A 55,381-nucleotide genomic window follows, 5' to 3' on the forward strand; every position below is an offset into this window, starting at 1 on the left:
CTTCCCCTCCCTCTAGCTTTTTCCCCCCCCCCCCCCCCCCCCCCCCCCCCCCCCCCCCCCCCCCCCCCCCCCCCCCCCCCCCCCCCCCCCCCCCCCGCCCCCGCGACGCCCCCGAGACACTCCCGCGACACTCCCGTGATGCCGCCGAGATGACTCCGAGATGCCTCCGCGACACCTCCCCCAAAACGTCGACGACGCCCAGTGATCCGGTCGCAGCTATAGCTGCTCCTACAGGAGTGTTACGGCGAGCCGCTGGCACCGGAGCCGGACGTGGCTTCGATGCGTGCTGATGCCGACTCGTTGTCCCGTGTAGCGTCGTCCGCCTTCTCCGCCGGCGCGCGACGCTGGAAGAAGGCGCTGCGGACCACGTCGAACTCGCTCATCGGGCTGTCGTCCGGACAGGTCGCGTCGGGGAATCCGAACTCTTCGCGCAGGGCCAGGCCGCAGTCGTTGAGCTCTTCGATGTCGCGATCCGGCATCTTGCACTGGCGGTCGAAGTTGCGCTGGAAGCCGTCGCGGCGGCGCACGAAATCTTCGCCGCACTTGCGCATCAGCTGCAGCCGGTCCAGATCGTCCTGCGCCGGGTTGGTGCCGTCCAGGCCGTATTCCAGCAGTTCGTCGGCGCTGAGCAGGCGCAGGTTGCGGTTGGGCACCGCCATCATCATGTCGGCCACCGCCACCGCCACGCCGTTGCGCGCGAGGTATTCCTTCACCCGTCCGTAAACGGCCTGCAGTTCCTCGTTGAGCTGAGCGCGCGAAGTCGCGGTGGAGCTCATGCGGATGATGCGGTGGATTCCCACCGGGCCCGAGATCATGCGCACGTCGCCGGCGCCGAGGATCAGCACGCAGGCGCTGTGGCAGTTCGCGCCCTCGCGCACCCAGATCGTCCAGCCGGACGCGCCGATGGCGTCGCCGGCCTTGATCGCGTCCTCCACCTGACCGCCGGTGGAATTGATATCGAGCACGCGCTTGCCGATGTCCATGCGGTCGGCGATCGCCGCCACCCGCTCCACCAGCGCGGTGAAGCCGGCGTTGATCTTGCCTTCGTAGCGCAGGCGCAGCAGGCCGACGTCCTGGCAGGGCTGGAGGGTATCGGCGACGTTGAGGAAGGACAGGTCGGTGAGCGGCTCGCCGTCGCCAATGGTCGCGTAGTCGAGTTCGCAGCTGATCGAGGCGTCGCCATCAACCAGGGCCGCCTCCGGCCAATCGGTACCCTTGCTGACGTCGTAGGGCTTGGGCGGTGCTTCCACCGGGGCGCTGATGAATTCGCCCATGCCGTTGGCCTCGGCGATCGCAACGGAGTCCGGTTCAGGGGCGGGTTCGGGCGGCTGGGCGCTGCAGCCGGCCAGCAGGGCACAGAGGGCGAGCGCGCGGAACAGGGTGGGCATGGGCGGGCGTGGTCGGGGTCCATCCCCAGTCTAGGGCCAGCCGGCGCACGGGAAGGGAATGCCGCGTGAACCCGCCATTGCGGCTCCCGTGGGGGTCACTCTGTGGAAGCCACTCCTGTGGGAGCAGCTCCTGTGGGAGCGGCTATAGCCGCGATAGAAGCTCCCACCCGGGCGGGAATCGCGGCTATAGCCGCTCCCACAAGGTCAGTGCACTCCCACAAGGTCAGTGGAAATCGCGGGATTCGGCGTGCAGGCCGCCGAGCAGCGGCGACAGGTCCTCGAGGTCGCCGGCGATCAGGTGCTCCACGCCATCCACCCGCTCCCAGCGCCCGCGCACCGCCAGCAGGGTCGAGCCCAGCAGCGCCTTGCGCCGGCGCTCGGCCACGCGCGGCCAGACCACCACGTTCACCATGCCGTGTTCGTCCTCCAGGGTGACGAAGATGGTGCCGCTGGCGGTCTGCGGCTTCTGTCGCTGGGTGACGATGCCGGCCACCGCCACGTGGCTGCCGTGGCGGCGGCCCTGCACTTCGTGCGAGGCCAGCAGGCGGCGCGCGCGCAGCTGGTCGCGCAGCAGTGCCAGCGGATGCGCGCGCAGGCTCAGGCCGAGCGTGCGGTAGTCGGACAGCACGTCCTCGCCAAGGCCGGGGGCCGGCAGTGCGACCAGGTCTTCGTCGGGACTGCCGGAAAGCAGCGGCCGCTGGCGCTCGATGCCGGCCACGGCCCAGCGCGCGTCGTGGCGGTGGCCGGCGAGCGACTGCAGCGCACCGGCATCGGCCAGCGCGGTACGGGCCTTGTCGTCGAGGCCGGCGCGGCGGCATAGGTCGGGGATGTCGCGGAAGGGCTGCTGTGCGCGGGCGGCGAGGATGGCGCGACCGACGGGTTCGGACAGGCCGCGGATTTCGCGCAGGCCGAGGCGGATGGCGGGACTTTCGATGATTCCATTCCTCGAACCCGCGCCCTCCTCCTCATCGCCCCTGTGGGAGCGGCTATAGCCGCTTCCACAGGGAGGCTGGGTGGTGGCCTGGACCAGGGTGCTGTCCCAGTCGCTGTGTGCCACGTCCACCGGCAGGAACTCCACGCCGGGCCGCGCGGCCTTGCCACGCCGCGCGTCCTGCACGATCTGGCTCGACGAGTAGAAGCCCATCGGCTGCGAGTTCAGCAGTGCGCAGGCGAAGGCCGCGGGCTCGTGGCGTTTCAGCCAGCAGCTGGCGTACACCAGTTTGGCGAAGGACGCGGCGTGGCTCTGCGGGAAGCCGTAGGAGCCGAAGCCCTTGATCTGCTCGAAGATCTGGTCGATGAACTCCGACGAATAGTTCTTCCTCTCCATCAGCTCGCGGATGCGCAGCCGGTGCGGCTCCATGTCGCCGCCGTGGCGCCAGGCGGCCATCGAGCGGCGCAGGCCGTCGGCTTCGCCGGGCGAATAGCCGGCGTGGATCACCAGCTCCATCACCTGCTCCTGGAACAGCGGCACGCCCAGGGTGGCACCGAGGATCTCTTCGATGCCCGGCGAGGGATAGGTCACCGGCTCCTGGCCCATGCGCCGGCGCAGGTAGGGATGCACCATGCCGCCCTGGATCGGCCCCGGCCGCACGATCGCCACTTCCACCACCAGGTCGTAGAACCGCTCCGGCTTCAGCCGCGGCAGCATCGTCATCTGCGCGCGCGACTCGATCTGGAACACGCCGACGGTGTCGGCGAGCTGGATCATGTCGTAGGTCGGCCCGTCTTCCCCGGGAATGGTCGCAAGCTCGAGGTCGCGGCCACGGTGCGCGCGCACCAGGTCCAGGGCCTTGCGGATGCAGGTCAGCATGCCCAGCGCCAGGCAGTCGACCTTGAGCAGGCCGAGCGCTTCAAGGTCGTCCTTCTCCCACTGGATGATGGTGCGATCGGCCATGGCGGCGTTCTCCACCGGCACCATCTGCCACAGCGGCGCATCGGAGATCACGAATCCGCCGACGTGCTGCGAGAGGTGCCGCGGCCTGCCGCGCAGCATCGCGGTGACCGCCAGGATGCGCGCGATGAGCGGGTTGTCGATGTCGAAGCCCACGTCCGCCAGGCGCCTGTCCATCGGCGTCTCGCCGTTGCCCCGGCCGAAGCAGCCGGCCAGCAGCGTGATCTGGTCGGGCGGCAGGCCGAAGGCCCTGGCCACGTCGCGCACCGCGCTTTTTCCCCGGTAACGGATCACGGTCGCGGCCAGCGCGGCGCGCTCGCGGCCGTACTTGCGGTAGACGTACTGCATCACCTCTTCGCGCCGCTCGTGCTCGAAGTCGACGTCGATGTCGGGCGGCTCGTTGCGCTCCTTCGACAGGAAGCGCGCCATCAGCAGGCGGCTCTCCGCCGGATCGACCGCGGTGATGCCGAGCGCGAAGCACACCGCCGAGTTGGCGGCCGAGCCGCGGCCCTGGCAGAGGATTCCCTGGCCGCGCGCGAAGCGGACGATGTCTTCGACGGTGAGGAAGAAGGCTTCGTAGGCGAGGTCGGCGATCAGCGCGAGCTCGTCCTCGATCTGCGCGGCGATCTTCGGCGGCACGCCTCGTGGCCAGCGCGTGCGCATGCCGGCTTCGGTGAGCGTGCGCAGGTGGCTGGCGGGCGTCTCGCCCTCGGGCACGAGTTCGGCGGGATAGCTGTACTTCACCTCGGCCATGGAGAAACGGCAGCGGCGCGCGAGCGCGGCGGCGTTGTCCAGCAGCGCGCGCGGATGGATGTTGCCAAGCGTGTAGCGGTGGCGCAGGTGGCGTTCGCCGTTGCGGAACAGGTGCGCGCCGGCCTCGGCCAGCGGCAGGCCGTGGCGGATGGCGACCAGGGTGTCCTGCAGCACGCGCTGGCGGCGGGTGGCCATGTGCACGTCGCCGGCGGCGAGTGGCGTGATGCCGAGGTCCGCGGCCATCGCCAGCAGTTGCCCGAGGCGCACGTCATCGTCCTCCTCGCGGTGCAGCTCGATGGCGAGGTGGGCGCGGTCGCCAAAGACGCGTCGCAGCCAGGCGCCCTCGCCCGCATCGGGCACGCGGCCGGGCAGCCACAGCGCAAAGAGTCCGCCCCTGGATTCCGCATCTGCTGCATCTGCTGCATCTGTAGGAGCAGCTATAGCTGCGATCCCGGCTACCACGCCTTTACGGGACACCGGGTCGCAGCTATAGCTGCTCCTACAGGAGGTGGCGGGGGAAGGTCGGGCTTCAATGTCAGCGCGGGAGAGACGGTATTCGCCCTTCGGCGCCGCGCGGCGGGCGATGGTGATGAGCCGGCACAGCTGCGCATAGCCCGCGGCATCCTCCACCAGAAGCACCATGCGCAGACCGTCGGCGAGGCGGAACTCCGCGCCCACCACCAGCTTCACACCGGTGAGCTTCGACGCTTCGTGCGCACGCACGATGCCCGCCAGCGAGCACTCGTCGGTGATCGCCAGCGCTTCGTAACCGCACTGCGCGGCGCGGGTGAACAGCTCTTCGGCGCTGGCCGCGCCACGCAGGAAGCTGAAGTCGGACAGGCAGTGCAGCTCCGCGTACGGCGGCAGGGATTCCTGCGCGGCGACAGCCTTTGTAGGAGCAGCTATAGCTGCGATCCCGGACACCGCGCCATCGCAGCTATAGCTGCTCCTACAGGATGGGTTGGTGGAATCGGGAGGAGCGGAATCGTGCCGGGGCTCGTTGGCGGCATCGGCCGCCGCTTCGAATTCCATCCGCATCTGCAGCTGCATCTGCCGCTGCATGCGCACGATGCGCGACGGACGCGCGCCAGGGGTATCGGCCGCCACGCCCGGCGGCAGGTCGTCGTGGTCGTCGTCGCGGCTCATGCGAACCAGCCGTGCAGCATCCAGTCGCCCTGCACGCCCGGCGGGGCGAAGGCCCAGGCGCGCTGGCCACGCGAGGTTTCCAGCACGTAGTAGTCGCGACGCGCATCGTCGCCGTCCCACCAGCCGCTTTCCAGGCGTTCGGGGCCGGAGACGATGCGCAGCCGCGGGTCGCGCAGCGGCACCGGACGCGGCAACAGCCAGGCGGGACGCAGCGGGCGAAGCGGTGCGGGCGTGGCGCAGGCCGCATCGCCATCCTCGCCCGAACCGGCCTGTCGCCAGGCGCGCTCGGGACGCGGGTCACCGGAAGGCGCGACGCGATGCACGGCTTCGTCGCCAAGCCGGGCGCGCAGTCGCTCACGCAGTCGTGGCCAGGGCACCGCCTGCGCCGGGCGGCTATCGAACAGGTCGCGTTCGGCCGGCACGAAGGGCGGCAGCTCGCGCGCCAGCAGGCGCACCGCCACCACCGGTGCCGGCAGCGCCGCCTGCTCCAGGCGGTTGCGGGTGAGCTCGAACAGCAGCGCCGCATCCCGTTCGGCCGCGAGCAGGCCCACCGGCACCTCGGTGAAGCGCACCGCGTCCTGCTGGACCTGGTCGGCCTCGTGCGAGGGCAGCGCGTGCCGCGCCTCGTGTTCAAGGCGCAGGGTGAAACGCTGCACGCCACCATCTCGGGCGGACAGGTAGGTGGCGAGGTCGGCGATCAAGCGGCGCAGCGGGAACAGCAGCGCCTGGTGGCTCTCGACTTCGAAACCGAGCTCGACGCGGCTGTCGAAACGGTCCGGCGGCGCGTACAGCTCGAGCGGATCGCCGGCCTCGCCGTGCAGGCGGTCGAGGTGCTGCAGCAACTCCACGTCGAAGCGCCGCCGCAGGCTGTCGCGCGGCAGCGTGCGCAGCGCGCCGAGCGTACGCACGCCCATGCGCTGCAGGCGCTCGCCGGCATTGCCCGGCAGCGCCGCGCGGCGCACCGGCACCCGTGCCAGCGCATCGCGCATCGGGCCTTCGGCGGTGACCGCAAAGCCGTCACGCAGCCCTGCGAACACGAGTGCCGCGCGCGGCGTCGGCGCCAGGGCGATGCGGTGGCTGAAGCCGAGTCCCTCGAGCTCCTCGCGCAGCCGCGCCTCGAAGCGCGGCCAAGGACCAAACAGGCGGAAGCTGGCGCGCACCTCGAGCACGATCGCGCCCGGCCACTGCGCACTGACCTGCGAGCTGTGCCGATACGCCCAGGCGGCGAGGAAGCGCTGCCAGCGCGCCTCCGACGCCGGGTCGTATTCGACCATCGCCACGTCGGACAGCAGCGCGTGCGCGGCCGACAGCCGCATGCCCGGCTTCAGCCCGGCGGCGGAGGCGCCCGCGTTGACCGCATGCAGATGCCGCAGCTGCGCCGGCCCCGAGACCAGCGCCAGCGGTCGCGACGGATCCGGCATCCGGCGAAGAACGGCGTCCAGCGCCAGCCGCGGCAGCGCGATGCAGGCCCAGAGCATGGCGGCCTCAGGGGCACACTGTGGGAGCGGCTACAGCCGCGATGGAGCGTCTGTCTGCACGGTCAGGGATGGAGGCGACTGCCTTGCATGTTGGAATCGCGGCTGTAGCCGCTCCCACAGAAGTCGCCGGTCCCACAAAGCTTGCTTCCCCGGGGGCTGCTGCCACAGAAGCTGCTTCCACAGGCAAGGGGACGGCGAAGGGGCGGGTGGGTGGATTGGCGCCGCGACATTTGCGCACGTGCCAGGCGCCCCCGCCTTCGCGGTCGCAGGCGTATTCCAGCCGCAGCGCCGCCGGCGAGGGATTGACCGCGTGCTTTGCATCGCGGAACGCGAAGCCCAGGCAATCGCCGCTGTCGGCCGCCACCTGCAGTCGGCGCAGCGCCTGGGCATCGGCCTGCAGCGGCCAGCCGAGCACCGCCGCGCAGGCCGCGCTGCGCAGGCACTGTTCGAAGGCCCACAGCGCGCCGCGCGCGTCGGCCTGGATGATTTCCAGATGCCGCAGGTCCACGCCCGCCGCCTGCCACGCCGGCGCATACGGCAGGTAGGGCGGCGCCACCAGGGCCACGATGCCGCCGGCCTGCGTCAGCCGCGCCAGCGTGGGCAGCAGCAGCGACAGCTCGCCGACGCCGTCTGCCGGCAGCAGCAGTTCGGTCAGCGCAGCGCGCGGCCAGCCGCCCTGCGGCAGCAGCGCATCGAGCGCCGCATGGCCGGTGGGTTCACCGTCGGCCGCCACCGCCGGCGCACGCCCGGCACGCCACACCGTGCGTGCCGAAAGCATGGCGTCGATGTCGGGCAGCGCCCTCATTCCGTGCGCACCAGCCCGCAGTACAGGCCCTCGATGGCGAAGTCCGCACCTGGCGGCACCTCGATGGGTGCGTAGTCCGGATTGCGCGGCAGCAGCCGCAGCCGCGAACGCGTGCGCTCCAGGCGCTTGATGGTGATCTCGCCGTCGATGCGCGCCACCACCACCTGGCCGCTGCGCGCATCGCTGGCGCGCTGCACCGCCACCAGGTCGCCGTCGAAGATGCCGTCGTCGCGCATCGAGTCGCCCCTCACCCGCAGCAGGTAATCGGGCTTGCTGGAGAAGAGCGCGCGGTCGAGCAGCACGTGGCGCTCTACTCCGGCATCGGCCCCGATCGGCGAACCCGCGGCCACCCGGCCCAGCACCGGCAGCTCCAAGCGGTCGTCGCGGACCTTCAGCCGCGTGCCCGGGACGTGGCGCGTGCGCCCTGCCCGGCCCGCCGCGCCCGCTGCGCCGATGCCCTGCGCCATGCCGCCCACCACCCGGATCCCGCGCGCCTCGTTCGGCCGCACCTCCAGGTAGCCCGCCTGCTGCAGCCGGCGCACGTGCTTGTGCGCCGCGCAGGCCTGGCGGAAGCCGAAGGCGTCGGCGATCTGCTGCAGCGTGGGCGGTGCGCCCTCGGCCCCGGAATGGGCCTGGATGAAGCCGAGCACGTCGCGCTGTCGGGGAGTGAGGTCGTCGGTCATGGGTAAAAATCTATTTACCTTGGCGGACATAAGCAAGCCCGGCTGTCGGACGGATTCCAACCGGCTTCGGTCTCAGGGAGCGAGACCTCCCCGGGATCAACGACTTGGGCGAGACACCTCAGGCGGCGCGACAGATCCTCAACAGCCCGCGTACTTCCAGTTCCGCGTCTTCCCCTCCGCGATCCACTCCACCGCCTGCGCCACGCGCCGGCGCAGTTCCTCCAGGATCGGCCGGGCGAAGTCCGCCTGGCGGGCGATGTAGGCATCGATGCGCGGGTCACGGCTGGTCATGGTGATTTCCGGTCGGCGGGCTGGCCTGGTCCCGCAGCGCCAGCCGCTCCGGCCTGAGCGCACCGCTGCTGTAGGCCAGCTGGATCATTTCCTCGAAGAAATCCACCTTCGCCGCAGTGCTCAGCGCCACCCACTGCTTCAGCTGGAGGCGCTCGAGCGCGGCGAAGTCCAGGGACTCGTCAGCGGCCATACATAACCCCGGGGTCCTGGTCGCGGATTGTCCGCAGTTTGGCGATGTCTTCACGATCACGCTCCCGCCCGGTCTCCTGCTTCATCCGGATGAGGTGTTCGATGCTGGCGACCGGCACGGACACACCGTCCAGATCCTTTCGCACGGCATCCCGGAGAAGATCGCCGAAATCGACAGGCTCATGGATGAACACGTCCACGGACCGGAGCGGGTTCGCCGGATCCCAGAGGGGGAACACCAGCATGTTCCGCTGCTGCCATTCCGCGCGCTTTCCCGGATCGCAGAAGTCCTCCATTGCCACCGGCAACCTCGGCCGCAGACCGATGCTCCCCAAGGCTGTCATGGCCCGTCCGGCGTTGACCGGTGACAGACCGACCGCCAAGTCCAGGTCCGCCGTGGCCCGCAGATAGCCATGCAAGATCACGGCAAGCCCGCCCACGACCACATAGTCGGCCCCGGCGTCGTTGAGCGCACTGAAAATCTGGCGGACGTTGAAAGCCATGGCCGAACTATAAATGAGCGAGCTGACCGCGGTGTCCGGATCACCTCGCCCCAAACCCCGCCAGCTTCAGCCCCAGCCACACCGCGGCGATCCCCAGCACCACGCTGCCGCCGGCGTACAGCGCGGCGGTCGCGACCTCGCCCCGGCGGAGCAGATACACCGCCTCCAGGCCGAAGGCCGAGAACGTGGTGAAACCGCCCAGCAGTCCGGTGAACAGGAACAGCCGCGCGTCGGGCCCGAAGGCCTCATGGCGTTCGGCCAGGCCCGCCAGCACGCCCACCGTCAGGCAGCCGAGCACGTTCACGGCGAAGGTGCTGAACGGGAAGCGCTCCTGCACCGTCAGGTGCAGCACCAGCCCGCCGAGCTTGTAGCGCGCGACCGCGCCGAGGAAACCGCCGAGGCCGACCAGCAGGACCGGATGCATGTCAGCGCTCCACCGCCAGCGGCCGCACATGTTCCAGCAGCGCCAGCAGCGTCCGCCCCGGTTCCTCCCACGGGATCATGTGCGCGGAGTGCTCGAACCAGACCGCGCGCTTGTATGGCGCCTGCACCTGTTCCAGCCACGCCGCGGTCGGCACCGAGGGCGTGGTGTAGTCGTGGCGGCCGAGGAACATCAGCACCGGGATCGGGAACTCGTGCACGCCGCTGAAATCCACCTGCAGGAACTCGTCCAGTACGTGCTTGAGCGTGAACACGTTGCCGGCGAAGAACGCGCGCCGGTCCTCGCAGTCGTAGGCGGGCGACAGCAGCGAGGCACCGTAGTAGTAATCCTGCTCCGCGTCGCGGTAGGCATTGAGGCCGCCGTAGTGCTGCGGCCATTTGCGCGCAATGATGATCCGTTCCCGCGTGATCGGCGCATCGCCCGGATACGGCGCGATCGACTCCAGCTCGGCGACTGCCGCGGCATTGCCCTCCGCGCGCGCCCGCTCCAGCCCGTACTCGAAGCTCAGCCGTTCGTTGCGCCGGGTGTCGATGACCTGGCCGATGCCGACGTAGGCGTGGAACAGGTCCGGCCGCCGCAGCGCCGCGTGCATCGCCACCACCGTGCCCCAGCTGTGCGCGGCCAGCACCAGCTTGTCCTTGCCGTAGCGCGCGCGCAGGTGCTCGGCCACCTCGATGGCATCACTGACGAAGCGGTCGATGGCCATGTCGCCGGCGACCGCGTCCGGGTCGTTGGCGCGGTGGGTCTTGCCGGCGCCGCGCTGGTCGTAATGGGCGACGGTGAAGAACTCCTCCACCGGCCGCTGCCACTGCCACGCGCTCGGCATCGCCGGCGACGACGGCCCGCCGTGCACGAACAGGATCATCGGGTTCGCACGGTCCTTGCCGCGCACCTGGATCCACTGCTCGATGCCGCCGATGCGCTCGGCGTAGGTGTCCTGCACGCTGGCGGGCGTGACGATGCGCTGCAGGTCGGCGACCACCGCGCGGGCCTTGTCGAAGGACTCGCCGGAGGGACAGGCCGGCTGGGCGTGGGCGGACAGGGGCAGCGCGAGGAACAGCAGGGCGGCAAGCAGTCGCGTCATGACGAGGTTCCGTACGGTGGAGTGCAAAGCCTACTGCGTCACCCCGCCGTCGCCCCAGCGTTGCCGCCTGCTATCCCGTCGCGAGGCGGAGACCAGGCCATGTGCAGGGTGCCGTCGATCTCCGCCTCGATGGTGAAGCCGAGGCGCGCGTAGAGCCGCCGCGCGGGATTGTCCGCATAGACCCGCAGCTGCAGCCGCGGATGGCCGCGCTGGACAGCGAGCCCCTGCGCCTGCCGCACCGCCCAGCCGCCGATGCCCTTGCCCTGGCGTGACGGCACCACCTGCAGGTCGCGCAGGCCGAGCGCCTCGTCTTCGGGCAGCAGCCGCAGCAAGCCGACCGGGTCGTCGCCGGCCAGGATCATGAGGTTCTCGAATTCCATCCAACTGGCACGGAAGCGCTGCGGAACCCAGGCGATGCCGCGTGCGGCGAGGTAGCCCGCCATGTTGCTGCGGCTGAGGTGTTCGCAGAAGGCGAAGTCGTGCGCGGCGGCGAGGTGGAGCCGGAAGCTCATCGAAGCCTCATGTCCCTTGCTGCTGGCGCTGCCGGAGCGCCGCAACGGAGCCCGAGACCAGCTGCTCCAGCACATCGGTATCGACGTCGGAGAGCCGGCGGATGGACAGGCAGGCCTTGCCCATCTTGTGGCGCCCGAGCCGCGCGAGCAGGTCCGCCTGGTCCGGGCCCTCCGCCATGAGGTAAACGCTGATGTCGCTCTTGCGCGACGAAAAGCCGGTGACCGCCATGTCGCCTTCGCGGCCGCTCGCGTACCGGTAGTGGTAGGTGTCGAAGCCGACGATGCTGGTGCCCCACATGGCCGCCGGCTTGCCGGTGATCCTGGCCATCATGGCGAGGAGCGCCTGGCAGTCTTCGCGACGCTGCTCATCGTCGATGGCGGCGAGGAACGTGGAGACGCTCGCCTCCGTCGGCTTGGTCTTGTTCTCGCTCATGGTGTCTCGAACTCCGTTGGCATCGGGTGCGACGACGGGCCGCCAGCGTCAGAATGAACTGTCAGCCGCTGATGCGCCCGACCAGGTATGCAAGAAGACCGGACTTGTGAAGCCAGGCAACCGCGGCCAGGTTGAAGACGACAGTAGCCAAGAAGACGAGCTGGAACGACGGCTTCACGGTCTTGTGGCGGAACTGTTGCTGGGCGATCAGCGCGCCGGGCCACCCTCCGAAAAGGTCTGCAAGGTGGAGGCTGGCTTCCGGGGTGCGTTGCGCATCGCTTTGCGCCGCGATCTTGTCCGACCTGTACATGAAGTACGACAGGACGCTCAACGCGAAGTACGCGACGATCAACAGCGCCGGGACCAGGCCGATGACAGCAGCGGCCACACCTCCCGACAACGCGCACAGACCAAGAGCCGCCCTTGGCATCCGGGAAGGAGCGCGCCGCACTTCGATTCTCTGGCCGGCGTGACGCACCTGCCGCGCGTTGGTCCGCCCCTGCGCGTCAATTTTGGGGAGGTAGGAGATCATGTCGCCGACAACGGGCCGGCGCGAGCCCCGCTGGAACTCGTTGATATGGACGAATGCGCGAGTACCGCCACCATGGGGCACTACGAAGCCGAAGCCCTTGTCGTCGTTCCAGTCCGTGATCCGGCCTGCATGTCGTATTGGTGCTTCCATCAGCGAACTCGAGGTGCGGGCGCTGTATCACGCCCGGTCGAAACGCACCGGCTTGGGGCCGCGGTTCCGAGAGCGGACCACGACCGTGCTGGCCAGCTTGTCGTGCCAGCCCTGCTTCTTCGGATCGAATGCGACCCAGATGATCCCCAAGAACAGCGGGATCATGGAAATGAAGTATGCGAGGTAGCGCCCGATCGCCTGGCCCACGCTCATCGGATTTCCGGTCTGCGCATCCACAACGCGGGCGGACACGACCATCTTTCCGGGCGTGGCCTGCTTGTACAGCCAGAACAGGATCACCGCGACGAACGGCATGACCCAGGAAATCAGGAACTCCGCAGGAAAGGTGATCGGCCGCTCGAACATGTAGTCCTGCTCGGGCGTCGGGTGCGGCGCATCCACGTCAAGCAGGCGGCAGAGGTCGATCAGGAAGCTCTGCGAGGTGGACAGCTCGGAGGCGGCGACGCCTTGCCAGCGGTCGATGAAGGCATCCGTGGCAGCGTTGCTGGCTGCGGGCGAAAGGTTGCTGTCGTCCGGCACCGGGGCCCCCCTGCCCTGCGCGTCCTGCGATGCCGCAAGCATACGGCAAGCAAAGGCCCGACAATGCGTGCCGGCCGCACCCGCGTCACGGCCCAGCGGGCACACGGAGTCGAACGCACTTGGACATCCTGAAAATCCTCGGTCTCTTCATCGCCACCGCGCTGGCCGAGATCATCGGCTGCTATCTCCCTTACCTGTGGCTCAGGCAGGACCGCTCGGCTTGGCTGCTGGTGCCGGCGGCGCTCAGCCTGGCGTTGTTTGCGTGGCTGCTCACCCTGCATCCGCAGGCCGCGGGGCGCGTGTACGCGGCCTATGGCGGCGTCTACATCAGCGTCGCGCTGGCGTGGCTGTGGGCGGTGGATTCGGTGCGGCCCACGCTCACCGACTGGATCGGCGTCGGCTTCTGCCTGGTCGGCATGGGCATCATCATGCTCGGCGCGAGGCCCGCCTGAGCGCTCACCGGACCGCGGTACCGCCTGCTTCTTCAACGGCACCGGACTCGCGGGCCAGGCGACGCGCCTCGTCCGCACCCTTCCGCTCGCTGTAGCGATCGACCAAGTAGTCGCTGCGCCCGCGCACCATCAAGGTGAACTTCACCAGCTCTTCCATGACGTCCACGACGCGGTCGTAGAAGGGGGACGCGCGCATGCGGCCGGCGTCATCGAACTCCTGCCAGGCCTTGGCCACCGATGACTGGTTGGGGATGGTCACCATCCGCATCCAGCGCCCGAGCAGGCGCAGCGCGTTGACCACGTTGAACGACTGCGATCCGCCGCAGACCTGCATCACCGCAAGCGTGCGGCCCTGCGTCGGCCGCACGCTGCCGTCCTCGAGCGGAAGCCAGTCGATCTGGTTCTTGAACACGCCGGTGACACTGCCGTGCCGCTCGGGCGACACCCACACCTGGCCTTCCGACCACTGCGACCACTCGCGCAGCTGCCGCACCTTGGGATGGTCACGGTCGACGCTGTCCAGCAGCGGCAGGCCGTGCGGGTCGAACACCCGGGTTTCGGCGCCGAGGTGCTTCAGGATGCGCTCGGCCTCCAGCGCCAGCTTGTGGCTGAAGGACTGGGGCCGGAGCGAGCCGTAGAGCAGCAGGATGCGGGGCGCGGGCGCGCCGGCGCCAAGCAGGTCGTGCCGCGGGGCCGGGAGGAGGCCGGGCACCAGGTTCGGGAGAGTGGCCGCTTGGGCGGCTTGCTGATCGATATTCATTCGACTATTCTACAAATATGGAAACGAATCAGGCAATAGCCGCTTTGACCGCGCTGGGCCACGCCACGCGCCTGTCCGCCTTCCGGCTGCTGGTCCAAGCCGGTCCCGATGGCCGCATGGCCGGGGAGATCGCGGAAGCGCTGGCGGTGCCTGGTGCCACGCTGTCATTCCATCTGAAGGAGTTGGTGCATGCCGGCCTGGTGAGCAGCGAGAACCGTGGCCGCAATGTCTGCTACCGCGCCAACTTCGATGCCATGAACGGGCTTGTCGCCTACCTGACCCACAACTGCTGCGCGGATTCGGCCGATGAAACCTGTGCGCCCGGTCCGTTGGCGGTCCGCGCGTGCTGATCGCAACCACTGTCCATTCCTCACCACCTGGATCCAACCGATGAAACGTCGCGTCCTGTTTCTCTGCACCGGCAACTCGGCCCGCAGCGTGTTGGCAGAGGCCACGCTTCGCGCGTGGGGCGGCCACCGCTTCGAGGTCTTCAGTGCCGGCAGCCAGCCTGCCGGCACGGTCAATCCGTACGCGCTCGGCCAACTGGCGGCCGACGGCATTGCCACCGTCGGGCTGCGCAGCAAGTCCTGGGACGAGTTCGCGACCGCGAACGCGGCACCGATGAACCTGGTGGTGACGGTCTGCGACTCGGCCGCGGCCGAAACCTGCCCGGTCGTCTTCGGAGATTTCCTGCGGACGCACTGGGGGTTGCCGGATCCGGCGGCGGTCGAGGGTGACGATGGCGCCAGGCGCGAAGCCTTCCGCCAAGCCCACCGCATCGTCAAGGCGCGCCTGCAAGCGCTGCTGGCGCTGCCGGCCGATGTCTGGGACGACCGCGCGAAGCTGAAGCAGGCGCTCGACCGCATCGGATTCGTGGAGCCCGACGACGCGGCCGCCGGGGCCTGATCCATGCTGACCGCACTGCTGATCTTCGTCGCCACGATCGTGCTGGTGATCTGGCAGCCGAAAGGCCTGGGCGTCGGCTGGAGCGCGACCTTCGGCGCGGTGCTCGCCCTGCTGACCGGCGTGGTCGAGCTTTCCGACATCCCCACCGTCTGGGGCTTCGTGTGGAACGCCACCTTCACCTTCATCGCCCTGATCGTGATCAGCCTGATCCTCGACGAGGCGGGCTTCTTCGAATGGGTGGCGCTGCACGTGGCGCGCTGGGGCAAGGGCAATGGACGCCGGCTGTTCGCCTTGCTCGTGCTGTTCGGCGCCGCGACGGCGGCCCTGTTCGCCAACGACGGCGCAGCGCTGATCCTCACGCCGATCGTGATCGCCATGCTGCTGGCGCTGAAGTTCAGCCCGGCGGCCACGCTGGCCTTCGTGATGGCAGCCGGCTTCATCGCCGACACCGCCAGCCTTCCGCTGGTCGTGTCCAACCTGGTCAATATCGTTTCGGCGGACTACTTCGGCATCGGCTTCGCGGACTACGCCTCGGTCATGGTGCCGGTGAACCTGGTCTCCGTCGCGGCGTCGCTGGGCATGCTGATGTGGTTCTTCCGCCGCGACATCCCGGCGGGCTATGAGGCTGCCGGACTGAAGGCGCCGCGCTCGGCGATCGTCGACACCATGACCTTCAAGGCCGGCTGGGCGGTACTGGCCCTGCTGCTGGTGGGCTTCTTCGGACTGGAGCGGATCGGCATTCCCATCAGCGCGGTAGCGGGCACCGGCGCCCTGCTCCTGTTCGGCGTGGCGGCACGCGGGCACCGGATATCGACACGCAAGGTGATCAGGGAAGCACCGTGGCAGATCGTGGTGTTCTCGCTCGGCATGTACCTGGTGGTCTACGGCCTGCGCAACCAGGGGCTCACCGACCACCTGGCGAAGCTGTTGGATCTGTTCGCCGGATACGGCGTGTGGGGCGCGACGTTCGGCACCGGCCTGCTGATCGCCCTGCTGTCCTCGGTCATGAACAACCTGCCGACGGTGCTGGTCGGCGCGCTCTCCATCGACGCCAGCCATGCAGAAGGCACCGTGCGCGAAGCGATGGTCTACGCCAACGTGATCGGCAGCGACCTGGGGCCGAAGTTCACCCCGATCGGGAGCCTGGCGACGCTGCTCTGGCTGCACGTGCTGGCGCGCAGGGATATCCGGATCACCTGGGGGTATTACTTCAAGGTCGGCGTGGTGCTGACGCTTCCGGTGCTGCTGGTCACCTTGGCGGCCCTGGCACTGCGCTTGGGCGCGGGCGTTGCGTAGCCACGCGACAACCGCCTGCGAACGCATGCTCGAGGGCGACGTGAAATACCGCTCCGCCATCGGGTTCCGGACTAGGGGGATGGAAGTCCGGATGCCTGGCTGGAAGTTCCGGGCCCCGCCTGCCAGCGGACCGGCTGGCGGCTGGCCACCACGGCGATGTCGCCACGCTCCGCGTGGGCGCCGGGATCATCGATCACCGAGCTGATCGCGACATCGCGATCCGCGTGCCCCCACACCCCGACCCATGCATCCCGGCCGCTGTGCTTGCCTGCATAGAGCGCGCGGTCCGCGAGCGCGACCGCATCCTGCCAGTCGCCCGGCGTCGCGGCACCGGGCAGGAACGGGAAGCAGGCAAAGCCGATCGTCACCGACAGCCCCGGGTGATCGCCCTCGCTCTCCTCTGGTTCCACAACCCCGGCCATGGCCGTGCGAAGGCGCTCTGCGATCTGCTGTGCCCGCACCAGGTCCAGCTGCCTGCATCCGACGAGGAACTCCTCGCCGCCCCAGCGCGCGACGATGTCATCCGGGCGACAGCACGCGCGCAGGCGCCGTGCGACCTCCGCAAGCGCGGCATCGCCGGCGGCATGGCCATAGCGGTCGTTGCGGGCCTTGAAATTGTCGATGTCGATCAGGAACACCGCATCCCTGCGGTCGCCGTCCCCCGCGGCCGCAGCGTCGGTCTGCAGGCTGTGCGACGCCGCGCGCCTGTTGAGCAGGTCGGTCAGCGGATCCACGCGGCTCAGACGGCGGAGCCTCCGGTTCACCCCGCGCTGGTACCAGGCGAACGCGCCGCCAAGCACCAGCAGCGCGATGAAGGCGGCGATGGACACATTGCGCAGCTTGCGTGCGTTCTGCAGGCGCAGCGCCTCGATGCCCTGCTCGTCCTGCAGCCGCTGGAGCTCGCGCTCGCGCTCGGTGTCCTGCAGCCTCGCCTGCAGTCCGGCCAGGTTGTCCAGGGTCTGCCCGCGCAGGGCTGACACCTCCATCGCGCGCAGCGCCTGCACGCCGTCATGGGCGCCGCGCCAGTCGTCGCCTGCAATCAGGGCGGCCACCGTGGCAGTCAGCGCCTCATGCTGCTCGCTGCGGAATGCGGGTCCTTCCACCAGGGCCGCCGCCTGCTGCGCCTGCGCAAGCGCCGTGTCCGGGTCCCCGGCCTCGAGCGAAAGTCCGGACAGCCGCACCAGGGTCGTGGCCTCTCCTATCGGATCCCCCAGGCGTTGCTGCTCGCGCGCGATCGTGGCCAGCGCGTCCCTGGCGGCTTCGATGGCCTCGTCACCGGACGCCTGCAGCGTGATGCGCTCGACGCGCGCGCGATGCGCCATGACCTCCTCCCCTGGCGCCGCGGCACGCTCCGCATCTTCGAACCGGGCCAGCGCATCCGCTTCGCGGCCCATCCGCAGCAGGTTCCGGCCGCGGTTGTACGGCAGCAACGGGCTGTCGACGCCGGCGCGCTCGAAGGCCGCCTGCCCCTGGGCGAACATCGCCTCCGCCTGCTCGTACGCGCCAAGGGTTTCGCTGTAGATGCCCGCGACGTTGTTCAACGTGGTTGCCTGGGCTATCTCCGAATCCCCATCCCTGGCGGCCTCGTAGACGCGGATGTAGTAGTCGAGCGCACGGTGGGACCAGCCGAGCGTGTGCAGGGTCGCGCCGGAATTCGAAAGCGCCCGGAGCACGAACTCCGGCGGCATCGGATGCTGGGCGAGCAGCGCATCCACGCGTTCGACTTCCGCCTCCGCACGCGGCGCATCACCGGTCAGCGCAAGCGAACGACCCAGGCAGGTGCGCAGCTTGATCTCGACCCCGGGCTCGAGGCCATCCGCTTCCAGGGTCTCGTCCGCCAGCGCCACGGCCGCGGCGGGATCACTGTCGCGCAGTTCGAAGCAGCGCATGGCGATCGCGTCCGACCCGGCGGCCGGGGCGGACGAGATCGCGAAGACCAGCCAGGCGGTGCAGGCGAACTGACGGAATCGACTGGGCATCGCCTGGTTTTCAACTGGGTGCAGTGGAACCGGCAGTCTACCCGCGCCACGCCGGCCGGATGGCCGGCCGGATGGCCGGCCGGACGCCTGCTTTCCGGCACGACCTCGCCGGCCCGGACCGGGTCATCGGCGCGTCCGGCGCAGGGCGCGCACTAGTACGGCTCAGCCGGTCCCACCGGCACGATCCCGGTCGGATTGATGGTCCGGTGGCTCTCGTAGTAATGCCGCTTGATGTGGTCGAAGTGCACCGTGTCGCGGACCCCGGGGAGTTCCATCATCCGCGCGGTGAACGCATGCAGCGCCGGATGGTCGGCGATCCGGCGCAGGTTGCACTTGAAGTGGCCGTGGTAGACCGCGTCGAAGCGCACCAGCGTGGTGAACAGGCGGATGTCGGCCTCGGTCAGCTGCCCGCCAACCAGCCATTCATCGCCGGACAGCCGTGATTCCAGCCAGTCCAGGGTCTCGAACAGCGGCCGCACGGCCTCTTCATACGCGGCCTGCGTGGTCGCGAAGCCGGCACGGTACACGCCGTTGTTGACCGTGGGATAGACGCGCGCGTTGACGGCGTCGATGTCCGCGCGCAGCGCTTCAGGATAGAAGTCCCCGGACTTCGCGCCCAGTCCGTCATACGCGGTGTTGAGCATGCGAATGATCTCGGACGATTCGTTGCTGACGATGGCGTCCTTGGCCTGGTCCCACAGCAGCGGCACCGTGACCCGGCCGGTCATGCCGGGCTGCGCGCGGGCGTAAAGCTGGTGCAGGTAGTCCGCGCCCATGACCGGGTCGGGGGTGACGCCGGGGCCGTCCTCGAAGGTCCAGCCGTGCTCCAACATCCGCCAGTGCACCACCGAGACCGGCAGCATGTCTTCCAGCCCCTTCAGCGCGCGCACGATCAGCGTGCGATGTGCCCACGGGCAGGCATAGCTGACGTACAGGCGATAGCGGCCGGCTTCGGCGCGGTGCCCGGCCTGGCCGTCGGGTCCGGGACCGCCGTCGGCGCTCAGCCAGTCGCGGAAGCGCGCCTCCTCGCGCTTGAATTCGCCGTCGCCGGCGGTGTCATACCACTTGTCGTGCCACTTCCCGTCGATCAGCAGTCCCATGGGGTGTCTCCCGTGCGCGTTGCGCGAAGCGATGGGCCAGCCTAGCGCCCGCGGCGGAGCGCGGCGTCTACGCCACTGGAACGCAGGATTGCCGCGGCCCGTGACTAAAGACCGGCGAACCGGAGCGCCTGCTGCCGATAAAATCACCGGCTGCATGCGCCCCACCGCGGCGCGAAAGGACGTCCCGATGTTGAAGCGTTGCGCACTGGTGGCCGGCCTGGCCCTACTCAGCGGCCTGGCCGTGGCGAACGAGCCCGTTGACCTGGACATGGTCAGCCGGATCCGCCAGGAGGCCTTCCACAACTCGCAGGTGATGGCGACCTTCAGCCACCTGACCGAGAACATCGGCGCGCGCCTGACCAACTCTCCGCAGATGGCCGAGGCCAATGCCTGGACCCGCGGCAAGTTCAACGAATGGGGCCTGGCCAAGGTCCACGACGACGCCTTCGACGACTTCGGCCGCGGCTGGGAATTCAGCTCGGCCAGCGTGGAGATGCTCAGCGACCGCGCACAGCAGCTGCACGCCCTGCCCAAGGCCTGGACCCCGGGCACCAACGGCCCGGTGGAAGGCGAGCTGGTGCACGTCGAGATCAAGAAGCTGGCCGACATCGAGGACTACCGCGGCAAGCTGGGCGGCAAGATCCTGCTGCTGGGCGAGGCGCGCGAGTACAAGCGCGGCGAGGAGCCGGACTCGCACCGCCACGACGCCACGTCGCTGGAAGGGCTGCAGCAGTTCACCTTGCCGAAAACCGCGGCCGCCGACCGGGCGAAGCGGGTCAAGGAGTACGGCGAGCGCCAGGAGCTCAGCCGGGCGGTGAACACCTTCTTCGCCGAAGAAGGCGCACTGGCCGCGATCAGCATCAGCAGCTGGGACAACGGCATCATCCGCGTGGCCGGCGGCGGCTCGCGCAAGGCCGGCGAGCCGGTGGGCATCCCGGAGCTGGCGATGATTGCCGAGCACTTCAATCCGCTGGTGCGCGCGCTCAAGGCCGAGCAGACCGTGCGCCTGCGCGTCAACGTCGATGCGCGCTTCATCGACGAGGCCAACCAGCCCGGCTACAACACCATCGCCGAGATCCCCGGCCGCGGGCGCAAGGCCGCCGAGATCGTCATGCTTGGCGCGCACATGGATTCCTGGCACACCGGCACCGGTGCCGCCGACAACGCCGCGGGCGTGGCGGTGATGATGGAGGCCATGCGCATCCTCAAGGCCGTGGGCGCGCAGCCGGAGCGCACCATCCGGGTAGCGCTGTGGAGCGGCGAGGAGCAGGGCCTGATCGGCTCGCAGGACTACGTGGCGCGCAACTTCGCCGCGTATCCCGAACCCACCGACCCGGGACAGAAGGCGCTGCCCGCGTCGCTGCGCGAACCGACGGGCGCACTGCAGAAGCAGCGCGACTACGACCGCTTCTCGGTCTACTTCAACATGGACAACGGCTCCGGCCGCTTCCGCGGCATCTACGCCCAGGAGAACCTGGCGGCGATGCCGATCTTCGAGGCCTGGCTCAAGCCCTTCCACGATGTCGGCGCCACGACGGTCGCCACCCGCAACACGGGGAGCACCGACCACATCGCCTTCGATCGTGTCGGCTTGCCCGGCTTCCAGTTCATCCAGGACCGGCTGGACTACTTCACCAACGTCCACCACACGCACCTGGACACCTGGGACCACGTCGAGCCGGAAGACCTGAAGCAGGCGGCGGCCATCGTGGCGTCGTTCGCCTACCACGCGGCGATGCGCGACGAGCGGATGCCGCGCAAGGTGCTGCTGGAGCCGAAGTAATCCCCCCAACAACACCGGTCAGCTTCCGGCCTGGTACTGCTTTTCCTCGACGAACGCGGAGCCCGACAGGCGGTTGATCTCGTTCTTGATCGCCACCCGCTCGCCGTTGCGCACCGCCACCGCGCGCGCGAGTTCGATGAATTCGTGGTCGAAGGCCTTCGCCGCCTCCCTGGCGCGGAGGCCGTCCTGCACGTCCCACATCAGTCCGTTGGCCGCTTTCAGGCGGTCGTAGCATCCGGCGAGTTCCGGCTGCGCCTCGACCAGCGCGCCCCAGATCGGCCGCAGGCCACCGAGTTCGACTTCGACATGCGCGCGCTTGGCGGCGTCATTGATCCGCTCATGCTTGATCTGCAGGATCGAGATCTTGTCGGCCAGCTCGCCGACCGAGACCGGCACGTTGATGGTCTGCATGGGGAACTCCGTCCGTTCGATGGCCGCCATCGTGGAACGCCCCTCCGCGCAGGGCAAGCGGCCGGCTGAAACAGTGCATGCCCTACACTCGCATTCGTCCCTGCACCGGTATGGATGCCATGACCGCACTCGCCCCGCCACTGCTGTTCATCAGCGCGGCATTCGCCCTGCTCGCCCCGTCCGCCACCTTTGCGCAGGCGCGCATCCCGCCGGCACCGCAGTGCCTGGATGCCCGCGAAGTGCGCGAAGTGTTCCAGTCCGACGACCGGACCCTGGCCATGGTCCAGTCCGACGGCCGGCGCTTCCGCGTGGAGCTGGGCGCGGACTGCTCGGGTGCCACCGATACCAGCAATGCGCGGCTGCTGGCCGCCGACGGCTGGATGTGCGGCACGGGCAATGAATATGTGGCGATGGATGGGCGGAACTGCCCGGTCAACGAGGTCGAACCGATCACATCCGCGGAATATGCCCGGCACGCGCGTGCCAGCCAGACCAGCGCCGACGGCAGCACCACGCTGACCACGGTCGTGGTCAAGGGCGAGCGCCGGCACGGGTTTGCAGCCTCCCACAACTATTGCTTCAACCCCCGGCACGTGCGCGGCTGGTCGGAGGATCCAAAGGGCGTTGTGGTGGAGGTGAACCCGCGCCGCTCCGGCGGCAACCGCTACTACCGCGTCGAACTGGTGCGGTCCTGTCCGCATCTTGCGGGCCCGGTCGAAGTCGCATTCCATTCGGGCATGGGCATCGGCCTGATCTGCGGGAACCCGGGTGACGACATCAGGACCGGTGTCGTTGGCGGCGGCGCGGGCGGCCGCGGCCAGCCGCTGGTCGCGCACGATGGCCGCCCCGCGGACTTCCTGATGACCGGCTCCGCGCGCCTCCAGATCCTTGGCGCCAGGTTCGGCTGCCCGATACGCGCGGTCTATCCAATGGACGACGCCAGCTGAGCCTGTGCAAGGCATGACGCTGCTTGAACGTCTGCCGGGGGACACTGCCTGCAGCGGGCCCTGCGCCCGCGACTTCCCCCGATGGAGACATTCCCATGACCCGATCCACCACAGGCCCCGCCACCGACGAATTCCGCGACGTTGCGCGCGACGCGATGAAGCTGGGTGGCCGCTGCGTCGGCGCCGCCCGGGACTGGCTTGGCGAGAAGCGTGAAGAATTCAACATGGGCCGCGCAGCCGGTGCCGCCGGTGCTGGTGCCGGCGTGAGCGTGCACGGCTACCGCGGCATCGGCCCGCGGGGCTACCGTCGCGACGACGGGCGCGTGCGCGAAGACGTTTGCGACGCCCTCACCGACAGCGACGCCCTGGACGCCAGCGACATCACCGTCACCGCGCAGGACGGCGTGGTGAAGCTGGCCGGCACCGTGCCGCACCGCATGATGAAGCGCCTGGCCGAAGACCTCGCCGATGACTGCCGCGGCGTGCGCGACGTGGAAAACGCACTGCGGGTTGGCCCGCCGCCGTCGGTTGGCACCGCATCGGCCACCGGATCGTCGACCGCTGGCGCGGCAGGCACCGGCACATCCACTGTCGGGACCTCGAGCGCGGGCACGTCCACTGCGGGCACGTCTACCGCCGGCGGAGCATCCGGACCGTCGGCAAATCTCTGAGGGCCGGAAAGCTGTTGCAGGAGCAGCTGTTGTGGGAGCAGCTATAGCTGCGATCGTGATGATGGCTGCGGCCCTGGAGCCGCCTGCTTCTGCGTCTCGATGAACGCGCGGACTTCCTCGTCCAGCACCGGCAGCGGCACCGAACCCAGGCGCAGGATGGTGTCGTGGAAGGCCTTCTGGTCGAAGCCGGAGCCCAGCTCGCGCTCGGCTTCGGCGCGCAGGTCGCGGATGGTCTTGTAGCCGATGTAATACGACAGCGCCTGGCCCGGCCAGGAGATGTAGCGGTCGACCTCGTTGACGATGTCGTGCCTTGCCAGCGCGGCGTGGCTGGCGAGGTATTCGATCGCCTGCTCGCGGCTCCAGCCGTATTCGTGGATGCCGGTGTCGATCACCAGGCGCGCCGCACGCCACATCTCGAAGCTGAGCCGGCCGAAGTCCTCGTACGGCGTCTCGTAGATGCCCATCTGCGTGCCCAGCCACTCGGTGTACAGCGCCCAGCCTTCGCCATAGCCCGAGAAATACGTGCTTGAGCGGAAGTCCGGGCGCTGGGGCGCTTCAAGCGCCAGCGCCGCCTGCAGGCTGTGGCCGGGCGAGCACTCGTGCAGCACCAGCGCCGGCAGGTTGTACAGCGGGCGCGACGGCAGGTCGTAGGTATTGAACCAGCACGCGTCCAGGCCGCCGCGACCGGCGGTGTAGTTGGGCGCGATGTCGTCGGCCACCGGCAGGATGGTGAAGCGGTAGCGCGGCAGCGTGCCGAGCACGTGCTTGAGCTGGCCATCGACCTTCTTGGCGACGTAGGCCGCAGTGGCCAGCAGTTCGCGCGGCGTCTGCGCGTAGAACTTCGGGTCCGAGCGCAGATAGGCGAGGAACTCCTCGAACGTGCCCTCGAAGCCGGCGCGCGCCATGACCTCGCGCATCTCCGCCGAGATCCGCGCAACCTCGGCCAGTCCCAGCTCGTGGATCGCGCGCGGGTCCATGTCGCGGGTGACGTATTCGCGGACCTGGGTGCGGTAGAACGCGGCCCCGTCGGGCAGCGCGCTGGCCGCGATGCTGGTGCGGGTGCGCGGCAGGTAGTCCTCGCGCATGTACGCGAGCAGGCGGCGGTAGGCCGGCACCACTTCATCCAGCACCACCTGCCTGCCCTCTTCGCGCAGCTGCGTGCGCGCGGGTTCCGGCACCGTGGGCGGGATCGCGTCGAATGCGTCAAGGACGGGGTTGCCCGCGCCGGCAAGCGTGTAGCTCTCGATCGTCTTGTCGCGGTTGTCGAGCGATGCCCGCGGCACGCTCCAGCCGCGCTCAAGCCCGCGCTCCATGTTGTCGATGTGCTCGCCGAAATGGCGCGGCAGGTCGCGCAGGCGGCCGATGTAGTTGCGCCATTCGGCCTCTTCGCGCCAGGGTTCGCGCGGGGCGAAGCCGGTCCAGAAGAAGGTGTCGCTGTTGAACGGCGCTTCCCAGGTGCGGCGCACGGCGTTTTCGCGCTCCGCCGCCATGCTGGCGCGGAACACCGCGAGGTTGACCTGGTCCTCGCGCGAGAGCGCGTCGGCCGGGATCGCGTCGAGCTTCGCCAGGGTGTCGGCCCAGTAGGCCGCGCGGCGCGCCCAGGTGTCGGGTGTGTTCGACGGCAGGCGGTCGGATGCGCGCCAGCGGCCGTCGACGCGCGTATAGCCGTATTCGCGCCGGCTCCACTCGCCGTCGGCGGCGAACAGAGCGTGCAGGCGCGTGGATGCATCGTTTGCCGGCACGGCTTCGGCCTGCGCTGCGGCGACATCGGCGGCCTGCGCGAACGCGGCGGAAGGTGCTGCCGTGGAGAAAGCCAGGGTCAGGACGCAAAGCGTGGAAAAACGCAGGCGCGCGCAGCCTGTCAGGATCATGCGGGACTCTCCGGTGCGATGGGATCGACGCAGGCCGGGCGCCCCGGCGTCTCGACCGCCGAGTATGCCTGCTCTCGCCCGGGTTCGAATACGCGCCGTTGCCGGGCCCGGTGCCGCGGCGGCGTGGCGCCAGGGTCAAAGCGCTGGCTGCACCCGCCACGCACCGTCAATGTGTCCGGCCAGCTCGCCGCCGGCGCAGGCGATCCAGCTGCGGTCGTGCTCCAGCTCCCGGCCTCCGGTGAAGGCGGAGAACGCCGGCAGGATGGCCTGGTACGGGTCCAGCGCAAGCGCGGGATGACGGCCGGGCAGGCCCGGCAGCCGCACCACCGGATGCACGTGGCCGCAGATCACGTAGCCCGCTGCCGGATCGAAACCGCCGGGGCCGCCATCGGGTCCATCCAGCGGCATGTGGCGGAAGCGGAACGGCCCGTCGCGCACATCGTCGGGCAGGTGGACGATGCCGACCGCGTCAGGCACCAGGCTGCGATCGTGATTGCCCGCGACCACGCTGGCCACGACGCCCGGGTGCGCGCCGAGCAGCGCGCGCCACGCCGCTTCCACCCGCGGATGGCGGCGGCCGTGCAGGAAGTCGCCGAGCACCCACAGTTCGCGGGCACCGGTGGCGCGCAGCAGCGCATCCAGGCGCGCGAGGTCGTGGCTGGTGCCGCCGCTGGGCACCGGGATCCCGGCCGCGCGCAGGATGTCGCCCTTGCCCAGGTGCAGGTCGGCGATCAGCAGGCGCCCGCGCGCCGGCCAGTACAGGGCGCGCTCCGCATGCAGCCGCATCGGCTCGCCGGCGATGAGCAGGTCCACGGCATCGTCCATGGCTTCATCCATGGCGCTTCTCCAGCTGTGCGGCCGCTCGCCGCACGCGCGTGCGCCAGTCCTCGGTGCTCAGCTGTCCGCGCAGGGAGTCCGCCCACAGCGGGAAGGCCAGCGGCGTCAGGCCGCGCGGGCGGTGCAGGTCGAGCCTGCGCGCGCGGCAGCGTTCCAGTGCTTCGCCAAGGCGTCGGATTTCGAGCTGCGCCTCCAGCACCTCGCGCTCCGCCTGCGCCAGCAGCACGTGGCCGGGGTCGTGGCGGCGCAGCACGTCGAACAGCAGGCCGCTGGAGGCCTGCAGCTGGCGCAGCGAGCGGACCGCGCGGCCCGGCAGCGACGGCGGCAGCAGGCCGGCAACGCGCGCGATCTCGCGGAACTGCCGGCGCGCGAGCTCGGCCAGGTTGAGGCTGGCGCACAGGTCGTCGAGCAGGCCTTCGGGCGCGAACATGCGTTCGAGCAGCGCGGGGTCGGGCCAGGCTTCGGCCTGTGCATTCAGCACCAGGCCGTAGTCGTTCACCGCCCAGGCGAAGGTGTTGGGCGCCTCGCGCGCCCAGCGCAGGGCGAGCAGCGGCGCCAGGCCCTCGTGCACGGCGCGGCCGGCGAACGGGAACACGAACAGGTGCCAGCCCTGCCGGGTCTTGGCTGCTTCCACCAGCAGGGTGTCGGGCGTCGGCAGCGCGGAGAGCTTCGACTGCAGCGCGAGCAGCGGCGACAGCGCGCGCATTTCCGGGCTGTCGGCGGGCTGTCCGATGATCGCTTCCACCTCCGCGGCAAGCTCGCTCGACAGCGGCATGCGCCCGCCCTGCCAGCGCGGCACGGCGCCGTCGCTGCGCCTGGCGATGCGCACGTAGGCGGTCATGTCCTTCAGCTGCACCAGCTCCAGCGTGCGGCCTGCGAACTGGAAGCGGTCGCGCGGCCGCAGCCGCGAAACGAACGCCTCCTCCACCACGCCCAGATGGCCACCCTTGAGGAAGCGCACCTGCACGCCGCCGTCGCTGGTGATGGTGCCGATCGACAGCCGGTGGCGGAAGGCGACGCGGCGATCGTGCACGCGATAGGTACCGTCCCCGTCGCGCAGCACGCGGCGGTAGTCGGGATAGGACTCCAGCGCGCTGCCGCCGCGCACGATGAAATCGAGCACCGCCTCCCACGCGGCATCGGACAGATCGGCGAAGGCGTGCGTGCCGCGGACTTCGGCAAGCAGCGCGTCGTGCTCGAAGCCGCCGCCGAGCGCGAGGGTGACGCAGTGCTGTGCAAGCACGTCGAGCGACAGCCGCGGCGGCGGCCGCGATTCGATGCGGCCGGATGCCAGCGCACTGCGCGCCGCGGCGTATTCGGCCAGTTCCAGCGCGTGCGTGGGCACGCAGACCACGTGCCCGGCTTCGCCCGGCCGATGCCGCGCGCGCCCGCCGCGCTGCAGCAGGCGCGCCATGCCCTTGGGGCTGCCCAACTGCAGCACCTGGTCGACCGCGGGGAAGTCGACGCCGAGGTCGAGGCTGGAGGTCGCGACCACGCAGCGCACGCTGCCGTCGCGCAGGCCGGATTCAGCGGCGGCACGCAAGGAGGCGTCGAGCGAGCCGTGGTGAAGCGCGAGCGTGGACGGGTCGTCCAGCCACACCGACTGCAGCGCGCGGTGCCAGAGTTCGGCCTGCGAGCGGGTGTTGGTGAACAGCAGGCTGCTGCGGGCGCGCTGCAGCACGGCGGCAACGCGTTCAAGCTGCGACAGGCCGAGGTGGCCGGCCCAGGGAAAGCGTTCGCCTTCGCCGGGCAGCAGGGTTTCGAGGATCATCTTGCGCTGCTTCGGGGCGGACAGGATGGCCGCGCCGGGCGCGTGCGGAAGCAGCACGTCGCGCGCCTCATCGAGGTTGCCGAGCGTTGCCGACAGGCCCCAGGTGCGCGCGCCCGGGGCCAGCGCGCGCAGGCGCGCCAGGCAGAGCTGCAGCAGCACGCCGCGCTTGTTGCCGAGCAGTTCGTGCCATTCGTCGACGACCACCGCGCGCACGCCGGACAGGATGTCGCCGGCATCCGGATACGACAGCGCCAGCGCGAAGGACTCCGGCGTGGTCACCAGCACGTCGGCCAGGCCCTTGCGCGCAAGCCGGCGGTCGCCGGCGCCGGCGTCGCCGGTGCGCATGGCCACGATCCAGGGCACGCCGAGGGCGTCGATCGGCTCGCGCAGCGCGCGCACGGTGTCCACGGCGAGCGCGCGCAGGGGCGTGATCCAGAGCAGGCGCAGGCGCGGCGGCGTGGACGCGGACGCGCGCTTCGGCGCCCGCCTATCGCCCAGGCGCAGCGCTTCCAGCAGCGGCCCGCCGGCCGCGGCCAGGGTCTTGCCGCTGCCGGTGGGCGTGACCAGCAGTCCGGACTCGCCGCGCAGGTAGCGACGCCAGGCTTCGCGCTGGAAGGCTGCGGGACGCCAGCCCTGTGCCGCGAACCATGCGGTGAGCGCTGCGTCGGCGCGTTGGCGACCAACGTTCCGCGCAGCTGATGCCGGTGCGCATGCAGGCTCCTCGCGTGGCTCCGCGCCAGCCATCATCACCGCGACAGCGCCCGCAGGCTGTCGAGCCGGTCGGCTTCGCTCGCGGGCTTGTCCTCGCGCCAGCGCAGGATGCGCGGGAAGCGCACGGCGATGCCGGACTTGTGGCGCGCGGAGCGGTTCACGCCTTCGAAGCCGAGTTCGAACACGTGCACCGCCTCGACCGAACGCACCGGGCCGAAGCGCTCCAGCGTGTGCGCGCGGATCCAGCGGTCGAGGCGCAGGATTTCGGCATCGTCCAGGCCGGAATAGGCCTTGGCCACCGGCACCAGCGCGTCGCCATCCCACAGGCCGAAGGTGTAGTCGGTGAACGGCGTGCTGCGCCGGCCGTGGCCGGACTGGGCGTAGATCAGCACCGCGTCGATGCTGAGCGGATCGACCTTCCACTTCCACCAGTCGCCGCGCTTGCGGCCGTGGCGATAGGGGGAATCGGCGCGCTTGAGCATCAGTCCTTCGACGCCGCGGTCGCGGGATTGTTCGCGGAGCGTGGCGGCGTGTGCCCAGTCCTCGGCGTGGACACCGGGCGAAAGCAAGATGCGGCCGATGCCGGGATCGGCATGTGGTCCGGCATCGTGATTGGCGCTGGCGTTGGCGTACGTGCCGGCCTGCGTGGCACCAAGCAGTTCCGTCAGCAGCGCGCGGCGCTCGCGCAGCGGGCGCGTCCTCAGGTCCTCGCCTTCAAGCTCCAGCAGGTCGTAGGCAAGCACGCGGGCAGGGGCGGCGGCGAGCGACTTCGGCCCGGGCCTGAGCCGCTGGATGCGGGTCTGCAGCGCACTGAACGGCATCGGGTCCGCGTCACCCGGCTGCCAGGCAAGCAGTTCACCGTCGATCACGCAGTCGCGCGACAGCCGCGCCGCAGCGGCTTCGATCTCGGGGAAGCGCCCGTCCATGCGCTCCTCGCCACGCGACCACAGCGCAACCGGACCCTCGCGCCGGATCAGCTGCAGGCGGATGCCGTCCCACTTCCACTCCAGCAGCCAGTCGTCGATCGGACCAAGCGCGTCCGGCTCGACCTCCAGCGGCGAAGCCAGGAAGAAGGGATACGGCAGCGCGGCGTCGCCGGCCTGCGGCTCCGCCGAGAGCAGCCCCTCGAGGAAGGCGGCACTCGGCGTCCAGCGACCGAGCATGCGCTGCGCGATCAGCGCGATGTCCACGCCCGACAGTTCGGCCAGCGCCTGCTGCACCAGGCCCTGCGACACACCCACGCGCAACGCCCCGGTCAGCAGCTTGTTGAATACCAGGCGCTCGCGGAACACGAAGCTGCGCCACGCACCGACGACCACCGCGCGGCGCGCTTCGGGTTCGGCGTTGGCGATCGGCGCCAGGCGATGTTCGATCCAGTCGGCGAGGCCGGTCGCTTCCGCGGCTCCATCACCACCACTGCCACTGCTACTGCTGCCACCACCACTGTCACTGCCGCTGCCGCCACCACTGCCACTGCCGGTATCGACCGCGTCATGGCTCTGTCCACGGGCGCTGCTCCCGTGGTCGACGGGCGGGTCGTCCAACAGCAGGGCCAAGGTCTCAGCCAGATCGCCGACCTGGTGGTGGCAGGCCTCGACCAGCCAGTCAGGCGTGCCGCTTTCCTCACCGATCCAGGCCCGCAATTCGCCCGTGCCCGCGATCTTCGCGCGCGCGCCACCGACCTTGCCGCCGGCCAGCAGCCACAGCGCCCATGCGGCATCGCGCGCCGGCGCATCGCGAAAGTAGGCGACCAGGGCGCGACGCTTGTCGGTCGTGCCAGTGCTGCGGTCCAGCCGCTCGTAGAGGGCGGCGAAGCGGCGCATCAGTCGTCCTCGCCGTAGCCCGTGGCGAACACGCCGGTGTCGATGCCGCGCTCGTTGAGCACGCGCACCAGCGCGTCGGTGTCGCCGTGGGTGGCGATCACCCGACGCGCGCCGGTCTCGTGCGCGGTGCGCAACAGCGCCGGCCAGTCGGCGTGATCGGACACGACGAAGCCGCGGTCGTAATTGCGCCGCCTGCGGTTGCCGCGGATGCGCATCCAGCCCGATGCGAAGCCCTGCTGCGCGCGGCGAAAGCGGCGGATCCACGGACTGCCGGCGGCCGAGGGCGGCGCGATCACCAGCTCGCCTGCGAAATCGGAGCCGCGCGCCTCGTCGGCCACGCGGCGGGTGTCGAGCATCGCCACGCCAGCCTCGCGATAGACCTGCACGCCGGCGTCGATCGCGCCATGCACGAATGCCGGACGATCGCTGTGTGCCGCGAGCTCGGCCAGCACGCGCTGCGCCTTGCCCAGCGCGTAGCAGTACAGGATCGCGGCCTCGCCGTTGGCGGCGCACTCTTCGCGCCACTCGACAATGTCGCGCGCCACCGCCGACGCCAGCGGCCAGCGGTAGATCGGCAGGCCAAAGGTCGATTCGGTGATGAACACATCGCAGGGCACGACCTCGAACGGCAGGCAGGTCGGGTCCGGATCGCGCTTGTAGTCGCCCGATGCCACCCAGACCTCGCCACCGCTTTCGATGCGCACCTGGGTGGAACCAAGCACGTGGCCGGCAGGATGGAAGGACACCAGCGCACCGCCGATGCGCACGCGTTCGCCGAGCGCGTGCACGCGGTAGTCCTGCTCTCCCAGCCGCCATTGCAGGATCGGCAGTCCCTGCTCTGCAACGTGGTAGGTCCCCATGCCGGGGCGCGCATGGTCACCGTGGCCGTGGGTGATCACCGCGCGCGGCACCGGCCGCGAGGGATCGATGTGGAAATCGCCGGAGGGGCAGTACAGCCCTTCCGGCGTCGACACCACCAGATCACCCCGGGCCACCGTGCGCTCCGTTCAGCGCAGGTCGACGTCGCCGACCTTGTCCCTGTATTCCTTCTTCGGATCGATGCCCAGCAGCATCTTCACGCCGGCGACCATGCTGGACGCATCGATCCAGACCTCGGCATCTTCCGCGTCCAGGCGCAGCAGTCGCAGCTTGGGATCGTCCTTGCCCTCGTACCAGGCGCCGACGAAGGGATTCCACAGCCGCTCGACCACGGCGCGGTCGGTGTCCACGCGCAGGGTGCCGCGGATGCTGGCGAAAAGGTCATGGCCCTTGGAGGCGAAACCGGCGATGGCGCGGCCGCCGCCGGAACCCAGCTGCTTCACCAGCAGGTTGTCGGCGGAGGTGAAGAACCAGATCGGGGCGCGGCGCTCTTCCGCCATCCCGGTCATCGGCCGGGCGTGGCCGTCTTCCTGGCCGTCAAGGCCGAGCATCACGGTGCGGTCGCTCTCAAGCGCCTTCCAGAATTTCTCTTCGAGTTCGCGGGGGTCGGTCACGATCAACTCCATGTCGGGTTGGAGCATCGATGTAATCACCGCGCCGGTGATAGCGACGTGCGCGCCCCGCTCCGGACGCGGGACGCTCCACCGCGACGCCGCTCCCCTGCTCCCCTGCTCCCCTGCTCCCCTGCCCCCCTGCTCCCCTGTGGGAGCGGCCATGGCCGCGATGCCGCGATGCCCGTCGCGGCCGGTTCACCCGCCGCGGACCCGCCGCGCCGCATGATCGCGCCCTCCCAATGATCGCGGACACCTCCACCCATGAATCCCGACATCATCGGCTGGGCGGCCTCGGCCATCCTGCTCGCCACCCTCAGCCGCCAGATCCTCACCCAGTGGAAGGACAAGGACGCCAAGGGTGTCTCGCGCTGGCTGTTCCTGGGCCAGATAGCCGCGTCCGTCGGCTTCATCGCCTACAGCTGGATGCTCGACAACTGGGTGTTCATCGTCACCAACTCGCTGATCCTGCTGACGGCGATTGTCGGCGAAGCTGGACTGCTGATCCGGCGCCGGCAAGCGGGGCACTGAGCAGAATTTTCGGGACGTCTGCACAAGCATCTGTGGGGGGCTATGGCTGCTGTGGGAGGGGCTATGGCTGCTGTGGGAGCGGCTATGGCTGCTGTGGGAGGGGCTCTTGTGGGATCGGCTATAGCCGCGATGTGAAGAGCTTCGCGGCTATAGCCGCTCCTACAGGAAACGCTTCTGCAGGCTCCTTCAAGGGCTCCTGAAAGGGCTCCTGAAAGGGCTTTGCGGCAGACATTTCAGGCGATGTCGGTGAGGGGACACACCGTCGACTCGCCCTCGCTCCTGTCCTGCAGCGCCTCCAGCAGCCCGCACAGGCTGCGCAGGTCCTGCGCGTTGTGCAGGCCGACGCGGCGCAGCTTGGAGGCGCTGCCGCCGCGCAGGTAGCCCAGCCACGCACCGGGCGCTTCGGAACCCGGCAGGTCGTCCTCGCGCAGCACGCCGAGCAACTCCCGCTCCACCGTCGCCAGGCGGCAGTTGGCCCACACGCCGCGATAGCGCCGGCGCACCGGGTGCAACAGGTCGATGTGGCGGCGCCCGAACACCGGATCGGGCAGGCGCGCGAGGCGATAGCGCGTGGACAGCAGCGGGCGGTCGTAGCTCTTGCCGTTGTAGCTGACCAGCGCGGTGTCCTCTTCCAGCCAGCCGGCGAACGCACGAAGCATCGCCTCTTCCGCCGCCAGCCGGGTGATGCACAGCTGGCGGATGCGCAGGCCGCCGTCGCGCCAGTCGGCGGCACCGATCATGAAGGCACGGGTGCCGGTGCCGCCGGCAAGCCCGGTGGTTTCGGTATCGAAGGCGAGCAGGTGTTCGCGGGCGATCGTGTCCTGGCCGATGCCGGTGAGCGGCAGGACGTCCTCACCCTCCGGCCACGGCGTCCATTGTTCGAAATAGCGAAGACCGGGCGAAACCTCCTCGCCAGGCAGCGTGCGGTCGATGCTGCGCGGGGCCGCGACCAGCGCCGGCGCGCGGATCTTCAGCAGGGTGCGGAGCTGGGCGATGGTGGCCTCATGCGATGCCTTGGCCGCGCGCGCCGATGCGGTGGCATCGTGACGGCACGGAGCAGCCGCGACACGGTCGGACACCGGCTCCACCCCACCCGTCATGCCCGCTGCCACGCCCGCCTGCTTGCGCAGCCCCGCGAGCTTCTTCGCCAGCGCGCTCACGTCGCGACCAGCAGGTCGAGCACGCGCAGTGCGAGCTGCCGCGGCGTGCCGCTACCGCCCTCGTCGGCCTCGAGGATCGGACCGACGCAGGCCGGACAGCCGGCATGGCAGTCGCAGTCCGAAACCACCGCGCGCGCGCGGGCGACCAGTTCTTCGCGCCGCTCGTACAGCGGCGAGGACAGCCCCACGCCGCCGGGATAGTTGTCGTAGAGGTACAGCGTGGGCGTAAAGCGGCCGGCAGGATCAAGCACATGTATGTTGGCGTTGGCGTTGGCGTCGCCACGCAGCGCCATCGCAGCGTCTCCAGCCTCGCCATTGCCATCGCCACCGCGCAGCTGCCCACGCCCCCTCGCGTTGCGCCCGGCAAACCACGCCCCGTCCCCGCTGCCCACCGCCTTCAGCAGGTCACGCGACTCGGCCATCACCGACACCTGCGCCACCAGGTGCAGCGCGTGCGCGGCGCCGAGGAAGCCGTCCAACGCCTCGTGACGCATCTCGAACGCATCTTCCAGCACCCGCTGCGGCAGCTGCCACCACACCGCGCTGGTATGCAGCTCCTGGTCGGGCAGGGTCACCGGCCCGTAGCCGATGTTCTCGTGGGTGTGGAATCGGATCTTCTTGTAGCCCGACACCCGGCGCAGCACGTGCACCTCGCCCATGTGCGCGGAGCCCTGCCCCGCCGGCGCCTGCTCCATGTCGTCGAGCACCTTGAGCTTGGTGTAGTCGATGGCGTCGGTGTAGTAGTCCACCTGCGTGCGCTGCACATAGGCCTTGCGGCCTTCCCAGTCCAGGCGCTCCACCTGGAAGGGCTCGGACTGGATCATGTGGATCGCGCCCTCGTACAGCGTCAGCGCCGCGGCCGAATAATCGACCTCGGCCACGATCACCTGGCGGCCATCGGTGCGGTCTACCACCACGAAATTGCCGTCGGCCACCGAGCGCAGGTTCACCGCCTGCGCCGGATAGCTGTCGGCGATCCACTCCCAGCGCTCGCCCTCCTGGTGCAGCACGCCGCTCTCGGCCAGCACCTCCAGCCACGGCCCCGGATCTACCGGGCCAAACCCGTCGCCATCGCGGAACGGAAGCTCGAAGGCGGCGCAGCGGATGTGATCGAGCAGGATCAGCGGCTGGTCGGGTTCAATGCGCGCGTGCTCCGGATTGGCCGCGGCAAAGAATTCCGGATGCCGCACCACGTACTGGTCCAGCGCCTCGGAGCCCGCCACCAGCACGCCCAGCGACGGCTGCTGCCGGCGCCCCGCGCGCCCGAAGCGCTGCCAGGTGGCGGAGATGCTGCCGGGATAGCCGTTGAGCACGACCACGTCCAGGCTGCCGATGTCCACGCCAAGTTCCAGCGCCGAGGTGCTGACGATGCCGTCGATGCGCCCGGCGCGCATGTCCTGCTCCACGGCGCGGCGCTCGGTTGGCAGATAGCCGCCGCGATACGCACGGATGCGGCGCGGCTTGCGCGGATCGTGGTCGAACACTTCCTTCAGGTACTTGGTCAGCACCTCGACCATCGACCGCGACTGGCAGAACACCAGGGTCTTGAGCCCGGCCCTGATCGCCAGCCGCGCGATGCGGTTGGACTGCGAGCGCGCCGACGCGCGGATGCCGAGGTCGGGATTGATCACCGGTGGATTCCACAGCAGCACGTGCTTGTCGCCGCGCGGCGCGCCGCTGTCTTCGATCACCTCGACTTCGTCGATCGCGGCTTCGATCAGCGCGCGCCCGTGTTCACCGGCATTGCCGATGGTCGCCGAGCACAGGATGAAGGTCGGCGACGCGCCATAGAACGCGCACACCCGCCGCAGCCGGCGGATCACGTTGGCGACGTGGCTGCCGAACACGCCGCGATAGGTGTGGATCTCGTCGATCACCACGTAGCGCAGATTCTCGAAAAACTGCGCCCACTTGGTGTGGTGCGGCAGGATGCCCTGGTGGAGCATGTCCGGGTTGCTGACCACGATGTCGCCGCTGACGCGGATCGCGCGGCGCGCATCGCCAGGGGTATCGCCGTCAAAGGTGGCCGCGCGCAGGCCAAGTCCGCCGGCGGCATTCAGCTCCAGCAGGTCCGACACCTGGTCCTGCGCCAGCGCCTTGGTCGGGAACAGGTACAGCGCCTTGCCGCGCTCGCGCAGTGCGCTGGCGACCACCGGCAGCGTGTAGCACAGCGACTTTCCGGACGCCGTGGGCGTGGCCACCACCAGGTGCCGGCCGGCCTGCGTCGCTTCCCAGGCCCGCGCCTGGTGGCTGTACAGGCGATCGATGCCGCGCGCGCGCAGGGCACGGGCCAGGGGCTCGGGAAGATCGTCGGGGAGCGGCGCGTAGTCGCCGCCCTGCCCGGGCAGCAGCAGGCTGCCGGTGACGCGGCCGGGGTACTTGGCCTCGAGCCTGGCGGCCAGGGTGTTGCCGCCCATGGGCGCGATGTCCTGGGCGGGCCGGGTAATGGCGTTCAAGGCGGGCTCCGGTGCGGCGTGGCGCGCAGCCTGCACGCCCGGCGTCTCACCCCATGCGACTGCGATCCGGCCCCCGGCTTCAGGCCAGCATGGCCACCGGGCGCGGCCGCCCTGTTTGGCGCCACAACGGGCCTGGTTGGCGCCGGCGCAGCAGCCCAGCCGTGTTTGCCTTGCCTTGACGCGCCCCGGACCACAGTGGTCTCCCCCACGCAGCGGAGTGCCCTGATGGCCAAGTCCAACCCCACCCGACCCGACGCCCCGGCGGAAGAATCCAGCCTCGACGACGGCACCGATCTGCCCGAGACCCGCGGCCCGAAGCTGAAGGACCCGCGCGCGACCTCGGCGATGGACAACATCGGCGTCGACACCGGCGCCGACCTCCTGGACGTGGCCCTCGACGACCAGCCTGGGGATGTCGATGCCGACGGCCGTTCCTTCGCCGATGACGTGCGCAGCGACACGATCAGCGACGACGAAGGACGCGAGCGACGCTGACAGCGACGGCAGAGCCGCGGGCAGCTCCGACAGCAGCCGTCCGCGACGTCCCGTGGAAGCGGCTCAGCCGCGACCGTCCTGTGAGAGCGGCTACAAGCACGACCCGTCCTGAGGGAGCGGCTACAAGCGCGACCCGTCCTGGGAGCGGCCATGGCCGCGATCGGCGCCGGCGCATGGCGGCCGGAGCCGCTCCCACGGCAGGAATGCTGCGATCATGGCGATATGGATATCGACCAGCCCCCCGCCTTCTCCACCCTCCCCGTCCCGCCTGCGCTGCTCCGCGGCGTGGAGGCACTCGGCTACACCGCGATGACGCCGGTGCAGGCGCAGGCCCTGCCCGCGATCCTCGAAGGCCGTGACGTCATCGCCCAGGCGCCCACCGGCAGCGGCAAGACCGCGGCCTTCGGGCTCGGCCTGCTGCAGCGCCTGGACCCGGCGCAGGTGCGCACCCAGGCGCTGGTGCTGTGCCCCACCCGCGAGCTCGCCGAGCAGGTCGGCGCGCAGTTGCGCAAGCTGGCCCTGGGGGTTCCGAACGTGAAGCTGTCGGTGCTGTGCGGCGGCATTCCGCTGGCGCCGCAGCTGGCGTCGCTCGCGCACGCGCCACATGTGGTCGTGGGCACGCCGGGGCGCATCCTGGAACTCCTCGGCCAGGGCGCACTGCAGCTCGGCGGCGTGCAGACCTTCGTGCTTGACGAAGCCGACCGCATGCTCGACATGGGCTTCGAAGACCAGATCCGCGATGTCGCCCGGCACGTTCCGCGCAACTGCCAGCGGCTGCTGTTCTCGGCGACCTTTCCGGATGCGATCCGCGCCCTGGCCAGGACGATGCTGCGTGATCCCGCGGAAGTCAGCGTCGGCGGCAGCGCCGGCGCGCCGGAGATCACCCAGGTAGTGGTGGACGCCGAAGCCGAGCGCAAGGCGCCGCAGCTGGCGGCGCTGCTGCTCGAACATCGCCCGGAGTCGTGCGTGGTGTTCTGCAACATGCGCCGCGACGTCGACGAAGTCGCCGCCTCGCTGAACCATTACGGCTTCGACGCGCTCGCCCTGCACGGCGACATGGAGCAGCGCGACCGCGCCGAAACCCTGCTGCGCTTCGCCAACCGCAGCTGCAACGTGCTGGTGGCCAGCGACGTCGCCGCGCGCGGCCTGGACATCGACGACCTGGCCGCGGTGGTGAACTACGACGTGCCCTCGGACCCCGACACCTACATGCACCGCATCGGCCGCACCGGCCGCGCCGGGCGCGAGGGCCTGGCGCTGACCCTGTGCACGCCGCAGGAGCTGCGGCGCATGGAGGCGATCGAGGACCACCAGTTCCGCACCCTGCCACGCGAACGCGCGCAGCCGGTCGAAGGCCGGCCGAAGGGCGTGCCCAGGGCCGCGATGGCCACGCTGCGCATCGACGCCGGCAAGACCGACAAGCTGCGCCCCGGCGACATCCTGGGCGCGCTCACCGGCGATGCCGGCCTGTCGGCGAAGGCGATCGGCAAGATCGACGTGCTGGCCACGCGTGCCTACGTTGCGATCGCGCGTGCGCAGGCACCGCAGGCGCTGGCACGCCTGCGCGAGGGCAAGATCAAGGGCCGACGGTTCCGGGTGGCTGCGCTGTAGCGGGGGACTTGCAAACGCTGCGCCGCCCGTTCAACGCTCAAACGCAGGCGCGTAGCGCGCTGGTGAAGCCCGCGCCGCGCGCCGGGTCGACGCCCAGGTAGAAATCCGGCTCGATCAGCTCCGCTTCCATCAGCAGCCAGCGGCCGTCGACGTCGGGCACGACGTCGATGCGCGCATACAGCAACCGTGCGTCGATGGCGGCCAGGGTCTTTTCGGCCAGCTCCAGCGCGCCGGCCGGCGGTGCCTGCAGCAGCGTGTACTGCCCGCCGAACGTTTCCTGCACCCGGAAGTCGCCGGGCACGGGGCGCTTGTTCACCACGTGCGAGAGCTTGCCGCCGAAATACAGCAGCGAGGTTTCGCCTTGGCTGGCGATGGTTGGCAGGTAGGGCTGCACGAGCATGTCGCCGCCGCCGCCAGCAGCGGCCACGGCTTCATCGATGCCGTCGCGGCGCACGCGCTGCGTTTTCCACGCTCCGCCGGACACCGACGGCTTGACGATCAATTCGTCGGCACCGGTCCCGGCGAAGGCCTGTTCGAGCTGGGCGCGCGTCGGATCAGGCGTCCAGACCGTGTGTGGAATCGCGATGCCGCGCGCGGACAGGTCGACGAGATAGCGCTTGTCGGAATTCCACGCCAGAACGTCGGCAGGATTGGCCATCGGCACGCCCGCGCGGCTCCAGGTCGCGCAGGCCGCAAGCCAGCGCGCGTGGTCGAGGTGGTAGCTCCAGACCAGCAGCGGCAGCACCTGGGCGAAACCGCGCAGTCCGGCGGCATCGTCCACGTGCGCCGTCCAGGGCGTTGGCGTCGCGCGGATGCCTTCGTCATGCAGCGTGGCCTGCAGGCGCGCCAGCACCACGGGCCACAGCAGCGCGTACTCGCCGACCGCGGGATCGGGCGTGAGGATGGCAACCTCGGCCACGCTCAACCTTTCCCGGCCGCGTCCAGGTGGCCCACGCGCGCATGCCGACGCCCGTAGGCGAAATAGATCGCCGCGCCCACCGCCAGCCAGACCGCGAAGCGGACCCAGGTCAGCGTGGTCAGGTTGAGCATCAGGTAGAAGCACAGCAGCGCGGAGACGATCGGCAGCACCGGCGAGAACGGCACCCGGTAGCCGCGCTTCAGGTCCGGCCGCGTGCGCCGCAGCACCACCACCGCCAGGCTGACCAGCACGAAGGCCGACAGCGTGCCGATGTTGATCATCTCTTCCAGGATCTCGACCTGGGTGAAGCCGGCCAGCAGCGCCACCGCAGCGCCGCTGATCAGCTGCAGGCGCACCGGCGTCTTGCGCGTTTCCGAGGTGACGCTGAGCCAGCGCGGCAGCAGGCCGTCGCGGCTCATCGCCAGCAGCACGCGCGAAAGCCCCATCAGCAGCACCATGATCACCGTGGTCAGGCCGACCAGGATGCCGACCGAGATCACCTGCGCCGCCCAGTCCGCGCCGACCGCGATGAACGCAGTGGCCAGCGACGGGTTCTCGACCGAGGCCAGCAGCGTGTACGGCACCATGCCGGTCAGCGCCAGGGACACGCCGAGGTAAAGCAGCGTGACCAGCGCCAGGCCGCCGAAGATGCCAAGCGGCAGCGTGCGCTGCGGATTCTTGACTTCTTCCGCCGAGGTCGCGACCACGTCGAAGCCGATGAAGGCGAAGAACACCAGCGCCGCACCCGACAGCACGCCGGCGACGCCGTACCTGGCCGGGGCCGCGCCGGTGAGCCAGGACAGCAGCGACTGCGACCACGCGTCCGCGCTGCCGCCGCCGGTCGGCTCCGATGGCGGAACAAAGGGCGTCAGGTTGTCCGCATTGAAGTAGGTCAGCCCGACCACGATCACGAACACCACGATGCCGACCTTGATCAGGGTGAACACGTTGTTGACCCGCGCCGACATCTTGGTGCCCAGGATCAGGAGCCCGGTGAACACGCTGACGATGAACAGCGGGCCCCAGTCCATGGCCAGGCCGAGCACGCTGATCGTGGTTGGTATGTGGACGTCGAACAGCTCGAACACCGTGGCCAGGTAGATGCCCCAGTACTTGGCGATCACCGCGGCCGCGGTCAGCAGTTCAAGAATCAGGTCCCAGCCGATGATCCACGCCAGGAACTCGCCGAGGGTGGCATAGGTGTAGGTATAGGCGCTGCCGGCAACCGGAATGGTCGAGGCGAATTCCGCGTAGCACATGATCGCCAGCGCGCAGGCAAGCGCGGCAAGCATGAACGACACGGTGACTGCCGGCCCGGCGAAGCTGCCGGCGGCGCGCGCGCCGACCGAAAAGATGCCTGCGCCCACCGCCACCGCCACGCCCAGGATCATCAGGTCCCAGGCCGTGAGCGAGCGTTTGAGCTCGCGTCCCGGCTCGACGGAATCGGCGATGGTCTGCTCGATGGACTTGGTGCGGAAGAGGCTGCGTGACGGGCGGGCGTTGGCGCTGGCTGGTTGGCTCATTCGATGACTCGTGCGGCGGAAGCGGTGGCCGTCCGCAGGCAAGGCTTCGATGGCCTGGTGACGCGGAGCGAAGCCCGCAGACTACGCCGCCCCGTAGCGAACGGACAATGCCGAAAGGGCCGGACCGGCCTGGCTTGAGCCGTGCCATGCCGTGCCGTGCCGCGTCGAGCGGCGCTATGCTTCCCCGATGCCATTGCGCACCGTCACCGCCACCCGCTATGTCACGCCCCTGCGCGAGGGCGGCTCGATGCCCGCGATCGTCGAGGCCGACGACGATGGCATGTACGTGCTCAAGTTCCGCGGCGCGGGCCAGGGGCCGCGTGCGCTGGTGGCGGAGCTGGTCTCCGGCGGGATCGCGCACGCGCTCGGCCTGCCGGTGCCGGAGATCGTGCTCATCGAACTCGATGCCGAACTTGCGCGCACCGAGGGCGACCCCGAGATCCAGGCGCTGATCAAGGCCAGCGCCGGACTCAACCTGGCGCTGGACTATCTTCCGGGCGCAATGAACTTCGACCCGGTCGCCACGCAGCCGTCGCCGGAGCTTGCGTCGGCGATCGTCTGGTTCGACGCCTACACCAGCAACGTCGACCGCACCGCTCGCAATCCCAACCTGCTGGTCTGGCACCGCCAGCTCACCCTGATCGACCATGGCGCATCGCTGTATTTCCACCATGGCTGGGACGGCGACACCGGCGGCGCCGGCAGGCCCTTCCCGCTGATCCGCGACCACGTCCTGCTGCCCTGGGCGAGCGAACTCACCGAGGCCGACGCACGCCTTACAGCGCTGCTGCCGCCGGAACGACTGGCGGAAATAGTGGACGACATTCCGGATGCATGGCTTCAGGCCGAAGACGCCTTCGGCACGCCCGCGCAGCAGCGCGTGGCCTACACGCGCTACCTGCAGCAGCGCCTCGCGCTGCCGCATTCCTTTGTCGACGAGGCCGAACGTGCGCGCGCCTGACAGCTACGACTATGCGGTGATCCGCGTCGTGCCCCGGGTGGAGCGCGGCGAGTTCATCAACGTCGGCGTGATCGTGTCCTGCGAGAAGACCGGCTATCTCAAGGCCGTCATCGAAGCGGACGATGCCCGCCTGCGGGCGCTGGATCCCGGCATCGACCTGGACACGTTGCGGCGCCACCTCGACGCCATCCAGCGCATCTGCGAAGGCGGGCCGGACGCAGGCCCCATCGGCCTGCTGCCGCAGCGCGCCCGCTTCCACTGGCTGACCGCACAGCGCAGCGCGATCATCCAGACCTCGGCGGTGCACATGGGCCGCTGCGGCGACATGGACGCGATCGTCGAACACCTGATGGACCGGATGGTGAGGATTGCGCCGGAGTGAGTGCACGCGTGGCGCGCGCGCGGGGCGGTTGCGCCCCCTGCTCAGCTGATGCGGAACATCGGCTGGCCCACGCGCGAATCGCGGAGCGGCCGGGACAGATAACCGGCGTGGGTATAGCCGGGGAGCGAGCGGCGGCGGCGGTACGCCATCTTGACGTGGCCAGGCACGGAATGCGCCTGCGGGATGCCCGCCTGGATGCGGGTGATGCTTTGAGCGGGAGCCGCATGGCTGCGCGTGCCGTGGTGGCGGCGACGGCTGCCGGGGATCAGGGACAGGAACGACTGCTTCAGGTAGTTTTTGATTTCTTCCTCCATAAATTCAATGTTTACAACAACTTACGAAGCGTATTGTAGCACGTCCGGTCATTTATGAATAGGGGCTGGTGCCATGTGTACCGGGTACCTGCAAAGCCAGGCGTTGCCGTGACGCCGCTCCGGACCGGGCGCCGGCAGGCTTGACCCGGGTCATGGCCCGCTTCGAGCGCCGCTCCTACGATGTCCGCACGGACGCCCGGATGTGACATCCAGGCAGCCATCGCCCACCGGAGATCCCCATGAACCTGAAGCAGATTCCCCTCGCCCTCGCGCTCACCATGGCGATCGCCGCCATGGCCGGCTGCGCCCAGGACAGCACCCCGGCCGCCAGCGCCGCGGACGCCGGCGCCATCGAGCAGGTCGCGCATGCGGAAGACGACGCGCACGACGCGGCACATGATGCTGACCACGCACACGCAGCCGCGGCCGCGCTCGGCGTCGACTTCCCGGTGCCCGACAACCACGAGCCCTGGGCCCCGGATGCGCCCCTGATCGAAGGCATGTCGCGCGTCCGCACCGCGATCGCCGGCCTTGAGGCCCGTCCGGACGAAGCCACCGTGATCGCCCGCGCCGCGGACGTCGACGACGCGGTCGAATACATGTTCGCCAACTGCAGCCTGCCCACCGAACCCGACATCGCCCTGCACGCGATCCTGGCGCGGCTGATGGCCGGCACCCGGGCGCTGCAGGAGAACCCGGCCGACGCCGCGCCGGTCGCCGACATGCACGCTGCGCTGGAGAATTATCGGACCCTGTTCGACGACCCGAACCGCTGACCGCGAAGGCACGGGCCGTTGCCGCCGAACCGGCGCGACGGCTTGGGCCTGGGCTTGCGCCGGCCGACCCGCCGGCAACATGCCCTGCACCCCATGGCTGCCAGGATGGACCGCTCCCCGTCCACCCGGAGCCTCCCATGGCACTGCGCGCTTTCGGCCTCAACTGCACCCTGAAATCCTCTCCCGGCGAATCCTCCACGCAGAAGATGCTGGACCTGCTGCTGCAGGCCCTGGGCAAACACGACGTGACCTCGACCAGCACCCGCGTGGCCGATCACGACGTGAAGCCCGGCGTCAGCGTGGATGAGGGCGATGGCGATGCCTGGCCCGGCCTGCGCGGCAAGGTGATGGAGGCCGACATCGTCGTGCTCGCCACCCCCATATGGCTGGGCCAGCCCTCCAGCGTCGTCAAGCGCGTGCTGGAACGCATGAATGCCTTCCTCGGTGAGGGCGACGACCGCGGCCGCTTCCCGACCTTCGGCAAGGTGGCCGTGGTCGGCGTGGTCGGCAACGAGGACGGCGCCCACCACGTCACCGCCGAGCTCTACCAGGCGCTGGCCGACGTCGGCTTCACCATTCCCGCCTCGGGCGGCGCCTACTGGGTGGGCGAAGCGATGCAGAAGACCGACTTCAAGGACCTGCCGGAGGTACCGGAAAAGGTCACGCAGAGCGTGGAGATGGCGGCGAGCAATGCCGCGCATCTGGCGCGGCTGCTGAAGGCCGAGCGGTATCCGGGCGTGGGGTGAGCCGCGCGCGCATCCTGCCCGGCTTGAATGGCTTCAGCCCTCCGCCATGGGCAGCTTCAGGCCCTGATCTTTCGCACAGTCCCGGGCGATGTCATACCCCGCATCGGCATGCCGCATCACGCCGGTCGCCGGATCGTTCCACAACACGCGCGCCAGTCGGCGGTCCGCCGCTTCGCTGCCATCGCAGACGATCACCACGCCGCTATGCTGGCTGTAACCCATGCCCACGCCGCCGCCGTGATGCAGCGACACCCAGGTCGCACCGCCGGCGACGTTGAGCATGGCGTTGAGCAGCGGCCAGTCGCTGACCGCATCGCTGCCGTCCTTCATCGCCTCGGTTTCGCGGTTGGGGCTGGCCACGCTGCCGCTGTCGAGGTGATCGCGCCCGATCACCACCGGCGCTTTCAACTCGCCGTTGCGGACCATCTCGTTGAAGGCCAGGCCCAGGCGGTGGCGCTGGCCCAGGCCGACCCAGCAGATGCGCGCCGGCAGGCCCTGGAATTCGATGCGCTCGCGCGCCATGTCCAGCCAGCGATGGAGCTGCGTATCGTCCGGGATCAGCTCCTTGACCTTGGCATCGGTCCTGTAGATGTCTTCCGGGTCGCCACTCAGCGCAACCCAGCGGAACGGCCCGATGCCCTTGCAGAACAGCGGCCGCACATAGGCCGGCACGAAGCCCGGGAAGTCGAACGCATTCGCACAGCCTTCGTCCTTGGCCATCTGGCGGATGTTGTTGCCGTAGTCGACGGTCGGAATGCCTTGGGCGTGGAAGGCCAGCATCGCCTCGACGTGCACGCGCATCGACTGCTTGGCCGCGTCGCGCACCGTCTCCGGGTTGGCCTCCTGCTCCGCCAGCCACTGCTCCACCGTCCAGCCGATTGGCAGGTAGCCGTGCACCGGGTCATGGGCGCTGGTCTGGTCGGTGACGCAGTCCGGGCGCACGCCGCGCTTCACCAGCTCGGGCAGGATATCCGCCGCGTTGCCGAGCAGCGCGATCGATTTGGCCTCGCCGGCGGCGGTGTATTTCGCGATGCGTGCGAGCGCGTCGTCGATGTCCGTGGCCTGCTCGTCGACGTAGCGCGTGCGCAGGCGGAAGTCGATGCTGGCCTGGCGGCACTCGATGGTCAGGCTGCTGGCGCCGGCGAGCGATGCGGCCAGCGGCTGCGCGCCGCCCATGCCGCCGAGTCCCGCGGTCAGGATCCAGCGGCCGGTGAGGCTGCCGCCGTAATGCTGGCGCCCCATCTCGACGAAGGTCTCGTAGGTGCCCTGCACGATGCCCTGGCTGCCGATGTAGATCCACGAGCCGGCGGTCATCTGGCCGTACATCATCAGGCCCTTGCGATCGAGCTCGTTGAAGTGCTCCCAGTTGGCCCAGGCCGGCACCAGGTTGGAGTTGGCGATAAGCACCCGCGGCGCATCGGCGTGGCTGGGGAAAATGCCGACCGGCTTGCCGGACTGCACCAGCAGGGTCTCGTCATCGCCAAGCGTGCGCAGCGATTCGAGGATCGCGTCGAAGCTCTCCCAGTCGCGCGCCGCGCGGCCGATGCCGCCATACACCACCAGGTCCTCCGGACGTTCGGCCACCTCCGGGTCCAGGTTGTTCTGGATCATCCGGTACGGCGCTTCGGTCAGCCAGGAGCGGCAGCTGAGGCCGGTGCCGCGGGGCGCGCGGATGGTGCGGGACGGGTCGTGGCGCGTGGACATCGGCGGCTCACCGGTTGGCTGGGCCCCGGATTATCGCATCGCGTGAAAAGAAGACGCCCGACACGGAGCCGGGCGTCCCGGAGGCCAACGCTGGGCCTCCAAACCGAGGACGCCCGGCGGGCCGGGCGTCCGGATGCTGCGCGTGCAGGCGTCAGCGGATCGACGGATCCAGCCGGCGCAGGGCGTCCTGCAGGTCGACCGAACCGGACCGTTCGATGTCCTCGCGGGTGTACACCCGGCCGCCGGCGCTCACGCATTCCTTCTGCGCGGACTTCGAGCGCGCATTGCGCGCCGCGGTGATCCGCGATCCGGTCTGCTCGATGCAGAAGCGGTCGTCGACCTTGCGGCTGTCCTTGGCCCGCGAGCGCGCGGCCTCTTCGGGTTCGTCCTGGGCATGGACGGCGATCGGCGCGGCAGCGAAGGCCATCGCGGCAAGTGCGGCGGTGAGGAAGACGTGCTTCATGGGGTCACCTCGTTCGGCGTTGCGGGGGGAGCAGCCTCCCACGATACGCTGCGCGCATGGGCTCGCCCACGGCCGCCGGAAGTCGCGTTCACGGCGTCGTCAGGCTTGTGGACAGCGTCGGCAGAGCGACCGGCGGCAGCAGGCGGGAGCGGTAGCGGCCATCCGCGTAGTAGCGGATCTTGCTGCACCTGACCGGATGCGCCAGGCCTTCGCAGAACACGATCTCGCGCTTCGGACCCATGGCCTTGAGCTCCTGCGGCAGCATCAGCGCGCGGCGCTCTTCGCTTTCGCTGCGGCTGACATCGCGCCGGCGACGGCCCCGGGTCAGGTTGCGGCGGCGCAGCGTGGTGTAGCCGAGCATCTCTGAATAGTCGTTGGCGTCCTGCTGCTCGCGCGGCGCGAACACCACCTGCATGGCGTGGTTGGTGACGATCGCACGCGCCACGTCCTTGCCATAGACCGCGTCCAGCTGCGCCATGCTCTGCACCACCGGCAGCAGGCGCAGGTTGTAGCCGGCCATGTAGGCCATGGCGGTGGCGATGATGTCGACGCGGCCGAGCGCGGTGAATTCGTCCATCAGCAGCAGGCACTGGTGGCGCAGCCCGGGATCGTCCTGCGGCAGGGTCTGCGTGTTCAGGTTGATCAGCTGGCTGAAGAACAGGTTGAGCAGCGGACGCGCCTCGGCCAGGCGGTGCGGCTGCACGCCGACGTAGATCGTCATCGGTCGGCGGCGCAGGTCGTCAAGCAGGAAATCGTTGCCGCTGGTGGCCGCGTCCAGCACAGGGTCGATCCAGGGATTGAGCGGCTCGCGGAAGCTGCCGAGGATGGATGCGAAGGTCTCCTCGGCCTGCGACAGCAGGTTGCCGAAGGCGCGTCGCGCGTGTTCACCCACGAACGGCCGCGCGGCCAAGTCCTGCAGGTGCTGCCGCGCAGGCGCGCCCTCCGACGAGGACAGCCGGAACACGTGGCCGAGGGTCGGGAACAGCTGCAGGCCCTCGGGCACGCCGTCGCGCCGCTGCGCCTCGTAATGATCGAACAGGTACAGCGCGAACGCCATGAACGCGCTGCGCGCCTGGCTGGTCCAGAACTTCTGTTCGGCGCCGGCATCCGGATACAGCAGGTTGGCGATGCCCTGCAGGTCGGACACCCGCTGCAGCGGTTCGGTGGACACGTACGACAGCGGATTCCACCGATGCGTGCGGCGGTCCTCGGCAAACGGATTGAACAGGTACACGGCCTGTCCCTGCGACGCGCGCCAGCCGCTGGTGAGCGCGAAGTTCTCCTGCTTGATGTCGAGCACCACCACCGAGCCGCGGTAGTCGAGCAGGTTGGGCACCACCACGCCCACGCCCTTGCCGGAGCGCGTGGGCGCGGCGAGCAGGACCGATTGCTGGCCGTCCAGGCGCAGCAGGCGTCCGAACCGCCGGCCGACAACGATGCCGTGGCCCGAGCGCGTGAACAGCCCCCGCCGCGCGAGCTCGAAGACATTGGCGAAGCGCGCCCTGCCGTGCATCGAACGCCGCGCCGGCCGCAGCAGCGCGAACACGGGAACGCTCGCCAGCAACAGCGGCAGGCCCATGCCGATCCCACCGGCAACGCGGATACGGCCCGCATGCGGTGCGACCCGGGGATGCTCGATGGCGCGCAGGTAGCGGAGGTACGTATCCCATCCGGCAGCCACATCGCCGATGCCGAGCAGCTGCAGCACCAGCACGCCCGAAAGCCACACACCTGCGGCCAATGCCGCGCACAGGCACGCGAGTGCCAGCGTCATCCTGATCCTGTCCATGTCACCTTCCGTGGTGTCGCCGATCTGGCTGTCGAGAGCTTAGCGTAAGCTCGATGCCTGGTCCCCGGACGAGGAGTCGCAGCGATGCAGTGGCCTGGATTCCGCGCAGACGGCAGCCTGGCGCTGCCACTCGATTCGCTGGGGCTGTTGCCGACCGACTCGCCGCAGCGCCTGCGGCTGGACGGCCAGGTGCTCGAGCGCAAGCGCGAACTGCACATGACCCTGCTCGGCCGCGACGCCGGCGATGCGCTGCGCACGCAGCTGGGTGAAGAGCGCATCCGTGCGCTGTTCGAGCCGCTTCACTGGCGTCCCCGCGGCACCGGACGGTATGCGCTGGTCCACAAGGCCAAGGAACAATGGAATGGCGAGCTGCAGGCCTGGTCGGTCATCGAACACCTGCAGGCTCCCGCCTTCGCCGAGTTCCGCCACCACCTGGCGCAGTCCAGCGGGCGCGCGCTGGACTGCGGCGTTCCCCACGTCACGCTGTACGTTGCCGGCGATCCCTACGGCATCGGGCTGCCGGATATCACGGCCTACCAGGCCTGCTTCGTGCGCGAGGTGGCCGCATCCGAGCTCATGTGACCTTCTTGTAGATGGTCATGCCGAGCACGAACAGGATCACGGCGATGATGATCGCGGCGAAGAACAGGAACTTGGCGATGCCCATGGCCGCGCCCGCGGCGCCGCCGAAGCCGAGCGCACCGGCGATGAGGCCGATGACGGCGAAGATGATGGCCCACTTGATCATGTCTTGCTCCGTCCCCCGCGGTTGCAGGGCTTGGGACGAGGCTAGGTCCGGCGCGGTGTGACCGCCGTGAAGCCGCTCAATCCTGCTCTTCGGCCGCTTCGCGTCCCTGCTGGCGGATCAGCGCCTGCTCGCGCGCATCGTTGATCGCATCGCGCACGCCGTCGATGTCGGGCACCGACTCGTCATGGACGAACACGCCGGTGAGCTCACTTTCGGGCCGCAGTTCGCCGGCCTCGAACAGCGCCCACATCTCTTCGCCGTACCAGGTATCGAGCAGCTCGGGGGCCCAGGCGCCAAGGCTTGCGGTGAGGTTGTTGACGTCGCGCAGCAGCATGCTGCGCGCGGCGTTGTTGCCGGCCGCGCTGACCACCTGTGGGAAGTCGATCAGCACCGGGCCGTCGGGTGCCACCAGCACGTTGTATTCCGACAGATCACCGTGGATCAGGCCGGCGCACAGCATCCTCACCACCTGCCGCACCAGGAAGCGGTGGAAGCCGCGGGCCTGTTCCGGCGACAGCTCCACTTCGCCCAGGCGCGGCGCGGACCGGCCGTCGGCGTCCACCACCAGCTCCATCACCAGCACACCGTGGTAGTAGCCGTGGGGCTCGGGCACGCGCACGCCGGCATCGCGCAGCGCGTACAGCGCTTCGACCTCGGTGTTCTTCCACTCCGCTTCCTGCTGCTTGCGGCCGTATTTCGTGGCCTTGCCGATCGCGCGCGCCTCGCGGCTGCCGCGGACCTTGCGTCCCTCCTGGTACTGCACGCGCTGCTGGAAGCTGCGGTGCGCCATGTCCTTGTAGACCTTCGCGCAGCGCACGTCATCGCCTGAGCGGACCACGTAGACCGCAGCCTCCTTGCCGCTTTTCAGCGGCCGCATCACTTCGTCGATCACGCCGTCGTCGATCAGCGCTTGCAGGCCACCCGGGGTCTTCATGACGCGCAGGAATCTCGTTTGAATGACCGCGCAGTCAATCATGCGCGGCGCCCGGGCGCCACTCCGACGCGGCAGGCCAGGCCATCACCGGGCGATGCCGGCAGGCCCGCTGCGGCCCCTTCCCGCGCGGCAGGGTACCCTTCCGCCCTCCCTCCGGCCCGTGGTTCCGATGCCCGAACACCCCTTCCGCGCATCCGCGCGCCAGCGCCGCCCCTGGCTGACACGCATCGGAAGGTCGCTGCTGGCCGTGGCCCTGGCCGTGGCCGCGGGCTGGGGCGCCCTGCTGCTGGCCTATCAGCTGCCGGGGCCCGGGATATTGCGTGGCATCGTGATCGCCGCCTGGTCGCTGCTCGGAATCGCGGCCATCGCCTCGCTCGCGGGCCGGCGCCTGCGCCCCGCCCGCGGCCTGCTGCTGGCGGCGTTCGCCCTGGGACTGGCGGGGCTGCTCGCCTGGTGGGCCAGCCTTGCGCCCTCCCACGATCGCGACTGGGCCGACGACGTCGCGCGGCTGCTCGAAGCCGAGGTGCATGGCGATACCGTGGTGCTGCACAACGTGCGCAATTTCGAATGGCGCACCGAAGAGGACTACACGCCGCACTGGGAAACGCGGCGCTACGACCTCGCTGGACTGGCCAGCGCGGACCTGGTGATGTCGTACTGGATGGGACCGCACATCGCCCACACCCTGGTCTCGTTCGGCTTCGAGGACGGCAGCCGGGTGGTGTTCTCGCTGGAGATCCGCAAGGAGCGCCACGAATCGTTCTCCGCGCTGGGTGGCTTCTTCCGCAGGTTCGAGCAGGTGCTGGTAGCCGCGGACGAGCGCGACATCGTGCGAACGCGCAGCAACGCACGCGGCGAAGACGTGTACCTGTACCGGCTGGACGTTCCGCGCGAAGCGCTGCGCGCCATGTTCCTCGGCTACCTCGCCGAGGCCGGCGAGCTGCAGGAGCGGCCCGCCTTCTACAATTCCCTGACCAGCAACTGCACGACCATCATCTTCAAGATCGCACGCCACATCGCCCCGGGGCTTCCGATGGACTATCGCCTGCTGCTGTCGGGACACTTCGCCAGCTATGCCCATGACCAGGGCGCGCTGGTCCCCGGCCACGACTTCGCCGAGCTGGAGGCGCGCGGGTACATCAACCCGCGCGCCCTGCGCGTTCCGGCGGATGCGCCGGATCCGCAGACGTTCTCACGTGCGATCCGGCAGCAGGTGCCCGGCGTCACGGCGGCGGAGCTGGCGCAATGACCGTCATGCATCGCAGGGCCCCCGCGACGAGCCCCGCGCACCGTGCAGTCCGCGCGCTGGCGCTGGCCAGCTGCCTGCTGCTGCTCGGCGGCTGCGCGATCCTCAAGGAGTTCGCGCCGCGCGTGGAGGCCCAGCAGCTGGGCCCCGGCGAGTACATCGCCATCAAGCGCAGCGACATCCTCACCACCGATGAACTCAGCCCGGCGACCCAGGCGACACTGCGCGTCGCCGGCCTCGACGACAACGCCTGCCTGGAGCCGCCCGCGCCCGCCTGCATGGTCGCACTCGCAAAGGTGCAGGGCCTGACCGACGAGCGCCGCCTGGCGTCGCTGGCCGAACTCTGGACGCAGCAGGCCATCGCGCTGACGCCGGTGGACTCGGTTCCCGCCGCCGACGCCCAGGTCGACGCCTGGCTGGAAGCCGCGCGCCACGCCTACGCCTACCTGTTCTTCAGCGAGCGCGCGCCCGGCGAACGCGCGTTCGAGGATCGCCAGACCCAGGTCCGCGATTACTACAACTACGCCGTGCAGCAGGCGGCGGCGGGGCTGTTCGAGCGCTGGCAGGTGTTGCACGCGGACAATGCCGCGGCAGGCGATGCGGCAGACGGCAGCACCGGCACCAATGCCGAAGGTCGCGCTGACACTGACGCCGTCCTGTCGATCGCTGGCTGGACCATCAGGAACGACATGTCCGGCGTTCGCATGCCCGAAGGGGTGGAGCTGCCGAAGGAGCTGGTGCCCGCATCGTCGATCTCCTTCGCCGGGCTGCGCAGCATCTACCGGCGTGACGGCTTTGGCGCCGAAATGGTTGCGGTGATGGGCGACGACCCGGTGACCACTGCGGCGACGCCGGTACAGGTCCCGGATCCGGCCTCAATCGAGCGCAACCGCGGCGACGGTCCGGATCGTCGGCGCGCAAACCGCCCCCGCCCCTACAGCGAGATGCCCTCGCCCACCCTCACCCTGCTGATCCGCTTCCCGGGCGACGACCTGGCGAGCGTGCTGTCGACGCGGGAGCTGCTCATCAGCGGCCACGATCCATATGTCGAAGAGGCGATCGACCTGCACGGCCTGCACGTGCCCCTTTCAGCCAACTACAGCGCCGGCTACGGCCTGTGGCTGGCCCGCTCCGGCTTCAACCGGCAGTCGCTGCAGACCCTGTTCGGCCGTGAACAGGGCATCACCCGGCCACACCTCTATCTGATGCAGCCCTACGACCCCGACCGCCGGATCCTGCTGATGATCCACGGCCTTGCAAGCAGCCCCGAGGCCTGGGTGAACGTCGCCAATGAAGTGCTTGGCGACGACGTCCTGCGCCGCGAATTCCAGATCTGGCAGGTCTACTACCCCACCAACATGCCGCTGGTGCTCAACCAGTCCGCGATCCGCCGCATCATCGTGGACGCGGTGCAGCATTTCGATCCCGAAGGCAGCGCGCGCGCCTCGCACGGCACGGTATTGATCGGCCACAGCATGGGCGGCGTGCTGTCGCGGCTGCTGGTGTCATCCGCCGACGACCAGCTGTGGACGTGGGCGCACGAGAACTACGAGCTGGATGATGGCCGCATGGAGCGCATCGGCCCGAGACTGGACAGGATGCTGCGCTTCGAACCGCTGCCGGGCGTGGGGCGCGTGGTGTTCATCGCCTCTCCGCATCGCGGCACCAAGGTGGCCGGGAACCGGCTGGGGCGCCTGGTCGGGAAGCTGGTCCGGCTGCCGCTGGCGGTGCTGGAGGAGGTGGGCGAACTCCTGGTCGGGGACGACGGAACGGCGGAACCGATCGCGGTGCCCAACAGCATCGAGAACCTCAGCGAAAACGACCCCTTCGTCCGCGCCGCCGCCGACCTGCCGATATCGCCCGGGGTGCAGTACCACAGCATCATCGCGCAGGCCGACCCGACCGTGCCGCTCGAGGAATCCGATGACGGGCTGGTGCCCTACCCCAGCGCGCACCTGCCCGGCGCGCTGTCGGAGAAAGTGATCATTGGCGGGCACAGCATCCAGGAATCCGCGCCTGCGATCCTGGAGATCAGGCGGATCCTGCATCGGGATATCAGGGAGCTTACCGGCCCGCTGGACGCCGGCGGCGACTGAGCACCGGTCTTGGGCACCAGGCCGTCGGGTCGCATTGCAACGGACACGAAAAACCCGGCGCAGTGGCCGGGTTTCGTTCCTTCTCCACTTATCCTCGCTGTATCAGCGACTTAAGTGGTGGGCGGTGAGGGTTTCGAACCCCCGACCCCTACCATGTCAAGGTAATGCTCTACCACTGAGCTAACCGCCCGAAGGGACGGGAATTCTAGCGGCTGCCCCGGCTGACAGCAAGCCCGAAGTACCAAGCTGCCCCGCCTCCGCCTGTAGGAGCGGCTATAGCCGCGACCGGGTTGGGGGCAAGAACGATCGCGGCTATAGCCGCTCCTACAAAGCTTTCTCCTAGCGGACGGCCAGCATGGCCTCCTTGAGCTGGTGGATACGGTCGCGGACGGCGGCGGCCTCCTCGAACTCGAGGTCCCGGGCGTGCTGGTACATCTGCTGCTCCAGCGCCTTGAGACGCGCCGCGGCCTTGGCCGGCTCGAGCCGGGCGTAGTCGTCGGCCGCCTCTGCCACCTGTCGCAGCCCCTTGCCGCGGCTGCCGCGGGCTTCCGCGGCGTCGCTGCGGGCGCCTTCCATGATGTCCATGATCGGCCGCGCCACCGAGCGCGGGGTGATGCCGTGCTCGGTGTTGTATTCGACCTGCTTCGCGCGACGGCGGTCGGTCTCCTCGATCGCGCGCTTCATCGAGTCGGTCACCCTGTCGGCGTACAGGATCGCCTTGCCGCGCACGTTGCGCGCGGCGCGGCCGATGGTCTGGATCAGCGAGCCGGTGGAGCGCAGGAAGCCCTCCTTGTCGGCGTCCAGGATTGCCACCAGCGACACCTCGGGCATGTCCAGGCCTTCGCGCAGCAGGTTGATGCCGACCAGCACGTCGAACTTGCCCAGGCGCAGGTCGCGGATGATCTCCACGCGCTCCACGGTGTCGATGTCGGAGTGCAGGTAGCGCACGCGCACGCCGTGCTCGCCGAGGTATTCGGTGAGGTTCTCGGACATGCGCTTGGTCAGGGTGGTGATCAGCACGCGGTCGCCCATGGCCACGCGCTTGGTGATCTCGCCAAGGACGTCGTCGACCTGGGTCGCCACCGGGCGGATCTCGACCTCGGGATCGATCAGGCCGGTCGGCCTCACGACCAGCTCCACGATCTCGTCACCGGAATGCTCGAGCTCGTACTTGCCCGGCGTGGCCGAGACGAAGATCTTGCGCGGCGCGCGCGCCTCCCACTCTTCGAAGCGCAGCGGGCGGTTGTCGAGCGCCGACGGCAGGCGGAAGCCGAACTCGACCAGCGTTTCCTTGCGCGCGCGGTCGCCGCGGTACATGCCGCCGATCTGCGGCACGGTGACGTGCGATTCGTCCACCACCAGCAGCGCATCCGGCGGCAGATAGTCGAACAGCGTCGGCGGCGGCGCGTCGGGCTCGCGTCGGGTCATGTGCCGCGAGTAGTTTTCGATGCCGTTGCAGAAACCGACCTCGGCCATCATCTCGATGTCGAAACGCGTGCGCTGTTCCAGGCGCTGCGCCTCGACCAGCTTGTTCTGCGCGTACAGCTGCTCCAGCCGCTCCTTGAGCTCGACCTTGATGGTCTCGATGGCGTTGAGCACGCTCTCGCGGGTGCTGGCGTAGTGGGTCTTCGGATAGACCGTGTAGCGCGGCACCTTGCGCTGCACCTCGCCGGTGAGCGGGTCGAACAGCGCCAGGTTCTCGACCTCGCCGTCGAACAGCTCGATGCGCAGCGCCTCGGCTTCCGACTCCGCCGGATGCACGTCGATCACCTCGCCGCGCACGCGGTAGGTGCCGCGGCGCAGCTCGGTGTCGTTGCGCGTGTACTGCAGCTCGGTGAGGTGGCGGATCAGCGCGCGCTGCTCGATGCGCTCGCCGCGCGCCAGGATCAGGCGCAGCTTGAGGTAGTCCTCCGGGTCGCCGAGGCCATAGATCGCCGACACCGTGGCCACGATCAGCGCGTCCGGCCGCGACAGCAGCGCCTTGGTCGCCGACAGCCGCATCTGCTCGATGTGCTCGTTCATCGCGCTGTCCTTGTCGATGAACGTGTCCGACGACGGGATGTAGGCCTCGGGCTGGTAGTAGTCGTAATAGCTGACGAAGTACTCGACCGCGTTGTGCGGGAAGAACGACTTGAACTCGCCGTACAGCTGCGCCGCCAGGGTCTTGTTGGGCGCCATGACGATGGTCGGCTTCTGCACCGCCTCGACCACGTTGGCGATGGTGTAGGTCTTGCCCGAGCCGGTGACGCCGAGCAGTGTCTGTTGCGCCAGGCCGTTCTCGAAGCCGGCGATCAGGCGTTTGATCGCCTGCGGCTGGTCGCCCGCGGGCTGGTAGGGGGAAACGAGTTTGAAGGGCGTGTGCGCGGCTGCTCTCATCCCGACATTGTAGGTGGGCGGCGCGAACGGTCCGCGAACGTGGCCTGACGCGCTGGCGCGGTTCCAGGTGCGCCTGCGCGGACGCCTCCCTCCGCGCTTTCCCGACGCCGGCCGGCGCGGGACGCCGACAGCGGTGGCCGGGCGCACGGTCTAGCGTGGTCCCCCAGACAGACATGACCGGCAAGGAGGCTGGACATGCCCAGGCGCCATTCGCGCGGGTTCACCCTGATCGAGGCGATGGTGGTGGTGGCCATCGCCGCCATCACCCTCACCATCGGCCTGCCGGCATTCAGCAGCACGCTGGAGCGCCAGCGCCTGGCGACCAGCCTGCACCTGCTCACCGCCGACATGGCCGCCGCCCGCAGCAGCGCGATCATGCGTCGCGAGCAGGTCGTGGTATGCCCAGGCCGCGCGGAGACCGGCTGCGACGGCGACCACGACTGGAGCGGCGGCTGGCTGGTGTTCCGGGATCCGGATGGCAACCGCCAGCCGGACGTCCCGGGCGACATCCTGCGTGCGACCG

52 protein-coding genes, 1 tRNA gene and 1 pseudogene (1 of these 54 cut by a window edge) are annotated in these 55,381 nt (G+C 69.6%); 18 read left to right on the forward strand and 36 right to left on the reverse strand.

Features of this window, described 5'->3' with window-relative positions; all coding sequences use genetic code 11:
- Positions 1 to 239 precede the first annotated feature (239 nt).
- The 14 genes and pseudogenes from WCD84_RS01650 to WCD84_RS01715 form a co-directional block, all read right to left on the reverse strand.
- Positions 240 to 1,388 carry a COG3904 family protein gene (locus WCD84_RS01650; protein ID WP_343253723.1) on the reverse strand — a complete coding sequence of 383 codons (1,149 nt, stop codon included), beginning with the start codon at positions 1,386 to 1,388 and terminating at the stop codon, positions 240 to 242.
- 223 nt (positions 1,389 to 1,611) lie between these two features.
- Positions 1,612 to 5,178: an error-prone DNA polymerase gene (locus WCD84_RS01655; protein WP_449280045.1), complete on the reverse strand. Its 3,567-nt coding sequence runs from the start codon at positions 5,176 to 5,178 to the stop codon at positions 1,612 to 1,614.
- The gene (locus WCD84_RS01660) at positions 5,175 to 6,656 is read right to left on the reverse strand and encodes a Y-family DNA polymerase (RefSeq protein ID WP_343280202.1); all 1,482 of its coding nucleotides are present in this window, start codon (positions 6,654 to 6,656) and stop codon (positions 5,175 to 5,177) included. The genes WCD84_RS01655 and WCD84_RS01660 overlap by 4 nt, the downstream gene beginning before the upstream one ends.
- Before the next feature lie 199 nt (positions 6,657 to 6,855).
- Positions 6,856 to 7,461, reverse strand: a pseudogene (imuA, locus tag WCD84_RS01665) (translesion DNA synthesis-associated protein ImuA); the annotation flags it as partial.
- Complete coding sequence (gene lexA / locus WCD84_RS01670; RefSeq protein WP_343280203.1) at positions 7,458 to 8,144, reverse strand: transcriptional repressor LexA; 687 nt, start codon at positions 8,142 to 8,144, stop codon at positions 7,458 to 7,460. The gene lexA and the pseudogene imuA, both read right to left, overlap by 4 nt.
- A gap of 138 nt (positions 8,145 to 8,282) precedes the next feature.
- The gene (locus WCD84_RS01675; RefSeq protein WP_343280204.1) at positions 8,283 to 8,435 is read right to left on the reverse strand and encodes a hypothetical protein; all 153 of its coding nucleotides are present in this window, start codon (positions 8,433 to 8,435) and stop codon (positions 8,283 to 8,285) included.
- Positions 8,422 to 8,625: a hypothetical protein gene (locus WCD84_RS01680; RefSeq protein ID WP_343253732.1), complete on the reverse strand. Its 204-nt coding sequence runs from the start codon at positions 8,623 to 8,625 to the stop codon at positions 8,422 to 8,424. Before WCD84_RS01680 ends, WCD84_RS01675 begins: the two co-directional genes overlap by 14 nt.
- Entirely contained in the window at positions 8,615 to 9,127 is a 513-nt protein-coding gene (locus tag WCD84_RS01685) for a hypothetical protein (RefSeq protein ID WP_343253733.1), read from the reverse strand. Before WCD84_RS01685 ends, WCD84_RS01680 begins: the two co-directional genes overlap by 11 nt.
- A 40-nt stretch (positions 9,128 to 9,167) precedes the next feature.
- Positions 9,168 to 9,551, reverse strand: a complete 384-nt coding sequence (crcB, locus tag WCD84_RS01690; RefSeq protein ID WP_343253734.1) for a fluoride efflux transporter CrcB — start codon at positions 9,549 to 9,551, stop codon at positions 9,168 to 9,170.
- A 1-nt stretch (position 9,552) separates the two neighbouring features.
- On the reverse strand, positions 9,553 to 10,653 hold the full coding sequence (locus WCD84_RS01695; RefSeq protein ID WP_343280205.1) for an alpha/beta fold hydrolase: 1,101 nt from the start codon (positions 10,651 to 10,653) through the stop codon (positions 9,553 to 9,555).
- A gap of 38 nt (positions 10,654 to 10,691) precedes the next feature.
- Entirely contained in the window at positions 10,692 to 11,165 is a 474-nt protein-coding gene (locus tag WCD84_RS01700) for a GNAT family N-acetyltransferase (protein ID WP_343280206.1), read from the reverse strand.
- 7 nt (positions 11,166 to 11,172) lie between these two features.
- Complete coding sequence (locus tag WCD84_RS01705; protein ID WP_343253737.1) at positions 11,173 to 11,598, reverse strand: DUF1801 domain-containing protein; 426 nt, start codon at positions 11,596 to 11,598, stop codon at positions 11,173 to 11,175.
- A 61-nt stretch (positions 11,599 to 11,659) separates the two neighbouring features.
- The gene (locus WCD84_RS01710) at positions 11,660 to 12,280 is read right to left on the reverse strand and encodes a cold shock and DUF1294 domain-containing protein (protein ID WP_343253738.1); all 621 of its coding nucleotides are present in this window, start codon (positions 12,278 to 12,280) and stop codon (positions 11,660 to 11,662) included.
- 27 nt (positions 12,281 to 12,307) lie between these two features.
- On the reverse strand, positions 12,308 to 12,820 hold the full coding sequence (locus WCD84_RS01715) for an RDD family protein (RefSeq protein WP_343280207.1): 513 nt from the start codon (positions 12,818 to 12,820) through the stop codon (positions 12,308 to 12,310).
- Positions 12,821 to 12,948: 128 nt separating this feature from the next.
- Between WCD84_RS01715 and WCD84_RS01720 the strand changes: the two genes are divergently transcribed.
- Positions 12,949 to 13,272 carry a YnfA family protein gene (locus tag WCD84_RS01720; protein WP_343253862.1) on the forward strand — a complete coding sequence of 108 codons (324 nt, stop codon included), beginning with the start codon at positions 12,949 to 12,951 and terminating at the stop codon, positions 13,270 to 13,272.
- 4 nt (positions 13,273 to 13,276) lie between these two features.
- Here WCD84_RS01720 and arsH read toward each other — a convergent pair whose 3' ends face one another.
- Positions 13,277 to 14,032, reverse strand: a complete 756-nt coding sequence (arsH, locus tag WCD84_RS01725; RefSeq protein WP_343280208.1) for an arsenical resistance protein ArsH — start codon at positions 14,030 to 14,032, stop codon at positions 13,277 to 13,279.
- Between the two features lie 17 nt (positions 14,033 to 14,049).
- Between arsH and WCD84_RS01730 the strand changes: the two genes are divergently transcribed.
- From WCD84_RS01730 to WCD84_RS01740, 3 genes are read left to right on the forward strand one after another with little or no spacing between them, the layout of a single operon-like run.
- Complete coding sequence (locus WCD84_RS01730) at positions 14,050 to 14,382, forward strand: ArsR/SmtB family transcription factor (protein ID WP_343280209.1); 333 nt, start codon at positions 14,050 to 14,052, stop codon at positions 14,380 to 14,382.
- Positions 14,383 to 14,422: 40 nt separating this feature from the next.
- Positions 14,423 to 14,938 carry an arsenate reductase ArsC gene (locus tag WCD84_RS01735; RefSeq protein ID WP_343280210.1) on the forward strand — a complete coding sequence of 172 codons (516 nt, stop codon included), beginning with the start codon at positions 14,423 to 14,425 and terminating at the stop codon, positions 14,936 to 14,938.
- 3 nt (positions 14,939 to 14,941) lie between these two features.
- Entirely contained in the window at positions 14,942 to 16,234 is a 1,293-nt protein-coding gene (locus WCD84_RS01740; RefSeq protein ID WP_343253743.1) for an arsenic transporter, read from the forward strand.
- Between the two features lie 71 nt (positions 16,235 to 16,305).
- Here WCD84_RS01740 and WCD84_RS01745 read toward each other — a convergent pair whose 3' ends face one another.
- Together WCD84_RS01745 and WCD84_RS01750 are read right to left on the reverse strand one after the other, a co-directional pair.
- Positions 16,306 to 18,213, reverse strand: coding sequence for a GGDEF domain-containing protein (locus WCD84_RS01745; RefSeq protein ID WP_343280211.1), 1,908 nt, complete (start codon positions 18,211 to 18,213; stop codon positions 16,306 to 16,308).
- Between the two features lie 152 nt (positions 18,214 to 18,365).
- Entirely contained in the window at positions 18,366 to 19,313 is a 948-nt protein-coding gene (locus tag WCD84_RS01750) for a glutathione S-transferase family protein (RefSeq protein ID WP_343280212.1), read from the reverse strand.
- A 187-nt stretch (positions 19,314 to 19,500) separates the two neighbouring features.
- Between WCD84_RS01750 and WCD84_RS01755 the strand changes: the two genes are divergently transcribed.
- A complete protein-coding gene (locus tag WCD84_RS01755) occupies positions 19,501 to 21,096 on the forward strand; it encodes a M20/M25/M40 family metallo-hydrolase (protein ID WP_343280213.1) in 1,596 nt (531 codons plus the stop codon).
- An 18-nt stretch (positions 21,097 to 21,114) separates the two neighbouring features.
- Here the strand turns inward: WCD84_RS01755 and WCD84_RS01760 are convergent, their stop codons facing one another.
- On the reverse strand, positions 21,115 to 21,507 hold the full coding sequence (locus tag WCD84_RS01760; RefSeq protein WP_343280214.1) for a hypothetical protein: 393 nt from the start codon (positions 21,505 to 21,507) through the stop codon (positions 21,115 to 21,117).
- A 119-nt stretch (positions 21,508 to 21,626) separates the two neighbouring features.
- Between WCD84_RS01760 and WCD84_RS01765 the strand changes: the two genes are divergently transcribed.
- Together WCD84_RS01765 and WCD84_RS01770 are read left to right on the forward strand one after the other, a co-directional pair.
- Positions 21,627 to 22,454: a hypothetical protein gene (locus tag WCD84_RS01765; protein WP_343280215.1), complete on the forward strand. Its 828-nt coding sequence runs from the start codon at positions 21,627 to 21,629 to the stop codon at positions 22,452 to 22,454.
- 95 nt (positions 22,455 to 22,549) lie between these two features.
- The gene (locus WCD84_RS01770; protein WP_343280216.1) at positions 22,550 to 23,125 is read left to right on the forward strand and encodes a BON domain-containing protein; all 576 of its coding nucleotides are present in this window, start codon (positions 22,550 to 22,552) and stop codon (positions 23,123 to 23,125) included.
- 41 nt (positions 23,126 to 23,166) lie between these two features.
- Here WCD84_RS01770 and WCD84_RS01775 read toward each other — a convergent pair whose 3' ends face one another.
- The 6 genes from WCD84_RS01775 to WCD84_RS01800 form a co-directional block, all read right to left on the reverse strand.
- A complete protein-coding gene (locus WCD84_RS01775; RefSeq protein ID WP_343280217.1) occupies positions 23,167 to 24,996 on the reverse strand; it encodes a DUF885 domain-containing protein in 1,830 nt (609 codons plus the stop codon).
- Between the two features lie 135 nt (positions 24,997 to 25,131).
- Positions 25,132 to 25,821 carry a ligase-associated DNA damage response endonuclease PdeM gene (pdeM, locus tag WCD84_RS01780; RefSeq protein ID WP_449280048.1) on the reverse strand — a complete coding sequence of 230 codons (690 nt, stop codon included), beginning with the start codon at positions 25,819 to 25,821 and terminating at the stop codon, positions 25,132 to 25,134.
- Positions 25,822 to 25,825: 4 nt separating this feature from the next.
- The gene (locus tag WCD84_RS01785) at positions 25,826 to 28,351 is read right to left on the reverse strand and encodes a ligase-associated DNA damage response DEXH box helicase (protein ID WP_343280294.1); all 2,526 of its coding nucleotides are present in this window, start codon (positions 28,349 to 28,351) and stop codon (positions 25,826 to 25,828) included.
- Entirely contained in the window at positions 28,351 to 30,138 is a 1,788-nt protein-coding gene (locus WCD84_RS01790; protein WP_343280218.1) for an ATP-dependent DNA ligase, read from the reverse strand. The genes WCD84_RS01785 and WCD84_RS01790 overlap by 1 nt, the downstream gene beginning before the upstream one ends.
- Positions 30,138 to 31,133: a ligase-associated DNA damage response exonuclease gene (locus WCD84_RS01795; protein ID WP_343253754.1), complete on the reverse strand. Its 996-nt coding sequence runs from the start codon at positions 31,131 to 31,133 to the stop codon at positions 30,138 to 30,140. Before WCD84_RS01795 ends, WCD84_RS01790 begins: the two co-directional genes overlap by 1 nt.
- 12 nt (positions 31,134 to 31,145) lie before the next feature.
- The gene (locus WCD84_RS01800) at positions 31,146 to 31,643 is read right to left on the reverse strand and encodes a pyridoxamine 5'-phosphate oxidase family protein (RefSeq protein WP_343253863.1); all 498 of its coding nucleotides are present in this window, start codon (positions 31,641 to 31,643) and stop codon (positions 31,146 to 31,148) included.
- Positions 31,644 to 31,892: 249 nt separating this feature from the next.
- Here WCD84_RS01800 and WCD84_RS01805 point away from each other — a divergent pair, with 249 nt between their 5' ends.
- Positions 31,893 to 32,159, forward strand: a complete 267-nt coding sequence (locus WCD84_RS01805) for a hypothetical protein (protein WP_343253755.1) — start codon at positions 31,893 to 31,895, stop codon at positions 32,157 to 32,159.
- Between the two features lie 233 nt (positions 32,160 to 32,392).
- Here WCD84_RS01805 and WCD84_RS01810 read toward each other — a convergent pair whose 3' ends face one another.
- Both WCD84_RS01810 and WCD84_RS01815 read right to left on the reverse strand, forming a co-directional pair.
- On the reverse strand, positions 32,393 to 33,319 hold the full coding sequence (locus WCD84_RS01810) for a ribonuclease H-like domain-containing protein (RefSeq protein ID WP_343280219.1): 927 nt from the start codon (positions 33,317 to 33,319) through the stop codon (positions 32,393 to 32,395).
- The gene (locus WCD84_RS01815; protein ID WP_449280049.1) at positions 33,316 to 35,736 is read right to left on the reverse strand and encodes a DEAD/DEAH box helicase; all 2,421 of its coding nucleotides are present in this window, start codon (positions 35,734 to 35,736) and stop codon (positions 33,316 to 33,318) included. The genes WCD84_RS01810 and WCD84_RS01815 overlap by 4 nt, the downstream gene beginning before the upstream one ends.
- Before the next feature lie 264 nt (positions 35,737 to 36,000).
- Here WCD84_RS01815 and WCD84_RS01820 point away from each other — a divergent pair, with 264 nt between their 5' ends.
- Together WCD84_RS01820 and dbpA are read left to right on the forward strand one after the other, a co-directional pair.
- Complete coding sequence (locus tag WCD84_RS01820; protein ID WP_343253757.1) at positions 36,001 to 36,270, forward strand: hypothetical protein; 270 nt, start codon at positions 36,001 to 36,003, stop codon at positions 36,268 to 36,270.
- A gap of 222 nt (positions 36,271 to 36,492) precedes the next feature.
- Positions 36,493 to 37,881, forward strand: a complete 1,389-nt coding sequence (dbpA, locus tag WCD84_RS01825; RefSeq protein ID WP_343280220.1) for an ATP-dependent RNA helicase DbpA — start codon at positions 36,493 to 36,495, stop codon at positions 37,879 to 37,881.
- A 37-nt stretch (positions 37,882 to 37,918) separates the two neighbouring features.
- Here the strand turns inward: dbpA and WCD84_RS01830 are convergent, their stop codons facing one another.
- Positions 37,919 to 38,800, reverse strand: coding sequence for an ATP-grasp domain-containing protein (locus WCD84_RS01830; RefSeq protein ID WP_343280221.1), 882 nt, complete (start codon positions 38,798 to 38,800; stop codon positions 37,919 to 37,921).
- Between the two features lie 2 nt (positions 38,801 to 38,802).
- On the reverse strand, positions 38,803 to 40,323 hold the full coding sequence (locus tag WCD84_RS01835; RefSeq protein ID WP_343280222.1) for an amino acid permease: 1,521 nt from the start codon (positions 40,321 to 40,323) through the stop codon (positions 38,803 to 38,805).
- 193 nt (positions 40,324 to 40,516) lie between these two features.
- Between WCD84_RS01835 and WCD84_RS01840 the strand changes: the two genes are divergently transcribed.
- Positions 40,517 to 41,284 carry a HipA family kinase gene (locus WCD84_RS01840; RefSeq protein ID WP_343280295.1) on the forward strand — a complete coding sequence of 256 codons (768 nt, stop codon included), beginning with the start codon at positions 40,517 to 40,519 and terminating at the stop codon, positions 41,282 to 41,284.
- Complete coding sequence (locus tag WCD84_RS01845; RefSeq protein ID WP_343253760.1) at positions 41,271 to 41,666, forward strand: DUF3037 domain-containing protein; 396 nt, start codon at positions 41,271 to 41,273, stop codon at positions 41,664 to 41,666. The genes WCD84_RS01840 and WCD84_RS01845 overlap by 14 nt, the downstream gene beginning before the upstream one ends.
- 41 nt (positions 41,667 to 41,707) lie before the next feature.
- Here the strand turns inward: WCD84_RS01845 and WCD84_RS01850 are convergent, their stop codons facing one another.
- Positions 41,708 to 41,980, reverse strand: a complete 273-nt coding sequence (locus WCD84_RS01850) for a hypothetical protein (protein WP_343277777.1) — start codon at positions 41,978 to 41,980, stop codon at positions 41,708 to 41,710.
- A 239-nt stretch (positions 41,981 to 42,219) separates the two neighbouring features.
- Between WCD84_RS01850 and WCD84_RS01855 the strand changes: the two genes are divergently transcribed.
- Together WCD84_RS01855 and WCD84_RS01860 are read left to right on the forward strand one after the other, a co-directional pair.
- Positions 42,220 to 42,756, forward strand: a complete 537-nt coding sequence (locus tag WCD84_RS01855; RefSeq protein ID WP_343280223.1) for a hypothetical protein — start codon at positions 42,220 to 42,222, stop codon at positions 42,754 to 42,756.
- A gap of 137 nt (positions 42,757 to 42,893) precedes the next feature.
- Positions 42,894 to 43,502 carry a flavodoxin family protein gene (locus WCD84_RS01860; protein ID WP_343280224.1) on the forward strand — a complete coding sequence of 203 codons (609 nt, stop codon included), beginning with the start codon at positions 42,894 to 42,896 and terminating at the stop codon, positions 43,500 to 43,502.
- A 33-nt stretch (positions 43,503 to 43,535) separates the two neighbouring features.
- Here the strand turns inward: WCD84_RS01860 and hutU are convergent, their stop codons facing one another.
- From hutU to WCD84_RS01875, 3 genes are all read right to left on the reverse strand, one after another.
- Positions 43,536 to 45,206 carry a urocanate hydratase gene (gene hutU / locus WCD84_RS01865; protein ID WP_343253764.1) on the reverse strand — a complete coding sequence of 557 codons (1,671 nt, stop codon included), beginning with the start codon at positions 45,204 to 45,206 and terminating at the stop codon, positions 43,536 to 43,538.
- Positions 45,207 to 45,357: 151 nt separating this feature from the next.
- Positions 45,358 to 45,669: a hypothetical protein gene (locus WCD84_RS01870; protein ID WP_343253765.1), complete on the reverse strand. Its 312-nt coding sequence runs from the start codon at positions 45,667 to 45,669 to the stop codon at positions 45,358 to 45,360.
- A gap of 88 nt (positions 45,670 to 45,757) precedes the next feature.
- Complete coding sequence (locus WCD84_RS01875; protein ID WP_343253766.1) at positions 45,758 to 47,458, reverse strand: type IV secretory system conjugative DNA transfer family protein; 1,701 nt, start codon at positions 47,456 to 47,458, stop codon at positions 45,758 to 45,760.
- 84 nt (positions 47,459 to 47,542) lie between these two features.
- Here WCD84_RS01875 and WCD84_RS01880 point away from each other — a divergent pair, with 84 nt between their 5' ends.
- Positions 47,543 to 48,040, forward strand: a complete 498-nt coding sequence (locus WCD84_RS01880; protein ID WP_343253767.1) for a hypothetical protein — start codon at positions 47,543 to 47,545, stop codon at positions 48,038 to 48,040.
- On the opposite strand, the gene WCD84_RS01885 is transcribed toward WCD84_RS01880, so the two are convergent.
- A complete protein-coding gene (locus tag WCD84_RS01885; protein WP_343253768.1) occupies positions 48,033 to 48,206 on the reverse strand; it encodes a DUF1328 family protein in 174 nt (57 codons plus the stop codon). The genes WCD84_RS01880 and WCD84_RS01885 overlap by 8 nt on opposite strands.
- Before the next feature lie 76 nt (positions 48,207 to 48,282).
- Positions 48,283 to 49,140, reverse strand: a complete 858-nt coding sequence (locus WCD84_RS01890) for a PA4780 family RIO1-like protein kinase (protein ID WP_343253769.1) — start codon at positions 49,138 to 49,140, stop codon at positions 48,283 to 48,285.
- Positions 49,141 to 49,309: 169 nt separating this feature from the next.
- Between WCD84_RS01890 and WCD84_RS01895 the strand changes: the two genes are divergently transcribed.
- Together WCD84_RS01895 and WCD84_RS01900 are read left to right on the forward strand one after the other, a co-directional pair.
- Positions 49,310 to 50,389 (forward strand): Lnb N-terminal periplasmic domain-containing protein, encoded by a 1,080-nt coding sequence (locus WCD84_RS01895; RefSeq protein ID WP_343253770.1) that lies wholly within the window; start codon positions 49,310 to 49,312, stop codon positions 50,387 to 50,389.
- Positions 50,386 to 52,482: an esterase/lipase family protein gene (locus tag WCD84_RS01900; protein WP_343280225.1), complete on the forward strand. Its 2,097-nt coding sequence runs from the start codon at positions 50,386 to 50,388 to the stop codon at positions 52,480 to 52,482. Before WCD84_RS01895 ends, WCD84_RS01900 begins: the two co-directional genes overlap by 4 nt.
- Before the next feature lie 115 nt (positions 52,483 to 52,597).
- On the opposite strand, the gene WCD84_RS01905 is transcribed toward WCD84_RS01900, so the two are convergent.
- Positions 52,598 to 52,672: transfer RNA gene (locus tag WCD84_RS01905), tRNA-Val, on the reverse strand.
- Positions 52,673 to 52,821: 149 nt separating this feature from the next.
- Complete coding sequence (gene uvrB / locus WCD84_RS01910; RefSeq protein ID WP_343280226.1) at positions 52,822 to 54,858, reverse strand: excinuclease ABC subunit UvrB; 2,037 nt, start codon at positions 54,856 to 54,858, stop codon at positions 52,822 to 52,824.
- A gap of 195 nt (positions 54,859 to 55,053) precedes the next feature.
- On the opposite strand from uvrB, the gene WCD84_RS01915 reads away from it, so the two are divergent.
- Positions 55,054 to 55,381: the 5' portion of a GspH/FimT family pseudopilin gene (locus tag WCD84_RS01915; RefSeq protein ID WP_343280227.1), read on the forward strand. 200 nt of this gene lie beyond the right edge of the window; the window shows 328 of its 528 coding nt (coding positions 1–328); its start codon is at positions 55,054 to 55,056; the stop codon falls past the right edge of the window.

The organism is Luteimonas changyuni, assembly GCF_039548395.1.
Taxonomy (GTDB): Bacteria; Pseudomonadota; Gammaproteobacteria; order Xanthomonadales; family Xanthomonadaceae; genus Luteimonas.

Bases quoted from the DNA above. Each gene is read 5' to 3' on its own strand.
- WCD84_RS01650 (WP_343253723.1), bottom strand. From the start codon at position 1,388: ATGCCCACCCTGTTCCGCGCGCTCGCCCTCTGTGCCCTGCTGGCCGGC.
- WCD84_RS01655 (WP_449280045.1), bottom strand. From the start codon at position 5,178: ATGAGCCGCGACGACGACCACGACGACCTGCCGCCGGGCGTGGCGGCC.
- WCD84_RS01660 (WP_343280202.1), bottom strand. From the start codon at position 6,656: ATGCTCTGGGCCTGCATCGCGCTGCCGCGGCTGGCGCTGGACGCCGTT.
- lexA (WP_343280203.1), bottom strand. From the start codon at position 8,144: ATGACCGACGACCTCACTCCCCGACAGCGCGACGTGCTCGGCTTCATC.
- WCD84_RS01675 (WP_343280204.1), bottom strand. From the start codon at position 8,435: ATGACCAGCCGTGACCCGCGCATCGATGCCTACATCGCCCGCCAGGCG.
- WCD84_RS01680 (WP_343253732.1), bottom strand. From the start codon at position 8,625: ATGGCCGCTGACGAGTCCCTGGACTTCGCCGCGCTCGAGCGCCTCCAG.
- WCD84_RS01685 (WP_343253733.1), bottom strand. From the start codon at position 9,127: ATGGCTTTCAACGTCCGCCAGATTTTCAGTGCGCTCAACGACGCCGGG.
- crcB (WP_343253734.1), bottom strand. From the start codon at position 9,551: ATGCATCCGGTCCTGCTGGTCGGCCTCGGCGGTTTCCTCGGCGCGGTC.
- WCD84_RS01695 (WP_343280205.1), bottom strand. From the start codon at position 10,653: ATGACGCGACTGCTTGCCGCCCTGCTGTTCCTCGCGCTGCCCCTGTCC.
- WCD84_RS01700 (WP_343280206.1), bottom strand. From the start codon at position 11,165: ATGAGCTTCCGGCTCCACCTCGCCGCCGCGCACGACTTCGCCTTCTGC.
- WCD84_RS01705 (WP_343253737.1), bottom strand. From the start codon at position 11,598: ATGAGCGAGAACAAGACCAAGCCGACGGAGGCGAGCGTCTCCACGTTC.
- WCD84_RS01710 (WP_343253738.1), bottom strand. From the start codon at position 12,280: ATGGAAGCACCAATACGACATGCAGGCCGGATCACGGACTGGAACGAC.
- arsH (WP_343280208.1), bottom strand. From the start codon at position 14,032: ATGAATATCGATCAGCAAGCCGCCCAAGCGGCCACTCTCCCGAACCTG.
- WCD84_RS01730 (WP_343280209.1), top strand. From the start codon at position 14,050: ATGGAAACGAATCAGGCAATAGCCGCTTTGACCGCGCTGGGCCACGCC.
- WCD84_RS01735 (WP_343280210.1), top strand. From the start codon at position 14,423: ATGAAACGTCGCGTCCTGTTTCTCTGCACCGGCAACTCGGCCCGCAGC.
- WCD84_RS01740 (WP_343253743.1), top strand. From the start codon at position 14,942: ATGCTGACCGCACTGCTGATCTTCGTCGCCACGATCGTGCTGGTGATC.
- WCD84_RS01745 (WP_343280211.1), bottom strand. From the start codon at position 18,213: ATGCCCAGTCGATTCCGTCAGTTCGCCTGCACCGCCTGGCTGGTCTTC.
- WCD84_RS01750 (WP_343280212.1), bottom strand. From the start codon at position 19,313: ATGGGACTGCTGATCGACGGGAAGTGGCACGACAAGTGGTATGACACC.
- WCD84_RS01755 (WP_343280213.1), top strand. From the start codon at position 19,501: ATGTTGAAGCGTTGCGCACTGGTGGCCGGCCTGGCCCTACTCAGCGGC.
- WCD84_RS01760 (WP_343280214.1), bottom strand. From the start codon at position 21,507: ATGCAGACCATCAACGTGCCGGTCTCGGTCGGCGAGCTGGCCGACAAG.
- WCD84_RS01765 (WP_343280215.1), top strand. From the start codon at position 21,627: ATGACCGCACTCGCCCCGCCACTGCTGTTCATCAGCGCGGCATTCGCC.
- WCD84_RS01770 (WP_343280216.1), top strand. From the start codon at position 22,550: ATGACCCGATCCACCACAGGCCCCGCCACCGACGAATTCCGCGACGTT.
- WCD84_RS01775 (WP_343280217.1), bottom strand. From the start codon at position 24,996: ATGATCCTGACAGGCTGCGCGCGCCTGCGTTTTTCCACGCTTTGCGTC.
- pdeM (WP_449280048.1), bottom strand. From the start codon at position 25,821: ATGGACGATGCCGTGGACCTGCTCATCGCCGGCGAGCCGATGCGGCTG.
- WCD84_RS01785 (WP_343280294.1), bottom strand. From the start codon at position 28,351: ATGATGGCTGGCGCGGAGCCACGCGAGGAGCCTGCATGCGCACCGGCA.
- WCD84_RS01790 (WP_343280218.1), bottom strand. From the start codon at position 30,138: ATGCGCCGCTTCGCCGCCCTCTACGAGCGGCTGGACCGCAGCACTGGC.
- WCD84_RS01800 (WP_343253863.1), bottom strand. From the start codon at position 31,643: ATGGAGTTGATCGTGACCGACCCCCGCGAACTCGAAGAGAAATTCTGG.
- WCD84_RS01805 (WP_343253755.1), top strand. From the start codon at position 31,893: ATGAATCCCGACATCATCGGCTGGGCGGCCTCGGCCATCCTGCTCGCC.
- WCD84_RS01815 (WP_449280049.1), bottom strand. From the start codon at position 35,736: ATGGGCGGCAACACCCTGGCCGCCAGGCTCGAGGCCAAGTACCCCGGC.
- WCD84_RS01820 (WP_343253757.1), top strand. From the start codon at position 36,001: ATGGCCAAGTCCAACCCCACCCGACCCGACGCCCCGGCGGAAGAATCC.
- dbpA (WP_343280220.1), top strand. From the start codon at position 36,493: ATGGATATCGACCAGCCCCCCGCCTTCTCCACCCTCCCCGTCCCGCCT.
- WCD84_RS01835 (WP_343280222.1), bottom strand. From the start codon at position 40,323: ATGAGCCAACCAGCCAGCGCCAACGCCCGCCCGTCACGCAGCCTCTTC.
- WCD84_RS01850 (WP_343277777.1), bottom strand. From the start codon at position 41,980: ATGGAGGAAGAAATCAAAAACTACCTGAAGCAGTCGTTCCTGTCCCTG.
- WCD84_RS01855 (WP_343280223.1), top strand. From the start codon at position 42,220: ATGAACCTGAAGCAGATTCCCCTCGCCCTCGCGCTCACCATGGCGATC.
- WCD84_RS01860 (WP_343280224.1), top strand. From the start codon at position 42,894: ATGGCACTGCGCGCTTTCGGCCTCAACTGCACCCTGAAATCCTCTCCC.
- hutU (WP_343253764.1), bottom strand. From the start codon at position 45,206: ATGTCCACGCGCCACGACCCGTCCCGCACCATCCGCGCGCCCCGCGGC.
- WCD84_RS01870 (WP_343253765.1), bottom strand. From the start codon at position 45,669: ATGAAGCACGTCTTCCTCACCGCCGCACTTGCCGCGATGGCCTTCGCT.
- WCD84_RS01875 (WP_343253766.1), bottom strand. From the start codon at position 47,458: ATGGACAGGATCAGGATGACGCTGGCACTCGCGTGCCTGTGCGCGGCA.
- WCD84_RS01880 (WP_343253767.1), top strand. From the start codon at position 47,543: ATGCAGTGGCCTGGATTCCGCGCAGACGGCAGCCTGGCGCTGCCACTC.
- WCD84_RS01885 (WP_343253768.1), bottom strand. From the start codon at position 48,206: ATGATCAAGTGGGCCATCATCTTCGCCGTCATCGGCCTCATCGCCGGT.
- WCD84_RS01890 (WP_343253769.1), bottom strand. From the start codon at position 49,140: ATGAAGACCCCGGGTGGCCTGCAAGCGCTGATCGACGACGGCGTGATC.
- WCD84_RS01895 (WP_343253770.1), top strand. From the start codon at position 49,310: ATGCCCGAACACCCCTTCCGCGCATCCGCGCGCCAGCGCCGCCCCTGG.
- WCD84_RS01900 (WP_343280225.1), top strand. From the start codon at position 50,386: ATGACCGTCATGCATCGCAGGGCCCCCGCGACGAGCCCCGCGCACCGT.
- uvrB (WP_343280226.1), bottom strand. From the start codon at position 54,858: ATGAGAGCAGCCGCGCACACGCCCTTCAAACTCGTTTCCCCCTACCAG.